At 63.3% G+C, this 57,671-nt stretch carries 49 protein-coding genes and 1 pseudogene (2 of these 50 cut by a window edge); 29 read left to right on the top strand and 21 right to left on the bottom strand.

Annotated features, from left to right (window positions below; all coding sequences use genetic code 11):
* The 3 genes from bioA to IV091_RS05140 form a co-directional block, all read right to left on the bottom strand.
* Positions 1-1,233, bottom strand: the 5' portion of a protein-coding gene (bioA, locus tag IV091_RS05150) for an adenosylmethionine--8-amino-7-oxononanoate transaminase (RefSeq protein ID WP_293466040.1). It extends 180 nt beyond the left edge of the window; 1,233 of the gene's 1,413 nt are visible here — the first part of the coding sequence; it begins with the start codon at positions 1,231-1,233; the stop codon falls past the left edge of the window.
* Positions 1,233-1,613, bottom strand: coding sequence for an aspartate 1-decarboxylase (panD, locus tag IV091_RS05145; RefSeq protein WP_293466038.1), 381 nt, complete (start codon positions 1,611-1,613; stop codon positions 1,233-1,235). Before panD ends, bioA begins: the two co-directional genes overlap by 1 nt.
* 316 nt (positions 1,614-1,929) lie before the next feature.
* Positions 1,930-2,487 (bottom strand): glutathione peroxidase, encoded by a 558-nt coding sequence (locus IV091_RS05140; RefSeq protein ID WP_293466035.1) that lies wholly within the window; start codon positions 2,485-2,487, stop codon positions 1,930-1,932.
* Between the two features lie 284 nt (positions 2,488-2,771).
* Here IV091_RS05140 and IV091_RS05135 point away from each other — a divergent pair, with 284 nt between their 5' ends.
* The 12 genes from IV091_RS05135 to IV091_RS05080 all read left to right on the top strand — a co-directional run bounded on the left by IV091_RS05135 (position 2,772) and on the right by IV091_RS05080 (position 16,812).
* Complete coding sequence (locus tag IV091_RS05135) at positions 2,772-3,992, top strand: acyl-CoA dehydrogenase family protein (protein WP_293466033.1); 1,221 nt, start codon at positions 2,772-2,774, stop codon at positions 3,990-3,992.
* A gap of 5 nt (positions 3,993-3,997) precedes the next feature.
* On the top strand, positions 3,998-4,825 hold the full coding sequence (locus IV091_RS05130; protein ID WP_293466031.1) for a TetR/AcrR family transcriptional regulator: 828 nt from the start codon (positions 3,998-4,000) through the stop codon (positions 4,823-4,825).
* Positions 4,822-5,352, top strand: coding sequence for a flavin reductase family protein (locus IV091_RS05125; RefSeq protein WP_293466029.1), 531 nt, complete (start codon positions 4,822-4,824; stop codon positions 5,350-5,352). Before IV091_RS05130 ends, IV091_RS05125 begins: the two co-directional genes overlap by 4 nt.
* A 264-nt stretch (positions 5,353-5,616) precedes the next feature.
* Positions 5,617-6,261, top strand: coding sequence for a TetR/AcrR family transcriptional regulator (locus tag IV091_RS05120; RefSeq protein ID WP_293466026.1), 645 nt, complete (start codon positions 5,617-5,619; stop codon positions 6,259-6,261).
* A 331-nt stretch (positions 6,262-6,592) separates the two neighbouring features.
* Entirely contained in the window at positions 6,593-8,284 is a 1,692-nt protein-coding gene (locus tag IV091_RS05115; RefSeq protein ID WP_293466023.1) for a DUF1302 family protein, read from the top strand.
* A 29-nt stretch (positions 8,285-8,313) separates the two neighbouring features.
* On the top strand, positions 8,314-9,681 hold the full coding sequence (locus tag IV091_RS05110; RefSeq protein WP_293466020.1) for a DUF1329 domain-containing protein: 1,368 nt from the start codon (positions 8,314-8,316) through the stop codon (positions 9,679-9,681).
* Positions 9,681-11,324 carry a GMC family oxidoreductase N-terminal domain-containing protein gene (locus IV091_RS05105; RefSeq protein WP_293466017.1) on the top strand — a complete coding sequence of 548 codons (1,644 nt, stop codon included), beginning with the start codon at positions 9,681-9,683 and terminating at the stop codon, positions 11,322-11,324. The genes IV091_RS05110 and IV091_RS05105 overlap by 1 nt, the downstream gene beginning before the upstream one ends.
* Before the next feature lie 6 nt (positions 11,325-11,330).
* A complete protein-coding gene (locus IV091_RS05100) occupies positions 11,331-12,824 on the top strand; it encodes an aldehyde dehydrogenase family protein (protein ID WP_293466015.1) in 1,494 nt (497 codons plus the stop codon).
* Positions 12,825-12,870: 46 nt separating this feature from the next.
* Positions 12,871-13,812 (top strand): PHB depolymerase family esterase, encoded by a 942-nt coding sequence (locus IV091_RS05095; protein WP_293466012.1) that lies wholly within the window; start codon positions 12,871-12,873, stop codon positions 13,810-13,812.
* A gap of 167 nt (positions 13,813-13,979) precedes the next feature.
* A complete protein-coding gene (locus tag IV091_RS05090) occupies positions 13,980-15,344 on the top strand; it encodes a phosphotransferase (protein WP_293466009.1) in 1,365 nt (454 codons plus the stop codon).
* A 28-nt stretch (positions 15,345-15,372) separates the two neighbouring features.
* Positions 15,373-16,299 carry a zinc-binding dehydrogenase gene (locus IV091_RS05085; RefSeq protein WP_293466006.1) on the top strand — a complete coding sequence of 309 codons (927 nt, stop codon included), beginning with the start codon at positions 15,373-15,375 and terminating at the stop codon, positions 16,297-16,299.
* A 306-nt stretch (positions 16,300-16,605) separates the two neighbouring features.
* Complete coding sequence (locus tag IV091_RS05080; protein ID WP_293466003.1) at positions 16,606-16,812, top strand: hypothetical protein; 207 nt, start codon at positions 16,606-16,608, stop codon at positions 16,810-16,812.
* A 237-nt stretch (positions 16,813-17,049) separates the two neighbouring features.
* On the opposite strand, the gene IV091_RS05075 is transcribed toward IV091_RS05080, so the two are convergent.
* The 4 genes and pseudogenes from IV091_RS05075 to IV091_RS05060 all read right to left on the bottom strand — a co-directional run bounded on the left by IV091_RS05075 (position 17,050) and on the right by IV091_RS05060 (position 22,246).
* Complete coding sequence (locus IV091_RS05075) at positions 17,050-18,081, bottom strand: hypothetical protein (protein ID WP_293466001.1); 1,032 nt, start codon at positions 18,079-18,081, stop codon at positions 17,050-17,052.
* Positions 18,082-18,111: 30 nt separating this feature from the next.
* Positions 18,112-19,389, bottom strand: a complete 1,278-nt coding sequence (locus IV091_RS05070) for a cytochrome P450 (protein ID WP_293465998.1) — start codon at positions 19,387-19,389, stop codon at positions 18,112-18,114.
* Positions 19,386-20,708 (bottom strand): annotated as a pseudogene (locus tag IV091_RS05065) (MFS transporter); the annotation flags it as partial. The gene IV091_RS05070 and the pseudogene IV091_RS05065, both read right to left, overlap by 4 nt.
* Positions 20,669-22,246, bottom strand: a complete 1,578-nt coding sequence (locus tag IV091_RS05060; protein WP_293465992.1) for an NAD(P)/FAD-dependent oxidoreductase — start codon at positions 22,244-22,246, stop codon at positions 20,669-20,671. The gene IV091_RS05060 and the pseudogene IV091_RS05065, both read right to left, overlap by 40 nt.
* Before the next feature lie 611 nt (positions 22,247-22,857).
* Between IV091_RS05060 and IV091_RS05055 the strand changes: the two genes are divergently transcribed.
* The 3 genes from IV091_RS05055 (at position 22,858) to IV091_RS05045 (ending at position 26,423) form a co-directional block, all read left to right on the top strand.
* Positions 22,858-23,685 carry an SDR family NAD(P)-dependent oxidoreductase gene (locus IV091_RS05055; protein WP_293465989.1) on the top strand — a complete coding sequence of 276 codons (828 nt, stop codon included), beginning with the start codon at positions 22,858-22,860 and terminating at the stop codon, positions 23,683-23,685.
* Positions 23,672-25,375: an FAD-dependent oxidoreductase gene (locus tag IV091_RS05050; RefSeq protein WP_293465986.1), complete on the top strand. Its 1,704-nt coding sequence runs from the start codon at positions 23,672-23,674 to the stop codon at positions 25,373-25,375. Before IV091_RS05055 ends, IV091_RS05050 begins: the two co-directional genes overlap by 14 nt.
* Before the next feature lie 130 nt (positions 25,376-25,505).
* Entirely contained in the window at positions 25,506-26,423 is a 918-nt protein-coding gene (locus IV091_RS05045; protein ID WP_293465983.1) for a helix-turn-helix transcriptional regulator, read from the top strand.
* 145 nt (positions 26,424-26,568) lie between these two features.
* Here the strand turns inward: IV091_RS05045 and IV091_RS05040 are convergent, their stop codons facing one another.
* Genes IV091_RS05040 through IV091_RS05030 form a run of 3 tightly spaced genes read right to left on the bottom strand, consistent with a single transcriptional unit; the run spans position 26,569 to position 29,723 of the window.
* Positions 26,569-27,831 carry an MFS transporter gene (locus tag IV091_RS05040; RefSeq protein WP_293465980.1) on the bottom strand — a complete coding sequence of 421 codons (1,263 nt, stop codon included), beginning with the start codon at positions 27,829-27,831 and terminating at the stop codon, positions 26,569-26,571.
* Positions 27,824-28,681, bottom strand: a complete 858-nt coding sequence (locus tag IV091_RS05035) for an SDR family NAD(P)-dependent oxidoreductase (protein WP_293465977.1) — start codon at positions 28,679-28,681, stop codon at positions 27,824-27,826. The genes IV091_RS05040 and IV091_RS05035 overlap by 8 nt, the downstream gene beginning before the upstream one ends.
* Before the next feature lies 1 nt (position 28,682).
* Positions 28,683-29,723, bottom strand: coding sequence for a hypothetical protein (locus IV091_RS05030; protein WP_293465974.1), 1,041 nt, complete (start codon positions 29,721-29,723; stop codon positions 28,683-28,685).
* Between IV091_RS05030 and IV091_RS05025 the strand changes: the two genes are divergently transcribed.
* Positions 29,722-29,934 carry a hypothetical protein gene (locus IV091_RS05025; RefSeq protein ID WP_293465971.1) on the top strand — a complete coding sequence of 71 codons (213 nt, stop codon included), beginning with the start codon at positions 29,722-29,724 and terminating at the stop codon, positions 29,932-29,934. The two genes, IV091_RS05030 and IV091_RS05025, sit on opposite strands and share 2 nt — an antisense overlap.
* Positions 29,918-30,859 carry an AraC family transcriptional regulator gene (locus IV091_RS05020; protein ID WP_293465968.1) on the top strand — a complete coding sequence of 314 codons (942 nt, stop codon included), beginning with the start codon at positions 29,918-29,920 and terminating at the stop codon, positions 30,857-30,859. Before IV091_RS05025 ends, IV091_RS05020 begins: the two co-directional genes overlap by 17 nt.
* Here IV091_RS05020 and IV091_RS05015 read toward each other — a convergent pair.
* The 6 genes from IV091_RS05015 to IV091_RS04990 all read right to left on the bottom strand — a co-directional run bounded on the left by IV091_RS05015 (position 30,845) and on the right by IV091_RS04990 (position 36,000).
* Positions 30,845-31,264, bottom strand: coding sequence for a nuclear transport factor 2 family protein (locus tag IV091_RS05015; RefSeq protein WP_293465964.1), 420 nt, complete (start codon positions 31,262-31,264; stop codon positions 30,845-30,847). The genes IV091_RS05020 and IV091_RS05015 overlap by 15 nt on opposite strands.
* Positions 31,254-31,676: a nuclear transport factor 2 family protein gene (locus IV091_RS05010; RefSeq protein ID WP_293465962.1), complete on the bottom strand. Its 423-nt coding sequence runs from the start codon at positions 31,674-31,676 to the stop codon at positions 31,254-31,256. Before IV091_RS05010 ends, IV091_RS05015 begins: the two co-directional genes overlap by 11 nt.
* Before the next feature lie 4 nt (positions 31,677-31,680).
* Positions 31,681-33,045, bottom strand: a complete 1,365-nt coding sequence (locus tag IV091_RS05005) for a DUF1329 domain-containing protein (RefSeq protein WP_293465960.1) — start codon at positions 33,043-33,045, stop codon at positions 31,681-31,683.
* A 33-nt stretch (positions 33,046-33,078) separates the two neighbouring features.
* Positions 33,079-34,737, bottom strand: a complete 1,659-nt coding sequence (locus tag IV091_RS05000; protein WP_293465957.1) for a DUF1302 family protein — start codon at positions 34,735-34,737, stop codon at positions 33,079-33,081.
* Positions 34,738-34,848: 111 nt separating this feature from the next.
* A complete protein-coding gene (locus IV091_RS04995) occupies positions 34,849-35,625 on the bottom strand; it encodes a ferredoxin--NADP reductase (RefSeq protein WP_293465954.1) in 777 nt (258 codons plus the stop codon).
* Between the two features lie 12 nt (positions 35,626-35,637).
* On the bottom strand, positions 35,638-36,000 hold the full coding sequence (locus tag IV091_RS04990; protein WP_293465952.1) for a nuclear transport factor 2 family protein: 363 nt from the start codon (positions 35,998-36,000) through the stop codon (positions 35,638-35,640).
* Positions 36,001-36,238: 238 nt separating this feature from the next.
* Here IV091_RS04990 and IV091_RS04985 point away from each other — a divergent pair, with 238 nt between their 5' ends.
* The 12 genes from IV091_RS04985 (at position 36,239) to IV091_RS04930 (ending at position 52,609) form a co-directional block, all read left to right on the top strand.
* Positions 36,239-38,518 carry a molybdopterin-dependent oxidoreductase gene (locus IV091_RS04985; RefSeq protein WP_293465950.1) on the top strand — a complete coding sequence of 760 codons (2,280 nt, stop codon included), beginning with the start codon at positions 36,239-36,241 and terminating at the stop codon, positions 38,516-38,518.
* Positions 38,515-40,674: a molybdopterin-dependent oxidoreductase gene (locus IV091_RS04980; RefSeq protein WP_293465948.1), complete on the top strand. Its 2,160-nt coding sequence runs from the start codon at positions 38,515-38,517 to the stop codon at positions 40,672-40,674. The genes IV091_RS04985 and IV091_RS04980 overlap by 4 nt, the downstream gene beginning before the upstream one ends.
* Before the next feature lie 15 nt (positions 40,675-40,689).
* Positions 40,690-41,502 carry a glucose 1-dehydrogenase gene (locus tag IV091_RS04975; protein WP_293465946.1) on the top strand — a complete coding sequence of 271 codons (813 nt, stop codon included), beginning with the start codon at positions 40,690-40,692 and terminating at the stop codon, positions 41,500-41,502.
* Positions 41,503-41,504: 2 nt separating this feature from the next.
* Positions 41,505-41,939 carry a limonene-1,2-epoxide hydrolase family protein gene (locus IV091_RS04970; RefSeq protein ID WP_293465944.1) on the top strand — a complete coding sequence of 145 codons (435 nt, stop codon included), beginning with the start codon at positions 41,505-41,507 and terminating at the stop codon, positions 41,937-41,939.
* 763 nt (positions 41,940-42,702) lie between these two features.
* Positions 42,703-44,403, top strand: coding sequence for a DUF1302 family protein (locus IV091_RS04965; protein WP_293465941.1), 1,701 nt, complete (start codon positions 42,703-42,705; stop codon positions 44,401-44,403).
* Positions 44,404-44,426: 23 nt separating this feature from the next.
* Complete coding sequence (locus IV091_RS04960) at positions 44,427-45,794, top strand: DUF1329 domain-containing protein (protein WP_293465938.1); 1,368 nt, start codon at positions 44,427-44,429, stop codon at positions 45,792-45,794.
* A 32-nt stretch (positions 45,795-45,826) separates the two neighbouring features.
* Positions 45,827-46,945 (top strand): YCF48-related protein, encoded by a 1,119-nt coding sequence (locus IV091_RS04955; protein ID WP_293465935.1) that lies wholly within the window; start codon positions 45,827-45,829, stop codon positions 46,943-46,945.
* A gap of 24 nt (positions 46,946-46,969) precedes the next feature.
* Positions 46,970-49,417, top strand: coding sequence for an MMPL family transporter (locus tag IV091_RS04950; RefSeq protein WP_293465932.1), 2,448 nt, complete (start codon positions 46,970-46,972; stop codon positions 49,415-49,417).
* A 29-nt stretch (positions 49,418-49,446) separates the two neighbouring features.
* Complete coding sequence (locus IV091_RS04945) at positions 49,447-50,412, top strand: lactoylglutathione lyase (RefSeq protein ID WP_293465929.1); 966 nt, start codon at positions 49,447-49,449, stop codon at positions 50,410-50,412.
* A 20-nt stretch (positions 50,413-50,432) separates the two neighbouring features.
* The gene (locus IV091_RS04940; RefSeq protein ID WP_293465926.1) at positions 50,433-51,254 is read left to right on the top strand and encodes an enoyl-CoA hydratase/isomerase family protein; all 822 of its coding nucleotides are present in this window, start codon (positions 50,433-50,435) and stop codon (positions 51,252-51,254) included.
* 18 nt (positions 51,255-51,272) lie between these two features.
* Positions 51,273-52,103, top strand: a complete 831-nt coding sequence (locus IV091_RS04935; protein ID WP_293465924.1) for an SDR family oxidoreductase — start codon at positions 51,273-51,275, stop codon at positions 52,101-52,103.
* A complete protein-coding gene (locus IV091_RS04930) occupies positions 52,100-52,609 on the top strand; it encodes a DUF1993 family protein (RefSeq protein ID WP_293465922.1) in 510 nt (169 codons plus the stop codon). The genes IV091_RS04935 and IV091_RS04930 overlap by 4 nt, the downstream gene beginning before the upstream one ends.
* Before the next feature lie 90 nt (positions 52,610-52,699).
* Here the strand turns inward: IV091_RS04930 and IV091_RS04925 are convergent, their stop codons facing one another.
* The 5 genes from IV091_RS04925 to IV091_RS04905 form a co-directional block, all read right to left on the bottom strand.
* Positions 52,700-53,734 (bottom strand): universal stress protein, encoded by a 1,035-nt coding sequence (locus tag IV091_RS04925; protein WP_293465919.1) that lies wholly within the window; start codon positions 53,732-53,734, stop codon positions 52,700-52,702.
* A gap of 17 nt (positions 53,735-53,751) precedes the next feature.
* Entirely contained in the window at positions 53,752-54,990 is a 1,239-nt protein-coding gene (locus IV091_RS04920) for an FAD-dependent oxidoreductase (protein ID WP_293465916.1), read from the bottom strand.
* Positions 54,987-56,270, bottom strand: a complete 1,284-nt coding sequence (locus tag IV091_RS04915; protein WP_293465913.1) for an MFS transporter — start codon at positions 56,268-56,270, stop codon at positions 54,987-54,989. Before IV091_RS04915 ends, IV091_RS04920 begins: the two co-directional genes overlap by 4 nt.
* Positions 56,271-56,418: 148 nt before the next feature.
* On the bottom strand, positions 56,419-57,609 hold the full coding sequence (locus tag IV091_RS04910; protein WP_293465911.1) for a thiolase family protein: 1,191 nt from the start codon (positions 57,607-57,609) through the stop codon (positions 56,419-56,421).
* Positions 57,606-57,671, bottom strand: the end of a protein-coding gene (locus IV091_RS04905) for an OB-fold domain-containing protein (protein ID WP_293465908.1). The gene runs 348 nt beyond the window's last position; 66 of the gene's 414 nt are visible here — the last part of the coding sequence; its start codon lies beyond the right edge, outside the window; it ends in the stop codon at positions 57,606-57,608. Before IV091_RS04905 ends, IV091_RS04910 begins: the two co-directional genes overlap by 4 nt.

Below are 57,671 nucleotides of genomic sequence, written 5' to 3'. Positions count from 1 at the left end.
TTCGCGCCCGGCCAGGTGGAAGCGCTCGGCAAAGCGTGCGCCAAGAAAGGGCTCGCGCACATCAAAGGCCCAGATCATGCCGATCTGGCGGAAGTGCTCGATGCGTGCATCGGTTTGTAGTGGCTCCAACGCTTTAGTCAACAGCTTGGCGCGCTCCCGGTTGCGCGCCAGCACATCGTCCTGCTCGAAGCGGTCCAGCACGGCCAGCGCCGCGCGGCAGGCCAGCGCATTGCCGGTGTAGGAGTGTGAATGCAAAAAGCCGCGCGCCACGTCGTCGTCCAGGAAGGCTTCATAGACGCGGCCCTGCGAGAGCACCAAGTAGAGCGGCAGGTAGCCGCCGCTGATGCCCTTGGACAGGCACACCAGGTCGGGCCAGATAAGGCTCTGGCCCGGCAGTGTCGCCTGCTCGAACGCAAAAAAGGTGCCGGTGCGCCCGCAGCCCACGGCAATTTCGTCGGCAATCAGGAGCACCTCGTACTCGTCGCACAGTGCGCGCGCGGCGCGCAGGTAGGCTGGGTCGTGCATCGCCATGCCGGTGGCGCCCTGCACCAGGGGTTCGAGAATCAGGGCGGCAATGTGCTCATGACGCTCGGCCAGCAGGGCCTCTAGAGCCGCGGCGGCGCGCAGCGCGACATCGGTGGCGGACTCGCCCGGCAGCGCTTGGCGGGCGTCGGGCGACATCACCTGGTGCGAGCGCATCAGGAGCGGGTCGTAGGCGTCGCGGAACACCGCCACGTCGGTGACGGCCAACGCGCCCAGGGTTTCGCCGTGGTAGCCCTGGCGCAAGCAGACGAACTCGCGCTTGGCCGGTCGTCCCCGGTTGAGCCAGTGGTGAAAGCTCATCTTCAGCGCAATCTCGACCGCCGAGGCACCGTCGCTGGCGAAAAAGCAGTGCCCGAGCACGCCGCCCGTCAGCGCCGAAAGCCGCTCGGCCAGCTCGACGGCCGGCGCATGGGTGCAGCCGGCGAGCATCACGTGCGGCAGCGTGTCGAGCTGGTCCTTCAGCGCCGCATTGATGCGCGCATCGGCGTGGCCGAACAGGTTGACCCACCAGGAACTGCTGGTGTCGAAGTAGCGCTGGCCGGCGTCGTCGAACAGCCAGGGGCCTTCGCCGCGCACGATGCCCAGGGGCGGCACGCTGGCGGCGCGCTGCATCTGCGTGCACGGGTGCCAGACCGCTGCCAGGCTGCGCCGGGAGAGGGACGTGGCGGACATGCCGCCGGCGCCTGGCATCACAGCTGCTGCGTCGGCACCTTATGGCGCAACGCGGTCTGGCGGTTTTGGTCGTCCACGAACACCAGTTGCGGCTCGTGCTCCGCCACCTGATCGCCCGGCACCTGGGCAAAGGCGGCAATGATGAGCAGGTCGCCGTTGGAGGCGCGGCGCGCGGCCGAGCCGTTGACCGAAATCATGCCCGACCCGCGCTCGCCCTTGATGGCGTAGGTGATGAAGCGCTCGCCGTTGTTGATGTTCCAGATATGTATCTGCTCGTTCTCGACGATGTTGGCCGCTTCCAGGAGGTTCTCGTCAATGGCGCACGAGCCCTCGTAATGCAGCTCGCAGTGTGTGACCGCAACGCGATGGATCTTGGATTTGAGCAGGGTTCGGAACATGGTTGTGTCTGTTGGGTTTAATGATTCGAACGCTGCACGGCATCCGTTTGAAAATACTTCACATGGACCTTGCGACTTTCAAAGTCGCTGGCATCCTAGCATTGCTTGCGCCGGCGCCTGACCGCTCCCATGTGCTAACCCGAGTGGACCGGCTGGCGCTGATCCGATGGCCATCTCCTCTGTTAACGCTTTGTCAATGACCGGGGATGCGCACTACCTGCAGCCAGAATCGAGCACGATATACCCGTGCGACCTAGCAGCATTTGCAACCACCGTGTCTGCTGCGGTGAGCGTGGTCAAGCCAGATGAACATCGTTTACCGGGCTGCCAGCGCAGCATCAATGTCTGCCACCAGTGCTGCATTTTCAGGCGTCACGTCCGGCGCGTAGCGGGCCAGCACCTGGCCATCACGGCCAATCAGGAACTTCTCGAAGTTCCACATCACGTCGGTTTCATGCTGGGGCAGCAATCCATGCTGCGCCAGCGTACTGTGAAGCTTGTCGCTGCCGGATGCGCCGGCCTTGGGTTGGGCTGCAATCAGGTGCGCATACAGCGGATGGCGTGGCTCGCTGTTAATGCTGAGCTTGCCGTACATGGGGAATTGCACCCCGTAGTTCGACTGGCAGAAATTCTGGATCTCCGCTTCGGTGCCAGGCTCCTGCGCGCCAAAGTCGTTGCACGGAAACCCCAGCACACGCAGCCCTTGCTCTGCGTAGCTCGCATGCAGCTGCTCCAGGCCAGCGTATTGCGGGGTCAAACCGCATTTCGAGGCCACGTTCACGATCAGCAGAACCTGGCCGGCATGCTCGGCCAGCGTGGCGGCATCTCCGTTCAGGCGTTGCAGCGAAATATCGTAAAGGGATGATGGGGTCATGTTGTGGTCTCCTCTGGGGCTGGTTGTGCCAAGTTGGCATTGAGTGGATATTGACGCAGGCATCAGCGGCTGCCCTTGAATCGATAGTTTGCAGGGATGGCAAGAATCGCCGTGATTTCACTTCAATCTGAATTTTCTTGTCAGTCAAATTTTAAAGACATTTTTTCGATAAGTGTCTAATTTAATTTAATTGGCGAAAGTCATTCAGTAATAGTAAACACTAATGTCACTATGACATCAGTGTCTGATACATTGGACTCATTCACTTCAAAGTTCTATCCGTCATGACCCTCCAAGCCCTTGTCCCCGAAATCTCAAACGCCACCGATCCCGTGGCGCTGGCCCGCAAACTTGTGCCCTTGCTCGCCGCCAACGCCGCTTCAGCGGAAAAAAATTGCCGCGCCAGCGATGAATCCATCAGTGCCTTGCGCGAAGCCGGATTGCTCCGCCTGATGTTTCCCAAGCGCGCTGGCGGCGTTGGCAATCCCTTGATCACCCATGTCGAGACCGTGGCCGAACTGGCCAGGGGCTGTGCCGGCACGGCCTGGGTTTTTGGCCTGTTGTCCGGTGTGACCGCCTCGGTGGCATCGATGCCTGCGCAGGTCACGGAACTGGTGTTCAAGACGGGCGACGAACTGTTTTGCAGTGTCGCGGCGCAAACCGGCACAGCGCAGGAGGACGGCGATGGCTATCAGGTCAACGGTTCCTGGGGCTATGCCTCGGGCTGCCTGCATGCCCACTGGGCGCTCAACGGCGTGCGCATCCTGGACCGTGCGGGTCAGGTGGTCGATGCGGGTTTTGCCATCCTGCCGCTCAACACCCCGGCGGTGCAGATCCGCGACACCTGGCATGTGGCCGGGCTGGCCGCCTCGGGCAGCAACACGGTCGTGGCTGAAAGCGCCCGCGTGCCCAAAGCGCTGGTGCTGCGCTTTTCGCAGTTGCGACGCGGCACGGCCAACCTGCAGGCTGCCGGCCTGGAGCCGCGTGACCGCTGGCCGATGGAGCCACTGTTCCCGCTGGGCGTGCTGTCGCCGATGCTGGGCGCGGCCACGGCGATGCTGGACGCAGTGTTGGCCAGTCTGTCCGCGCGGGCCGTGATTGGCTGGAAATACCCGACGCAAGCCGACTCCCAGGCTTTTATCGGGCAGGTTGGCGAGGCCGCCCTTGAAATCGACTCGGCCTGGCTGCATGTGCGCCGTGCCGTCAGCCAGATCGACGAAACCGCGCAAACGCGCGCGCTCACCGGTTTTGAAAAGGCCCGCATCCAGGCCGATTGCGGCTATGCGATGCGCCAGCTGCGCCGCGCCGGCGAGCGCCTGATGGAAGTGGCTGGCCCCGGTGCCTTTGCCGTCAGCAGCCCCCTGCAGCGCTACTGGCGTGACCTGTCCGTCGGCTCGCGCCACACCGCGCTCAACACCATCTTGTCCAATGAACTGTACGGCCGCGCCCTGGCCGGCCTGGACTCCAACCTGAACTTGCTGGCGCGTATTGACGCCAACGCCTGAATGCCATGACCAAAACACCTGCCACCTCTGCTGCATCGGCAAAAACGGTGATTCGGGCGGCCGCCTCCCGGCGTTCCACGTCCGGCGAAAAAAGCGCTGAAGACGACAGCCAGATTCCCGGTTTTCGCACCCGTGCTGGCGCTGAAAAACGCGCGCGCATGCGCGAACGCCTGCTGTCCGCCACTTTCGAAGCCCATGCCGGAAGCGCGCCTGGAACCCGTCCGGTCATCGACGACGTGATTCGCGTGGCCGGCGTGTCGCGCGGCACCTTCTACAAGTATTTCGAGTCGCTCGACGAGATCCTGCCCGAACTGGGCCAGCGCATGGCGCAGGAGATGGTCGCTACCTACGGGCAACTGTTCGGCGATGTGGCCGACCCGGCTGTGCGCACGGCGGGCGGGCCGCTTCTTACGCTGAGTCGAGCGGCCATGGAGCCGGCCCGCGTCGCCTTCACTTCAAGCGTTGATTTCGTCCAGTATTTCAATCATGAAGATCTGCACGGCCTGGAGATCAAGGCCTGCCTGATGCAAGCGCGCGAGGCCGGGGCGCTGAGCTTCGAGTCGCTCGATGCGGCCATCGATTTCAGCGTGGGCGCCGTGCTCGAAGGCACGCGGCGCATTCTGCATGCCCCAGGGCTAGATCCCGCCTACATCCACCAACTGACTGAGATGATCCTGCGTGGCCTGGGCATGGAGCAGGGCGCGGCAGGACAGGCGGTCGCGCAAGCCTGGCAGGTGCTGACCAGCCGCTCGGCCACGCTGGCCTGGTGGCGGCCCGACAAGATGATGGATTCGTCCCTGCCCGCTGCCCCGACTTCACGGAGGTCCGCATGAACGCTGCCGAAACGATTGAAACCATTGAAAAGGACATGGGCGAGGTCGATCCGATGTTGCTGCGCCGTGCCTTTGGCAGCTTTGCCACCGGCATCACCATCGTCACTACCACGGATGCTGACGGGCAACCGGTCGGCCTGACCGCAAATTCATTTACCTCGGTGTCGCTCGACCCTCCGCTGGTGCTGTTTTGCCTGGACCGCAATTCGTCGAACCTGGAGCGCTTCCAGCGTTCATCCGCGTTCGGCATCAATGTGCTGAGCAGCGACCAGCAGGAACTCTCGTCGCGCTTCGTCAAGCGCGGCGAGGACCGATTTCATGGGATTTCGTGGGAATTGCGCGCGACCGGTGTGCCGGTGATCGAAGGCGCAGCGGCAACTTTCGAGTGCGTTACTCACACCACTTTCGACGGCGGCGACCACCTGGTGTTTGTCGGCCGGGTACGTCGCTTTGATTTTGATGCCGAGCGCAATCCGCTGTTGTATTTCCAGGGCCGCTACCGGCAAATCGCAGACCTTCACGCCTGAATTCCTCTCAAGAACGTACTTGCCCCGGGCTTTACTCAGAGCAGGCAGCGAATTTTTGCTACTAAATTTATAGCTGTATACGCTTTCACTGCTTGCGAAAGAGGCATATTTGATGCTGAAAAATCGTCTGCTGGTTAAAACAAATGTGCTTTGAAGCATCGTGGCTGGACGTTTCCACGCGCAGTTTTCGCTGAAGCCCCATGCAATGCCTGTGCAAGGGTTTGTCCTGACCAAAAAGATGCATGCCCACACTAATATGCGTACATGCATCTGAATTCAAAAACATCACCACCGCCGCGTCTGAGCCGTGACGAGCGCCGCCAGCAGACGCTGCTGGCCCTGCGCGAATCGGCCCTGCGCGAATTTGCGCGCTTCGGCGTTGCCGGCACCTCGGCCGAACGCATTGCCGAAGCTGCCGGTTTTTCCCGCGGTGCGTTTTACGCCAACTTTGAAAACAAGCAGGCCCTGCTGCTCGACCTGATTGGCGAACGCATCACCACCGAGCAGGCCAGCTGGCTGGAGCTGACCGAGAGCGGACTGGACCTTGAAACCCTGCTCGACACCTTCAACGACCGTTCCATCCGGTTCGATCCGGACGGGCTTTGGTCGATGATCTCGGCTGAAACCTATCTCTATGCCTTGCGGGACCCCGCCTTTGCAGAGCAGTACCGCGTCTACCATGACTCGGTTCGGACTGCTTTCGCCCGCATCATCGGCAAGCTGTTCCAGCGCGCCGGCAAGCGCTCGACGGTACCGCTCGAAGACCTGTGCGACGCATTCCTGGCAATCAACCGCAGCGTGCGGCTGCCGGCAGCGGGCAGTGCCAGCATGGCGCCCCAGCCGATGTCGCCCGAGTTGCTGGTCACGCTGCTTCGCGGCGTGATTGCCATCGCGCCAAACGCCGACTGACTTTCGCCTGATGCAGCCGCTGGCCCACAGGTTCGCCATGACGACGCCAACGGCTCTCCCGCGATCGATTGCCACCTGAACCGGCGCAAGACCCACATGTATTCACGCACGGCACGCCGGCATACCAGACCAGTGAACTGCAACTGGCGTCGCACCCGGCCGGCCCACGGGCCTCCTTTCCTCCCGCCGCCTTGAGGCCAAGCGCCCGCCAGGGCGCGCAACTCAATATCCATTTGCTTTTTTATCTTCGCAGCAGACGAAGAGGGGCCTTCTTGCGCCCGCAACAAACCACCGATCCCACCCACCACCACGGACATCCGAGGAGACAACCATGAATCAAAGACTTTTTCAGCCCAACGCCCGTTCGCCCCGAGCAGTGCTTGGCGGCACTTTCGCCGCCACGCTCATGCTGGCCACGCCCGCCATGGCCATCGAGATCAAGACCGACAATCCTGACCTGTCGGTGCGCTGGGACAACACCATTCGCGCCAATGTGGGCGTTCGCACTGACAAGCCCGATACGCGGATCCTCAACAATCCAACCTACGACGAGTCGGACGGCAAGTTCGGTCGCGGCGACCTGGTGACCAAGCGCCTGGATCTGCTGACCGAACTCGATGTGAACTACAAGAACAGTTTCGGCGCGCGGATCAGCGGTGCGGGCTGGTATGACGATGCCTACAGCGACACCACCGTGCGCAGCAGGGTTCCCGGTTTTGCCACCAGTTATTTCAACAACCAATACAACAGCACCGTCAAGCGCTACACGCGCGGTCCGTCCGGTGAAGTTCTGGACGCCTTTGTCTGGGCCAACTTCCGCGTGGCCGACAAGCCTGCCAACCTGAAGGTCGGCCGGCACACCAACTACTGGGGCGAAGCCTTTTTGTTGGGTGCCCATGCGATTTCGTATTCGCAGTCGCCCGTCGATGGCGTCAAGGCAGTCACCAGTCCTGGCATCGAACTGAAGGAGGTTTTTCTTCCGCTCGGCCAGATCTACCTGAAGTACCAGCCCACGCCCAGCTTGTCGCTGGCGGCGCAGTATTTCACCGAGTGGAAACCATCACGGCTGCCCTATGGCGGGACCTACTTCGGTCCGGCTGACCCGTTCTTCGAGGGGCCGGACCGGCTGCCGGTCGATCCGGCAGGCAACTCGCTATTGCATGCCACATCCATCAAGCCCAGGAATTCAGGCAACTTCGGCCTGAGCGCCAAGATGAACCTGGAAGACATCGAGTCAACGGTCGGGGCCTACTACCGTCGCTTTGACGATTACAACCCCTGGTTTTCGCCCAACTTCACCAATTTCGTGGCGATTCCGGGCGTAGGCACCGTGCCCACGGCCTGGCAACTGGTGTATCCGAAGAAAGTTGAAATGCTGGCGGCCAGCTTTGCGCGGGTGGTCGGTCCCGTCAGCGTCGGCGCCGAAGTGTCTTTCCGCATGAACGGTGCGCTGAATGCCGCAGGAATGAACCCGGTGGACAACCAGGGGCCGCGCGGCGACACCTGGCACGCGCTGATCAACGGCGTGTACCTGCTGCCCAAGACGCCGCTGGCCGATACCGGATCGCTCGTTGCCGAACTGGCCTACAGCCGGCTGCAAAAAGTCAATTCCAACGAGGCCTTCTACCAGCGCGCGGGCAGCGCGGCCTGCGTCAACCCGTCCGGCGGTCGCGGTGACAAGAGCGACGGCTGCTCGACGAAAGACTATCTGGGCATGGCGGTTCTCTTCACGCCGCAGTACCTGCAGGTGGCCCCCTCCCTGGATGTTGAGTTGCCGATGTCGCTGACCTATGGCCTGCGCGGCAATGCGCCTTCGTCGGGTGGCGGCAAGGAAGGCGAGCTGTCGTGGTCGGTTGGCGTCAAGGCGACGTATGCGCAAATGCACGAATTCTCGTTGCTGTATGCCGATACACGCGCGCGTTCGAAGTACGACCCGTCTGGCAGCGTGCTCGTGGGCGGCAGTGGCAGCACCGGCACCACGGACCGCGGCTGGCTTGCATTGACCTACAAAACCAGCTTTTGAACCCAAGCCCCTTGAAAGAAACCAAGATCATGAAAACGAAAATCACATTTGTCATCGCTGCCAGCCTGGCAGCGCTTTGTTCCCAGGCTTACGCGGCGGTGTCGGCCGACGAAGCGAAGGCCCTGGGCACGACGCTGACCGAGTTCGGCGCCATCAAGGCCGGCAACAAGGAAGGCACCATTCCCGAGTACACCGGCGGGCAGACCAAGGCGCCAGCCGATTTCAAACCCAACAGCGGCTACTGGGCCGATCCGTTCAAGGGCGAAAAGCCGCTTTACCGCATTGACGGCAAGAATGCGGCGCAGCATGCCGACAAGCTCAGCGAATCGCAAAAGCATTTGCTCAAGACCTATCCGGACTACTACATCGATGTCTATCCCACGCACCGGTCTGCCGCTTATCCGGACTCGGTGCTGAAAGCCACGGTGCGCAATGCAAGCACGTGTACCGCAGGCAAGGACTATTTTTCAGTGGACGTGGCGTGCCGCGGCGGCATTCCGTTCGCCATTCCGAAAAACGGCTATGAGGTGATGTGGAACCTGACCTTGCGTTACAGCGTGGCGACTGATATCACCACGCAACACGGGGTGAGCTGGCTGGTCGATGCCAATGGCAACAAGACCGTCGTTTCGGACCAGTTCACGCGCACCGAGCGGCCTTATTACCAGCTCGACCAGAAGGACCGCGACCCGAACATGATCCTGCGCACCTACTCGGTCGCCAAGGCGCCGGCGCGCATTTCGGGCCAGATGACGATGCTCACCGATTATCTTGACATGGATGCCAAGCCTCGCCGGGCTTACAACTATTCGCCCGGCCAGCGCCGCGTCAAACTGGCGCCGGAGTTCGCCTACGACACCCCCGTGGCGCAACTCGGTGGCGTCACCTTGTTCGACGAACTGTTCCTGTTTTCCGGAAAGATGGACCGATTCGACTTCAAGCTGGTCGGCCGCAAGGAAATGCTGATTCCCTACAACAACTACAAGTTCTATGACGAGTGCAAGGGCGCGCAGCAATTCACCGGGCAGCACCTGAACCCGGCCTGCGAGCGCTGGGAACTGCACCGGGTCTGGGTCGTCGAGTCCACGCTCAAGCCAGGCCAGCGCCACGCCTATGCCAAACGCACTTATTTCATCGACGAGGACGGTTCGGGCGCAGGCATGTTCGACGCCTTCGACAAGAACGGCGAACTCTACCGGGGCATGTTCCAGAAGACGATTCAGCTGTACGACCAGCAAACTCCCTACAGCGGCAAGACCGTGACTTATGACTTCAGCAAGCGCATGCTGCTGCTGATCGGCGATGTCGCGGATGGCGGCTATATGGTGTCGCCGAAAAACCTGCCCGAGACGGACATGAGCGCCGAGGCCATTGTTGGCCGCGAAACGGTGCGCTGATGAAAACGTCATTCGTACCGGAAGAATCCGGAAGCAATGCCTTTGACTATGTCATCGTGGGCGCGGGATCGGCAGGCTGCGTGCTGGCCAGCGAACTGTCGAAAGACAGCCGTTGCCGCGTGCTGCTGCTGGAAGCCGGTCCGGCCGACACCAGCCCCCTGATCCACATGCCGCGCGGCATTGGCAAACTATTGACACCGCCCAACCCCAACATCTGGCATTACAGCGTCAGCCAGGGCAAGGGGCGGCCGAACGAAGACTGGGTCAAGGGCCGAACGCTGGGCGGCTCCAGTTCGGTCAATGGCATGGTGTACATGCGCGGCCTTCCTTCTGAATACGACGACTGGCAGGCCATGGGCTGCGAGGGCTGGGGCTGGGCCGACATTGGCCGCTGCTACAAGGAGATGGAAGACCATGAACTGGGCGCGGCCCAATGGCGCGGCGCCGGCGGGCCGCTGAGCATCTCCATGCAGCCCAAGGACCATCCGATGTACGAAGTCATCCTGCAAGCGGCCGAGCAGGCCGGCCTGGCGCGCGTGGCAGACGTCAATTCGGCATTCGACGGCGGCATTGGCTACCAGGCGCGCACCATTCGCAAGGGGCGCCGGTGGAGTGCGGCCAAGGCGTTCCTGGAACCCGCGCGCGGCCGCCCGAACCTGGAAGTGCGCACGGGCGTGCAAGTGCAGCGCCTGGTTTTCGAAGGCACCTGCGTGGTGGGCGTCGAAATGCGCGATGCCAGCGGCACTTCGGTGGTGCGGGCCAGGCGCGAGGTGATTCTTTGCGCCGGCGCCATCCACAGCCCCAAGCTATTGCAGCTGTCCGGCATTGGCCCGGCCGCTTTGCTGCAGCGCCTGGGCATCGCGGTCGTGGTCGATGCGCCGGACGTGGGCCAAAACCTGCTGGAGCACCGCTGCATCCTGATGCAGGTGCGGCTCAACGAGGGCAGCCTGAACCAGGAGTTCGGCGGATGGCGCCTGGGCAAGAACCTGGTGCGCTACGCGCTGAACCAGTCCGGCCCCCTGACCACGGCCGCGCACGAAATTTGTGCGCTGGTCAAAACCCGGCCCGAGCTGGCGCGCCCTGATGGCGAACTGGGCATCGGCCTGTATTCGATCAAGGTGGACGCCAAGGGACAAATCGTCATTGACGACCAGCCCGGCATGACCTGGGTGGGTTACTTCACCACACCCGACAGCCGGGGCTCGGTGCAAATCACTTCCCGCGATCCTGAAGCGTCGCCAGACATCGACGCCAATTACTTCGACACGGAGCGCGACCGGCGTCATTCGGCCGACCTGGTGCGCTACATGCGCCGCATGCTGGCCCAGCCTGCGCTGGCCCCTTTTGTGGTGGCCGAAACCCAGCCCGGACCTGCCTGCCAGAGCGATGAGCAGATCATCGAGGCGTATTTGCGACAGGGGTCCACGACCTACCACGTCGCCGGCACCTGCCGCATGGGCGCCGACGAGCGGTCCGTCGTGGACACGCGTTTGCGCGTGCGCGGCGTGCAGGGCCTGCGTGTCATGGACACCTCGATCATGCCCACGCTCATTTCTGGCAACACCAATGGCCCGGCCATGGCCATGGCCATGCGCGCCGCCGAATTCATTCGCGCCGATGCAACCAGCGCGCAGCAACATTAAGCACCCATGACTACTCCCTACACACAATTCGACGGTCTTTACATCAATGGCGAGTGGGTGCCGCTTTCCAGAAGCGCCCGTGAGGAAGTCATCAACCCGGCCACCGAGGCCATGATCGGGATGGCGCCTGTGGGTGACGTTTGCGATGCGGACGCCGCCATCACGGCGGCGCGCCAGGCTTTTGACAGGGGGCCATGGTCGCGCCTGCCTCAGGCCGACCGCACCGCCTTCATGCGCCGCATGCACACCGCGTTGATGGACAAAGCCGAGCGCCTCAAAACCCTGATGGTGGCCGAAGGCGGTTTCACCCTAGCGCTGGCGCACGCGATGAATTTTGCGCGGCCCATGGAGCTGTTCGCTCTGGCGCTGGATCGATCCCTTCTGCCAACTGCCCAGACCCTGCCGGTCGATACCGCGATGAACCCGTTCAACCCGGCCGGCCCGCCCTTGATCGGCTCGGGGGTGGTGGTGCGTGAACCGGTCGGCGTAGTGACCGCCATCACGTCCTACAACGCGCCCTTCCTCATCAACTTGTCCAAGCTGGTGCCAGCCCTGCTGGCGGGCAACACGGTCATCCTCAAGCCATCGCCTTACACCCCTTTCTCGGCACTGCTATTCGGCGAAGTGGCCAGCGAAATCGGACTGCCGCCAGGCGTGCTCAACATCGTGACCGGCGGCCCTGACGTGGCGCGCCTGCTGACGACCGATGCACGGATCGACATGGTCACCTTCACCGGCTCCGAGGCGGTGGGTGCGGCCATTCTCGGCCAGGCGGCACCCACCATCAAGAAGGTGTTGCTGGAGCTTGGCGGCAAGTCGGCCCTGATCGTGCGCGCCGACGCCGATGTGCAAAAAGCCGCCCTGGAAGGCGTGTTCCAGGTGGCCACCCACTGCGGGCAGGGTTGCGCGCTGGCGACCCGGCACCTTGTTCACAACAGCATTCGCCCGGCTTACGTGGAAATGATGAAAGCCATCGCCGGTCAGATCGTGGTCGGCGACCCGGCTGATCCGGCAACGCAACTGGGTCCGCTGATCCGTGGAGTCGCGCGCGACCGCGTGGAACGTATGGTTCAGGCAGGCGTTGACGAAGGTGCGCGGCTGGTGGTTGGCGGCTCTAAACCAGCCCATCTGGCCAAGGGGTTCTTTTACAACGTCACGGTGTTCGACGACGTGCGCAACGACATGCGCATCGCGCAAGATGAAATCTTCGGCCCGGTCGCCAGCGTCATCGGCTTCGACACCGACGAGGAAGCGGTGCAGATCGCCAACGACAGCCGCTACGGCCTGTACGGCGGCATTCACTCGCGCGACCCGGCCAAGGCCTACGAAATGGCGCTGCAACTGCGCACCGGCGGCGTGGTCATCAACGGCGGCCTCTACCGCCAGAACGACGCCCCCTTCGGCGGCTACAAGCGCTCCGGCCTGGGGCGTGAATACGGCGCCGGCTGGCAGCACGAGTACACGCACGAGAAAGCCATCGTGTTCCCCATCGGCGTGTGAGCCGGGCTGCCACCCTGATTCTCCGTTTTCACCAGGCTGACGCATCATGAAAAATTCTCTGCTGATGGCCGCTGCTGCCGGGATCTGCCTGATCGGCGGCGCCCTGGCGTGGTTTTTTTACGCGCCCATGCCCAAGCCGCCGGAAGAACCCGCCGTCAGCCGCATGCTCACCCTTGGCGGCTTGACGCGAAGTTTCCTGGTCTATGCGCCGCCTGCTCTGAATCCCGGGGCGCCTGTGCTGCTGGTGTTCCACGGCTCCCTGATGGACGGCCCGAAGATGCGGGGCATGCTGGGCGGCGGCTTCGAGCGGCTGGCGCGCGAGCGCGGCGCCGTGGTGGTATATCCCACCGGTTTTGAAGGGCACTTCAATGAGGGACGGCTGGCCGCCTCGTACAGCGCCCGCACGCTGAACCTGGACGACGTGGGGTTCGCCCGCGCCATGGTCGATGCGCTGGCGGCCGAACACAAGATCAACCGCCAGCGCGTTTATGCGTTTGGCTACTCCAATGGCGGGGCCATGGCGATGCGCCTGGCGGTCGAGGCGCCAGACCTGGTCAGCGGCATCATCGTGGCCAACGCCAACGTGCCGACGCCGGACAACATGGGCTGGAAACTGCAGCCGGTGCGCACCAGGGTCGTGTTGATTGAAGGCACGAAAGACCCGATCAATCCCTACGATGGCGGGCGCGTCACGATTTTCGGCTTTGGTGACCGCGGCACCGTTCTGCCGGCGCTGGAGAGCGCACGCTGGTTCGCCCAGCGCAGCGGCCTGGACGCCGCGCCGGTGTTTGACTCGGTCAGCCGCATCGATGGCCTGGATGTGCGGCAGCAGGACTGGGGCGCGCCCGCCCAGGTTCGCCTGCTCACGCTCAAGGGGGCTGGCCATACTGTGCCGCAGTCTGGCTACCGCTTTCCGCGCTTCCTCGGCACCACCGTGCGCGATGACACCTTGCTGGACGCGGCCTGGCGGCTGCTAGACAGGCCTTGAACCCAGGTTGAAGCCCGTTTCATCGACAGACAGAGGTGCTTTAACGATAGTTCGAGCCGGCCTGTGGCGTTCCCCGGCACCTATCATTTGCGAGAGGTCTTGCGTCAGCATGCGACTTCGACAAAGGCCTTCAGGTTTTTGGTAAACATCATTCAAGGATTGACAAGATGACGGATACCGCACCAGATTATGGCGAGGCCGGCGAAGCCAGGCTTCGCGCTTTCGTCCTGGAAGTAATGGGCGGAAAAATCACCAGTATGGTGCGGCAGGTTCGCTGGCGACCGGCCTGGTTCGTCGATGTGCAGCGCGATGGTGAACTGCTGCACCTGCACCTGCGCGGTGACCGGGAAGGCGATGTCGCCATTTTTCCCGAACTCCAGCGTGAAGCGGATGTGATCAGCGTGCTGGGCAAGCACGGCATCAAGGTGCCGCGCATTTATGGCTTTTGCCAGGATCCCCCCTGCATCCTGATGGACGCGGTTCCCGGCAGCCGCAACATGGCCGAGGCGGCCACCGACGAAGAGCGCAGTGCGATTGCCCGCGAGTACATGGCCGAGGTGGCAGCGATGCACCGCCTGCCGGTCGAGCCGTTTGTCGCCAAGAGCGTGCATCTGCCGCAAGGCGCCGAGGAAATCGCCATGGTGGGCCTGGACGCCTACATGCCGCTGTACACCAGGACCAAGAGCCGGCCCGAGCCGATGCTCGAATTCGTGATCGGCTGGCTGCGCCGCAACGCGCCCCAGCACCGCACGCGAGCGGCCTTCATCCAGTTCGATTCGGGCCAGTTCCACTTCAAGGACGGCAAGATCACCGGTCTTTACGATTTCGAGTTCAGCATGATTGGCGACCCGATGATGGACATCGCGACCATGCGGATGCGCGACTCCATCGAGCCCCTGGGGGATAGTTTTCCGGTTTTATGCCGCCACTATGAGGAATTCAGCGGCGAGCCGGTTGACCATGCGGCGGTTGAATTTCACACCCTGCAGTTCGCCACATTGGGTGCGATGCAGTTCACCGGCACCGTTGGCGTGCCGCAGCCGGGCGATGCCCATTCGGTCTATCTGGAATTTGATCTGGCGCTGCGCCAGGTGATGCTGCTGTCCATGGGCGCACTGACGGGCGTGACCATTGCCGCCGAGCCGTCGGCGAAAGAGCGCATCGGCGACAACGCTGCCTTGCTGGCCAAACTCGCCGACACGGTCGGGCGCATTGAAACCGCCAGCGAGTTTGAAGAATCGCGCAAGGATTCCGCCGCCAAGCTCATCGAGTGGATGGTGCGTTCGGATGCCATGGGCGCCGAAATGCGGGCACGCGATCTGGCTGATGTGTCGGCGCTGCTGGGCCGGCGCTTCGAGGAATGGCTTGACGCCGAAGCGGCACTTGAAACCTATGTCCGCAGTGCCGGACCCGACCAGGACCAGCGTCTGCTGCAACTGTTCGGCGCCATCGAAGGCCGTCGCCTGCAGCTCTATGGCCCGACCCGCATCGGCCATTCGGCCATGCATGTGCGGCTGCTTCCCACGCACTAACCGATTTAATTTAATGAAGGAGAAAAGTATGCGAGCTGCCATTATTTCCGAACGCGGCGCCCCGCCGGTGTTCGGCGAGTTCCGTGAACCCGAGCCGCGTGAAGGCGCGGTGCTGATCGATGTGGACACCGCCGGCCTGGGCGGCTGGGATGTGCTGGGCGCCTACCGGCTGGGTGTGGAATATCCGTGCGTCATTCGCGGCGAAGGCGTAGGCCGGGACCCCCAGGGGAGGCGGGTTTACTTTGGCGAGCGTTCGGTGCTGCCCTTTGGCGCTTGGGCCGAGCGCACGCTGGTGCCCGCCGAGGAGGTGTGGGAAGTGCCTGACAACGTGGACGACAAGACCGCGATCAGCATGGGCATTGCCGCGACCGGCGCGATTGTGCCGCTGGAACTGGCCAACATCAAGAAGGGCGAGAACGTCCTGATCCTCGGCGCCACCGGCACGCTCGGGCAGATCGCCTTGCAGCTGGCCCGCCACTTGGGCGCCGGCCGCGTGGTCGGCGCCGCCCGATCGGAAGACGGCCTGGCCAAGCTCACGGCACACGGCATTGCCGACCAGGTGGTTCGCCTGGGCGGCGCTGACGATGTGGCGGCGCTCAAGGACGCGTCGAACGGCGGCTTCGATGTGGTGCTGGATTTGGTCTGCGGCCAGCCGCTGCTCAATGCCCTGAAGGCCACGCGCTGGGGCGCCCGCATCATGACCATCGGCACCGGCGCCGGGCGCAAGATCGAGCTGGACATGGGCGACCTGCTGTTCCGCACGCTCTCGACCATCGGCACCGGCCAGCGTCCCCCCGCCGACCGGCGCGCCATCTGGGAGCGGCTGCTGGTGATTGCCCGCGAGCAGAACATCATCGTGGATTATGTGGACTACCCCTTCGAGCAGGCTGCCCAAGCCTGGGCGGCCCAGGTCAGCGGTCCGCATGCCAAGGTCACGGCGCGCATCCGGTCCTGAACATAACCCGTGCCCGGATCAGGGACGCAGCGCTAAAGCCGGGCGCCTGACGTTCCTGTCGATTCAGCATTGTCAATGATCAAATAGTGCTTTTGCGTAAACTGGGATTGCATATAAAGCTATTAAAAGCATAGTAAATAAAGCGTTTGGAGTTGCAACTGAAAGCAGCAGTTTGCGCCACAGCGATGAATTCCATACCCCTTTTTCAACGAGTTTCAGGCATCGACTTGAGGGTAAACACCGTGTGCATTTAATGGACAGTTTTTTATAATCTGTACAACATCAAACGATGAACCAGGAGTTGTCATGTTATTGGTCGTTAAATTTGCTGCGGTGGTTGGGCTGGTTGCTTCTTCTGTTAATTGGCTTGGCACCAACCATGATGTGATTTCAGGCAACGGGGTGCGCACGCATTCGCAGAGCCAGCAGGCGTCGCACAACACGTCTCAAATGCCTTTCAACATCTGTCAGAATAACTGCAATTTTCTTAGCCTGGTTTCCCTGGCGCATTGATTGGCGGACGGGTTTGCCCGCCCGGACGTGCCAGTTGGGTAATTTTGTGCGAACTGGGCACGGCAAAAATTTTGCTATAAATAAAGTAGCGAACTATGCAATCTGGAATTGCGGAAGTGGCATTTTTTGCTAAAAAAATTCAATTGGCTCAGACTTGCTGAGCCACTTTCCTCCCCCGTCCAGCCAGTGTCAAAAGCGCTGGCCTGAACCCAGGGAAGACCAGGCAGCCCATCGAACTTACAAGTCGGCGCCCAGCACATTGCGCGCCGTGCCGTTGCGGCGGTCCGACTCGCCCCAGGCCATCCAGCGGTCCGGCTCGCGGGTGTCGCCGACGCGGCGCCAGCGGCCTTCCTGCTGCGCCGTAATCGGAAAACCGCCGACAAAATCCCTCATTTCGCCACGCGGGTCGGGCAAATATTCCCACTCCTCCTGGCCGTCGAGAACGATGCGGGCGGTATCGACAAAGTAGCTCCCCGGCTTGTGAACCACGGTGCCTTCGATGTCGGTGGTGGTGCGGACTTCGCCCTTTTCATTCTGAAAGATCGCGTAACCCAGTTTGTCGTGGCCCACCATGAAGGAGCCCGAGTCCCAGGTGCCGTCCTTGTAGATCGTGGCGAAGGTCCACCAGATGACGTGCATCTGGTGGTTGACCACCAGGTCCTTCTTGAAATGGATGGCGCCGCCTTCGGCCATGTAGGCCTGGTCCAGCGCAATCACGCCCTTGACCGCCCGACCTTCGCAGGTGCCCGACAGGTCATACAGTTGCGAGACGTAGAACGTACCCCAGTCCACGCCGGGCAGGTACCACTGCATGCCAGTGCCGATCAGCGGGCCGCTCAGCTCGAACAGACCTTCTTCCTTCCAGGTCATGCGCTCGCCCGAGGCGGTGATTCGCCACGGGTTGCCCGGTTCGTCCTTGAGGCTGGACCAGCAGGCGGTGTCGCCTTCGAGCGCCCGGTCGGGAAAGGTCGTCATTGCCTGGGCCGCCATGCGCGGCTTGTCCATGCGAATGTTCTCGCCGTCGATGCGGCTGGACTGGTAGATGAAGCGGGTCGGGTTGGGTGCGCTGCCCGGTTCGTTCAAGGCGCGGACGAAGGCATACATGTGGCCCTCGTCGTCGCGCACCACGCCAAAGGGCATGCCCTTGGTGATGTGCAGGCCGAAGTAGCCGCGCAGGTTGTGCAGGGCGGCGCCGCTGACGTTTTGCGGTGCGACCAGTGTCTGGTAGCCGAAGTCGCCGCGCTCGGGAATCGTGTCGTAGGTGTTCATGGGCTGGGTTCCTGAAAAGTAAAAGTCTGCTCAGTCCCAGATCACCGGCACGGACTTGGCACCGCGCAGCATGGCGCCGCTGATCTGCGGAGCCGGCCGGTCGGGATCGAGGCGGATGTTGGGAAAAAGATCCAGAAGCGTGTTGATGGCCGAGGTCAGCTCGATCTTGGCCACGAACTGGCCGATGCACATGTGGGTGCCGAAGCCGAAGCCGAACGACGGCTTCATGCGGCGGTCAACGTCGAACTGGTCCGGGTTTTCGAACACCTCCTCGTCCCGGTTGGCCGAGGCCACGATGCACTGCACCATGCCGCCCTTGGGAATCTTCACGCCGCCGATTTCCATGTCCTGCGCCGCCTGGCGCACCTTGAAGGTCGCCACCGGCTCGAAGCGCACGGTTTCGTCGATGACCTTGGCCAGCAGGCTGCGGTCCTGGCGCACGCGCTCCAGCAACTCGGGCCGCTCCAGCAGCAGCGTCATCACCGAGCTGAAGGTGCGGGTGGTGGTTTCGCCAGCGGCCGGGAGCAGTGAACGGACAAAGGTGGCCACCTCATGGTCGTCCAGTTTCTTGCCTTCGTATTCGGCGCGCAGCAGGCGGTGGATCAGGTCATCACCGTCGGTGCCGGCGGCGCGGCGCGCGACCACGACTTCCTTGATCGCGTCGTAGAGCGACTTGACCGCGATGCCGGCCTTGATCTTGGCTTCAGCCATTTTTCCGGGATCGTTCTGTATGCCGCCCAGCATGGTCAGCGCCCAGCCGGCGTACTGTTTGTACTTTTCCGGATCGTCCTGCGGAAAGCCCATCACCGCGTAGATGGCGCGAATGGGAAAGTGCAGGCCAAACTCCATCAGATCGGCGCGTTTATCGGGCACAAGCCGCAGCAGGAAGTCCTCGCGCATGACCCGGTCAATCATGGGCCGCCAGCTGTTGACCGACGCCGGCATGAAGGCTGGTTGCAGCAGCGCGCGCACGCGGCGGTGCTGGTCGCCATCCATCGCCAGAATGATCAGGCCATCGAAAAAGGCGCCCAGCCCTTCGGCAATGAAACCGTTGGTGAAATTGGCGGCGTCTTTCATGACGGCCATTACGTCCTTGTATTTGAACAGCGCCACGGTAGGCCGGGGCTCATGAATGCCGGCGTTGGTGGGGATTCCCAACCTGGCGATGAAGTCGCCTTCATAGACGGGCGAGTTGTGGCGCATGTCGCGGCACAGCGCGTGAAAATCGACGTCAGCGCCTTTGAACAGGTCGGATACGTCGGAAAATGAATTTTCCAGTTGTTTGTTGACGGATACGGTTTCGGTCATGGTGTGGACTCCAGTGGGTTGTCAATGAAAGAGGCTTCGGCCGGATAGCGGCCAAGCGTGAGTAAAAGCAAGGGGCCGATGACGCAGCAGGCGGCGCACACCATCAGCATCGCCGAGTAGCCGCCAGTGCCGCGGAGCAACGCGGCGAATGCAAAAGGCGCCACGGTCGAGCCGAGCGTGACTACGCCCAGGTGCAGCCCGAACAGGCGGCCATAGTCGCGCAGCCCGAAGTAGCGCGACACCAGGTAGGCGGCAATGTCGAACTCGGCACCCGAGCCGATACCAACCAGGGCGGTCGCCAATAACAGCCAGGGAATCGGTGTGCTCGCATCGGCGCCCAGGAACATCAGGCAGCCGATGGCCGGCAATCCCAGCGCGACAGCCGCGACGCCCGGCGCCCACAGCCGGTCGATCAGCGTGCCCACGCCGATTCGGCCGGCAATCAACGACACGCCAAAAACGCCGAATACGCCGCCAGCCTCTGCCGCCGACAGGCCGATGTCGCGCAGCAGCGGCACGGTGTTCGTTGCCATGCCGTAGATGGCGGACACCACCAGTCCCAAGCCAAGGTTGCAGACCCAAAAGCGGCGGTCCCGCAAGGCCTGCGCGAACGGCATGCCGCGCTTGGCGGCGGCGATGAGTTCAGCGCTGCGGGCGCGCGCCGGCTTGGTGCCAGACGCCGGCAAATAACGCCAGCTCAGCGTCAGCCACATCAGCAGGGGCAGGGCGGCCAGCGTGAGGTAGCCCGCCTGCCAGCCCCAGCGGCTCATCGTCCAGGTCAGCAGAGACGGCAGCACAGCGGCGGTAACTCCAGTGCCGCACAGCACCAGCGACAGGGCCAGGCCGCGGTGGCGGTGGAAATGTTGGGCGACGATCTGCGTCCAGGTGACCGGCGTCGTGCCCAGCCCGATCAGGGGCAGCACGAAGTAGCCGAGGTACATCCAGCCGATCGAGGTGTGCATCAAGGCAAACGAAGCGAAGGCCAGCGCCACCGCGAACATCGACACGCCGGTGACGGCGCGCATGCCGTAGCGCAGGTTCAGCCAGCCGACCAGGTTGACCGAGAGCGCGCCGCCGGCGGCCAGGAAGCTGACCGCGATCTGCAGGTCGGCGCGGCTCCAGCCCATGGCTTTTTCGAGCGGCACGATCAGCGTGCCCAGGCTGTAGATCAGCAGCGCGCTGACGCTGGTGGCCACACCGGCCAGCGCCAGCGCCAGGGTCGGCCAGCCAGTGGAAAATTCTCCGGCCGGCGCCTCCGCCGCCGGGGTTGACGCGGCGGTCATTTCGCCAGAAAGCGCTTGACGCGGTTGGCCGCAATGCGGCCGGGCAGGCCGTTGATGCCGCCGCCCGGGTGGATGCCGGCGCCGCCAAGGTAAAACCCCGCCACCGGCAAGATTTCGACGCCGGCGCCCTGGACCGGACGGTTCTTTCCGGAACGCATGGTCGAGGTGTCCACATGCACGACGCAGCCGTTGTGCACGTTCAGCCGCTTGGCCAGATCAGGCGAAGCTTCGACACGGCGCCCGATTTCCAGCGTGGTCAGCCCGTCCATGTACTCGCCAGCCTGGTCGATGACCTGTTGCCCGACGCGGTCGCGGATGGCATCCCAGCCTTCGCGCGGGTTCACCGGCATGGCCACCGGGTAAAGATAGGCCACGTCCTGGCCCTCGGGCGCTTGCGATGGATCGACCGCGCTGGGCGCGGTGATCCACATGTATGGCAGCTTTGGAACCTCGCCGCGCGCCGAGGTGGCGAAATTCTCCAGCACCGCCTCGGCGGTGCCGATGAGCAGCACGCTCTTGCGCAGGCTCAAGCCATCATGGCGCATCGCCTCATGGCGCTTGACCGACACCTGGCCGCGCAGCGCCATATCCACCTTGAGCGGCGAGGCGCCGTGGGCATTGGCCGGAGCCAGCGCCACGCGTGTCATCAGCTTGTGGTCCATGGAGCCGGGCGTCAGCATCTCGAAGGCCATCTTCGGATGGACGGTCGCCACCACGGCCCTGGCTTCGATGAAGCGCCCGTCCTCCAGTTTCACCCCGCGCACCTTGCCGTGTTCGGCGACAATTTCCTCGACGGGCGCCGACGTGATGATCTCGCCGCCGAGTTCCTTGAGCCGAGATGCCATCGCATTGGTCAGCTGCTGCATGCCACCGACCACCCGCCCGACGCCGAAGCGGTGCAGGAAGCCGAGCAGGATGAAATAGATGCCGGTGCCGTCGTTGGTGATCGGGCCGGCGGCGCCGACCAGGCAACACATCGCCGAAATCGTCACCGGATGCTCGAAGCGCTCCAGCGCGGCCTGGTAGGCCGAGCCGGTCATCAGCGCCACCACGTCGGGCTTGTGCTTGAGATTGCCCAGTACCGCGCGCAGCGCGCCCAGCTTGGCGCCGAAATTAAACTGCGTCGGATCGACCCGCATCATCGGAACCGCCATGTCCATGAAGGCGTCGAGTACCTTCATGAAGTCGAGGAAGGCCTGCGCATCCTTGGGCGAAAAACGCCGGATTTCTTCGGCGGTCTTGAGCGGATCGCGCCAGAACACCAGCGAATTGCCGTCGGGGTGCAGGTACACGTAGCCTGGCGTCATCTCGACCTGGCGAAAGCCGTGCTTTTCCAGTTCCAGCTCGACCGGCATCATCGGATGCACGCGCAGCGACATGAGATCTAGTGCACAGGTATGAACGATATGCTGCGGCGCTTCGGGAATCACCGCGCCCGAGGTGGCCATGCCGCCGACCTTGGCGAGCGCCTCGATCACCACCACTTTCTTGCCGGTCATGGCTAGGTAGCAGGCGGCCGTCAGGCCATTGTGGCCGCCGCCGACGATGGCCACGTCGTAGGGAAGTGTTGTCATTTTTTGATCCTTGTTGTCTTGTCTGTTGGGCCAGCAAGCCTTGCCCGTAGCCGGCGAGTTAATCACAAATGAGAGTTGTGTTCAATATTGCTGAATGTACCTTGGGTCAAACGAAGATGCGCCTGTTTTTAGCGGGCCTAGGGAAAACACGGATGGCAAGGTTCTTCACATATCGGGCTGTTCTGTGCAAATTAGTAAAAATCCCTATACTAGGGTTAACCCTTAATTTTTCCGGAAGACTTACATGGCCTGCACACAACTCTCTTTTGCCGCTATTCCCGCGACCGTCAGCCTGAAGACTGGCGGCATACCTGCCAATAAAACCGAACGCTGCGCCACCCCTGCAACGCCATTGGGCAAGCCACGCTCGTGGCCATCGCTGCGAGCGCTGGACAACGCCAGTCTTGCCTTGAGCCGGAACATGACCGCCTGGGCAAGCGCCGGCCGGCTCTGAAACGCTGACGGCCGGCAACGCGCGGCTGCCCGGACGGCGCGTCGGCGCGCTTGCATTTCGCCGATAGCATTGCGGCGTTCGGCAACGTTCGGCACACTTGCATGCGGGTCAGCCGTCGCCGAAGATGAAGGCATCTTCACCCCACGGCCACCGCACCATGTCTTCATCATCCCTTTCCGACCCTGATTTTTTCAAACGCTATGGCCCTTGGGCGATGGTCTGCGGCGCCTCGGAAGGCACCGGCGCTGAATTTGCGCTTCAGGCCGCCGCCAAGGGCCTCAGCCTGATCCTGGTCGCCCGGCGGCCCGACAAACTCGAAGAACTCGCTGGACAGATCCGTACGGACCATGGCGTGGAAGTGGTCACGCTCCCGCTCGACCTCACATCCCCGACGGCTGCTGCCGAACTGTTCCAGGCCGCCGAAGGCCGCGACCTGGGACTGGTCGTGTTCAATGCCGGCGGCGACAGTGTCGGCGGCAAATTTCTTGACAGTCCTTACGCGGCCTGGCGCACGCTGACCCAGCGCAACATCGACCTGTTAACCGAAGCCTGCCATGGCTTTGCCACCGTCTTCGTCAAGCGCGGGCGCGGCGGGCTGTTGCTGGTCGGCTCCGAGGCGGCGCTCGGCGGCTGCGGGCGCCTGGCGATCTACACCGCCACCAAGGCCTATGCGATGAACTTTGGCGAAAGCCTGTGGAAAGAACTCAAGCCGCACGGCGTCGATGTGCTTAACCTGCAGCTTGGCGCCACCGACACGCCCAAGTTGCGCACCGTGTTCGCCAGGTTCAAGCTGTCGCCCGATACGGTGACACTGACATCGTCGCAGGACGTGGCCCGCATCGGCCTGGCCAGCCTGGGCCAGGGTCCGACGCTGGTGCTCTGTGCCGGGGAAGACTCGGACAACCCCCTGATTTCCGCCAGGTTGAGGCGCGAACGGGTGGAAGCCCAGAGCAGTTTTCTCGATAATTTCTATGGGCCCGCCTGACGCGGCCAGCCGGCAACCCGTTGGCGAGACGATCCACACGGACGTGGTGGTCGTCGGCTCGGGCGGCGCCGGGCTGACCGCCGCCACGGTGGCTGCGCGGCACGGGCTCGATGTCCTGCTGCTTGAAAAGACCGGCTACTTCGGCGGCACCACCGCGCTGTCGGGCGGCGGCATCTGGGTGCCAGGCAGTTCGCTGGCGGCGCAGGCCGGTATCCATGAAGCGCCCGGCATGGCTTCACGCTATGTGCACGAGGTGGTCGGGCCGACACTGCGCCCGGACCTGCTCGAAGCGTTTCTGGAGGCGGCGCCGCTCATGGTGGATTACCTGCACAGCCACACCGCGACCCGCTTTGCGGTGCAGCACGGCTTTGCCGACTGGCACCCGCAGGCGACAGGTTTTTCCCGGGATGGCCGGCTGCTGTGCCCGCTCGAATACGACGGACGCGAACTGGGAGACCACTTTGGCCTACTGCGTCCGCCCCTGGCCGAATTCAACGCGCCCGGTGGCTTGATGATCGGCCTGGGCGACATGGGGCATGCAGCCAACATGACCCGGTCTTTTGCCTCGTTCAGGCACATGGCCCGGCTGGCGCTCAGTTATGGGATTGACCGGCTACGCTACCCGCGCGGCACCCGGCTCACCATGGGCAATGCGCTGGCCGCGCGCCTGCTACGCTCGGCGCTCGATGCGCAGGTCACGCTGTGGCGCAATGCGCCGATGCAGCGGCTGCTGTTCGAAGAGGGCCGGGTCACCGGTGTGGTGGCGACGCGCGATGGTGTCTCGGTGACGGTCAGGGCCAGGAAGGGTGTCGTGCTGTCCAGCGGCGGCTTTTCGGCCAATGCGCAGATGCGCCGCCAGTACATTCCCTATCCCGAGCATCACATCTCGCTCGTGCCCGAGGGCAACACCGGCGACGGCCTGAATACAGCGCTGGCGCTGGGCGGCCAGTTCGATGGCGACAACCTGAGCAATGCCGGCTGGGTCGTGGTGTCGGTGCTGCGCAAGGCCGACGGTACGCTGCAAAAGTTTCCGCACCTGTTCCTGGACCGGGGCAAGCCTGGCTGCATTGCGGTCAATGACCAGGGCCGGCGTTTTGGCAACGAGTCGGCGACCAACCTGGTCGAGCCCATGCACCGCACCGGCTCGGTTCCGGCGCACCTGATTTGCGACCATGCCTTCATCCGCCGCTATGGCCTGGGACTGGTGCGTCCGGGCGGCTGGGGCCTGCAGCGCCTGATCGCCGCAGGCTACGTCATCACCGCGCCCACGCTCGAAGGACTGGCCGAGCGCATCGGCGCGCCCGCGCAGGTTCTGAAAGCGACCGTGGACCGCTTCAATGTGCAGGCCGCCTGCGGTGTCGATGATGAATTTCAGCGCGGCAGCACGCCGGCCGACCACTTCATGGGGGATAGCGCGCACCAGCCCAATCCCTGTCTCGGCCCGGTTCGCAGCGGTCCATTCTACGCCGTGCAGATCCATCCGGGCGACTCCACCACGACGGTTGGCCTGAGGGTGGACACGCATGCCCGCGTGCTTGATGCGCAGGGCGAGGCCATCCCCGGCCTGCATGCGGCGGGCCTGGACATGAACTCCCTGTGGCGCGGCCGCGCGCCGGGCAATGGCGCCAACAACACGCTCGGCCTGACCTTCGGGTTCATCGCCGCGCAAACGCTGGCGCAAGCGCAATGACGCTGACACGAAGATAAACGGCAGCTACGGGATAACCATTATTTGAACAAATATAAAATTAGTGTCTCATATAGGGCTTGTCGCATGGACGGGATTTCCCGGTCGGGCGGCATTTCCAGGAGACACGACGATGCACACAGCCGAACTTAAACCGTTGATGAACACGCTGGCGCCGATGAAAGTAATAGGCGCCCATCTGGAGGAGGCCTCTTACGAGGTTTGCGTCCAGGAGATTCACTGGGCCGAACCGGGCGCGGTCAACCTGCTGTCTGGCCGACATTGCCTGATTGAGCTGGCTGAGGCGCCAGCGATGGGACGGGCGCGCTACACGGTGCAGACAAACAGCGGCCAGGAACGCCCCGTCGGCATGCTTAATTTCATGCCGCCCGAGTCGGCCCGTTCGGTGCGCTGGAACCCGGGCCGGCGCCACGCGGTCGTGTGCATGATGGACCCCAAGCGGCTGGGCCTGCTGGGTGCGATTGACTGGCACTGGAATGAAGTGGATCCGGACTGCACGCTCGATGTGCAGAACGAAAAACTGCGCACCGGCATGCAGTGGCTGGCCGAAGAAACCACCACGCCGTCATTTGCCAGCGGCCTGCAGGTCAGCTGCATCCTGACCATGATGGCGATTGAGCTGCACCGCCATTGCACCCTTGGGAAGGAAGAACAGTCCGCGCCGCAAGGCAAGCTCAGCGAGCGTCAGCTCAGCCTGCTGAAGGAGCTGATCGAAGGCGCCACCGACACCGACGGTCTGTCGCTGGCCGAGATGGCGGCCGCCTGCCAGTTGCCGGCGCGCGAACTGTCCACCTTGTTCAAGCGGACCTCCGGGCAGACACTGCGCAGCTATGTGGCTTCGACCCACATTGCCCGTGCCAAGGTATTGCTCGACGATGGCGACCTGCTGATCAAGCAGGTCGCCTACAGCAGTGGATTTCGAAGCGCCGCCGCTTTCGGCGACGCCTTTCGCCGCGCCACCGGCCTGACGCCGCTGCAATACCGTCAGAACCGGGGCGTGGTCTGCCGCGAGAGCAGCTTTACCCACTGAGCGCATCAGTTTTAACCAGTAAGCGGACTTTTAGCATTAAATATGCCTTTTGCGAAAGGCTGGCGTGCGAAAGCAGCTATAAATACGGTAGCAAAAACTCTCAAGCACCTTGGTCGCCCTGCGTGCCAGCCACGGTGAGTGCGCGCTAAGCGGGGTGGCCGACGGCCTGCGTCACTGCGCTTTCCAGCGGCGGCTGGCGTCCCAGCGTCAGGAGCAGCAGTGGCCCGACCACGCAGCAGCCCGCGCACCAGGCGAGCAGCGGGCCGTAGCCGCCGGTCGTCTTGTACATGGCGGCGAACATCAGCGGCGCCAGCATGCTGCCCGCCGTGATCAGGCCGAGGTGGATGCCGAACAGGCGCCCATAGTCCTTCAAGCCGAAATAGCGGGAAATCAGGTAGGCCGACAGGTCGAACTCGGCGCCGGCACCGATGCCCACCAGCGCCACCGCAGCGGTCAGCAGCAGGGTGGACGAACTCGCGTCCGCTGTCCACAGCAGCAGGCAGCCGATGCAAGGCATGAACAGCGCAACCGCAGCCACACCCGGCGCCCATAGACGGTCGATCAGCCAGCCCGCCAGCAGCCGGCCGGAGATCAGCGCAATGCCGAAGCTGCTGAAGACACTGCTGGCCTGGGTGGCCGACAGGCCGATGTCGCGCAGCAGCGGCACGGTGTTGGTCACCATGCCGACCACGGCCGACACCACCAGCGTGAGGGCGATGTTCAATATCCAGAATTTGCCTGACCGCGCACTGACCCTGAAACTGGCCGAGGCCACCGCCGGTTTTCGCACCGCAATGGCAGGGTTTGAAACGGCTGCCGGGCTCGGCACCAGGAAACGCAAGGCCAGCGGCAGCGTCAGCAGCAGCGGCAGCAATCCCATCACGACATAGGCGGCGCGCCAGTCCCAGCGTTCCATGGCCCAGGTGAGCAGGGGCGGCAGCACGGCAGCGGCAATGCCCGAACCGCACAGCACCAGCGCCAGCGCCAGGCCGCGTTTGCGGTCGAACCACGAACTGACCAGTTGCGTCCAGGTGACGAAAGTGACACCGACACCGGCAATCGGAATCAGGAAATAACCCAGGTAGAGCCAGAAGATCGACTGGCCCATGAAGGTGATCGCCAGGAAAGCCAGCGGCAGCGCCAGCAGGGACAGCAGCGTCATCCGCCGCATGCCCCAACGCAGGTTGAGCCAGCCGGCCAGCTGGCTTGCCACCACCACGCCGCCTGACATGCAGGCGATCGCAATTTGCAGGTCACCCCGGCTCCAGCCAAAGGCACGCTCCAGTGGCAGCACCAAAGTGCCGAAGCTGTAGAGCAGCGTCACGCTGACCGTGGTGGCCGCGCCCGCCAGCGCCAGCAGCAAAATGCGCCAGCCGCGCTGGAATTCCCCTGGTATGCGCTCAGCCACCGCGCGCCGCCAGATCGATCAGGTCGGCCATGGCCGGGTTGTGCGCCAGCATGCCGCCGTCGGCAATGTAGGTCTGGCCATTGATGTAGCGCGCCTCGCTCGACGCCAGGAAGCACACAAGCGCCGCCAGGTCTTCCGGCTCGCCGATCTCCGGCGTCAGCAAGTGGCGCTGCATGACTTTGATCACGTTCGGAACCGTGGCCAGGGAGCCGGCCGACAGGACCAGGCCAGGGGCCACGGCATTGCAGCGGATGCCCTGCGGGCCGTGGTGAGTGGCGATCTGCCGGGTAAGCCCAATGATGGCGGCCTTGGAAACGGTATAAGCCATGCGGGTGATGTCGCCCGAAAAAGCGCCAGTGGAGGCAGTGTTGACGATGGCGCCAGAGCCCTGCTTGATCATGGTCGGCAGGGCGTATTTGCAGCCGGCCAGGTAAGCGCGCAGGTTGGCACCCATGACGAGATCCCAGGTCTCAAAGCTGATGTCGATGGCGTTGGTGTCCTTGGCATGCAGGGCGGGCGAGGTGAGGGCGGCATTGTTGTGCAGCACGTCCAGCCGGCCAAAACGCTCGATGGTGCCCAGAACCAGGCGCTCGATCGAGGTCACATCGGCGGCATCGAACTGCTGCGCCCGGCTGTGGTTGCCCAGCTCGGCGGCGACCGCTTCGGCGCGCTCGCCGTTCACGTCGGCCACGACGACGGTGGCGCCCTCGGCGGCCAGGCGCCGGCAGGTGGCTTCCCCGATGCCCGATGCGCCGCCGGTGACGATGGCGACCTGGCCCTGGAAGCGGCCCAGGTGCGGGCCGGGACGGCTCAGGGGTTGTGGAGCGGAGGGTTGTATCACGGTGGCCATGTCAGATGTCCAGTCCCAGCACATTGCGCGCCGTGCCGTTGCGCTGGTCGGTCTCGCCCCAGGCAAACCAGCGATCCGGCACGCGGGTGTCGCCGACCCGGCGCCAGCGGCCTTCCTGCTGCGCGGTGGGCGGGAAGCCGCCCAGGAAGTCCACCATCTCGCCCTTGGCGTCGGGCAGGAATTCCCATTCGTCCTTGCCTTCGATGATGACGCGGGCGGTATCGACGAAGTAGCCGCTTGCCTTGTGCTTGACCAGCGCCTCGATGTCGGTGGTGGTGCGCGCCTCGCCCTTTTCATTCGTGATGAAAGCAAAGCCGAGGTTTTCATGGCCGACCAGGAAGGTGCCGGCCTCGATGCTGCCGTCGGCATAGACATTGGCAAAGGCGCACCAGACCACATGCTTCCTGTTGTTGACGATCAGGCACTTCTTCGAATGCACCTGGCCGCCTTCTGCCATGTAGGACTGCTCGACCGCCATGATGCCCTTGACCTGGCGGCCCTCGCAGGTGCCGCTGACGTCGTAGTGCTGCGACAGATAGAACGTGCCCCAGTCCGCGCCGGGCAGGTACCACTGCATGCCGGGGCCGATGATGCGGCCCCGGATGTCGAACAGGCCGTCCTCGACCCAGTGCATGTGCTCGCCCGAGGCCTCTAACTTCCAGGCATTGCCGGGTTCCGACGGCTCGTCGGGCAGGCTGGTCCAGACGGCGGTGTCGCCTTCCAGGGCGCGGGTGGGCATCAGCGTTTGCGCCTGGGCGGCCATGCGCGGCTTGTCCATGCGCAGCGTCTTGCCATCGACGCGGGTGCTTTGATAGACAAACTTGGTGGCGTTGGGCGTGCCAGTGGGCGAATTGACCGAGCGCACCACCGAGTACATCGCGCCTTCGTCGTCGCGCAGGCAGCCAAACGGCATGGTCTTGCTCAGGTGCAGGCCGTAGAAGCCGCGCAGGTCATGCATGGCAGCGCCGGTGGTGCGGTACGGGGCGACCATCATCTGGAAGGCGAAGTCGCCGCGTTCGGGGAGTCGGGGAAATGTTTTCATGGTGGTCTTTCAAGAGCGGGAGGGGCGGCGCTGGTGGCGCGGCAATGTTTTGCCAATGATCGTGCCTTCTGTGTGTTTTTGGGTTCGCGCCCGTCTCGACGAAGTGAGTGAAGGTGTCGATGAGTTGCAGGCGGTGTTTTCCCCTCTTTTCTTTGCTCCCGGATGGGCTCAGTATCGGGAGGAATGGTTTAAAAATGCAAGAAATCTGTGACACGGAAAATGCCCGGATCGCCTCCGGGGCCGACTTTTCGCACGTTCGTTCGATCGCGGCGCGGCGTATCGACCCTGCCTTCGAGGTCCGCGTGCAAGACGTGCACTGGCCCTGCGGCGGTCAGTCACTGGTGCAGACGGGCGCCCGTTGTACCGTCGAGTTGCTGATCGACGAGCCCACCGGTCAAGCTGCCCACTACACCGTGGCCGGCGAGCGTGGGGCGCGCAGCACGGTGGGACGGCTTAATTTCGTGGCGCCCATGACGTCGCTGGACATGCAATGGTCGCGTGGCCAGGTGCGCTCCATCGTCTGCATGTTCGACCCGGTCAGCCTGGGCCTGCTGGACAGCGCGTTCTGGGACTGGCGGGGCGTGAACCCCCTGGCGGCACTCGATCTTAGAAATGACCGGCTGGAAACAACCATGGGCTGGCTTTACCAGGAACTGCGCCAGCCCTCGTTTGCCAGCCAGCTTCAAATCACGACCATGCTGACCATGCTGGCGCTTGAAACGCAGCGGCATTTCGGTGCGCGTCCACCCGACATCGGCGCGGGCATGGGCATGGGCAAGCTTAGCGCCCGGCAATTGGCGGTGGTGAAGGACCTGATCGAGCAGGCCCTGCCCGACGGTGTGCCGCTGCAAGCGCTGGCCGCCGCCTGCGGGCTGCCAAGCCGCGAGCTGCCCGCGATGTTCAGGAACACCGTCGGCGTGACCCTGCGCAGCTTCGTCGCCAGCGCGCACATTGCCAAGGCCAAGCTGCTGCTGTCCGACTCGCGCCTGCTGATCAAGCAGGTGGCCGGGCGCAGCGGTTTTGAGAGCGCCTCGGCCTTCACGGCGGCCTTTCGCAAGGCGACTGGCATGCGCCCCCAGCAGTACCGCGAATCCAGCGGCATGCTGGCGGCGCAGCCGGAATCAAGCGGCGAGTGAGCCGCGCAACTCGTCCAGCGTCATGCCGTGCTGCTCGGCCACGGCCGAGGGGTCGAGGAATTCGCGCCAAGTGGTGATTTCACCGGCGTCATTGAGCTGGAACACGGCCACTAGCGGAATGGACACCCATTTCCCCTTGCTGAACGAGTAGTCAACCCGTTCGGTGAACACGGTGTTTCCGCTGGCGGCCACGGCCTTCATGTCGTGCCGCTGCTGCTTGACGCGGATTTGCATGTGCTCCAGCTCGGCCTTGATGGCGGCCCGGCCCTTGATGGGTGGTATGGACGGCACGATGATCTGATAGGTCGCATCCTCGGCCAACGGCGCCAGCGCCGCGTCCATGTCAACAGGCCAGGTTTTGCGGAAGGCGTCGATGAAACGGCGGACGATGTCTTCATTGCTCATGGTGATTTCCTTCTTGGGATGGTGAGGGTAGTGGCGATCCGAATGCCGCGCGGGCGACGGCCGTGTCGAAATACTCGCGGCCGCTGGTGATGCGTCCATCCTGAAGGATGAACAGGTAGTGGTAGGTGTTGGCGTAAACCAGCCCAGGGCGCTCGAAGCGGCCCTCGGCCTCCACCGCCACCCGCTCGCCCTCGGCGGTCACGCCAATGGTTGTCAGGCGCCGGCTGGGGAAAGCGGCCATGGTTCGCGACAGTGCGCCAAGCAGTTCGGCGCGGGTGCGATCGCCCCAGCCAGCCACCCACCAATGGAAGGAAGGAGCCAGCAGCGCCTCCAGGGCCGTCGCATCGCCGTCCTCGATGGCCTGCAGGAAAGCGGCGGCCACCTGCTTGTTGGTGTTGGTGATCCGGTTCATGGCTTTAGCGCACGCTTTCCCGCATCATCGTCGCGTCCGCGCCCATGTCGCGCTCGGACAGAGGCGCTGGCGAGTAATGCATGCCGCCGACGCTGGCGTCGGCGACCGTGCCGTACATGCCCTTGTTGAAGTCGTAGGTGATGCTGGCGCCTGCATAGACAAAGCCAAAATCGTAGAAAGGCACGTTCAGGTTGAACATGGCGCGGTACAGGTTGCCGCTCTGGTCGAAAGCGTCGAACATGCCGGCGCCGTAGCCGTCTTCGTCGATGTAGTACACGCGTTTTGAATAGACGTGGCGCTGTCCGGGTTTCAAGGTGGCTTCGACCACCCATACGCGGTGCAACTCGGATCGTTCGCAGGCCGGGTCAACGTGGAACGGCATCAGCTTGGCCTCGGCCTTGCAGCCGAAGTAATACTTGTAGCTGTTGTAGGGCAGGACCATTTCCTTCTTGCCGACCAGCTTGAAGTCAAAGCGGTCCATCTTGCCGGAGAACAACCACAACTCGTCAAACAGCGACAGGCCGCCCAGGCTGGCGATGGGTGTGTCGTAGGCAAATTCCGGGGCCAGCCGCACGCGGCGCTGGCCTGGTGTGTAGCCCCAGGCGCGGCGCGGCTTCTGGTCCATGTCGAGGTAATCGGCAATGCCGCTGCCCACGCCGGCCAGCCGTGCCGGCGCGCGCGTGATGGCGTAAGTCCGCAAGTACATCTGCGGATCGCGGTCGGCCTGCTCGGTCTGGTAGTAGGGAAATTCGGTGCGCGCCAGCTGCTCCGAGGTCATGGTCGGGCGGCCCGTGGAATCGACCAGCCAGCCGCGCTGCGACGGGTTGAACATGACGCCTTCACCCTGGTAGCGCACATGCTGGTTCCACATCACTTCGTAGCCGTTCTTCGGAATCGGGAAGGGCAGCCCGCCCCGGCAGGCGACGTCGATGGCGTCGTAGTTCTTCAATCCCTTGCAGGCGACGGCGTTGCGCTCGTTGGCCTTGAGCACCTTTTCCGGGAACGTCTCGGTGCGGTGGGTTGGGTAAACGTCGATGTAATAGGTGGTCGGGTTCTTTTTGAGCAGGTATTTCTGGCCTTCGGTCAGCTTGTCCGCATGCTGATCAACGTTTTTCGCATCAATGCGGTAGAGCGGCTTCTCGGCGCGGAAGGGGTCGGTGTAGATGCCGCTGCCCGGCTTGTAATCGGCAGGAATCTTGACCGGCGCGCCGGTGTACTCCGGAATCGTGCCTTCCTTATTGCCGGCCTTGATGGCGCCAAAGCGCGTGAGCGTGCCGCCCAGTTGCTTGGCTTCTTCCGGAGAGACCTCGGCATGGGCAGCGGTGAGCAGGCCCGTCAGCATGACGACGGCTAGAGCGATGTGTTTCATTTTTGAATGTCTCCTGTCGGTATTGAATTGGCTTCAAAAGCCGGTTTTGTAGGTGAAGGCCAGCCAGCCCCGGTCGGTGTTGCCGACGCTGCCGTTGCCGCCCAGCAGGGCGGTGCCGCCGGGGTTGTATTTCGGCCGGGCCAGTGCGTCGGCGTAGCGCAGCGTGAACTCATGCCGCTGGCCATAGGTCAGCTTGATGCCGATGGCATAGGTCAGCGCCTTTTCGCTGCCGCCGCCGGCGCTGGCGGCATTGCCCTTGATGCCGTAGTTGATGGACAGCGGCAAGTCCATGTCCCACGACGGCCGGATCTGCAGCCACTGCGGCGTGAAGTTGACCGCCACTGCTGCATAATTTTTGCTGGAGCAACCGTCCGCTTTGCTACCCGAACCGACCACGCCGGGTGTTTCCAGTGCGCGGCAGGCGCCGTAGCCCACGCCTTTGAACAGTTCTTCATGCGAATTCACGCGCAGCAAGCGGCTGTAGGCGAATTCGGCGGCCAGGCTGGCGGTGTCGAACAGCGCGGTTTTGGGAAACAGCATGACGCCGTTGACGATGGCATGCAGCGTGTCGCCGCGCGGTCCTTCGTTGTCGGCGGCGCTGATGCCGGTGGCATTGAGCGCACCGTCCTTGCGCATTGACAGTTCGGAGCCGACACTGACCGGCCCGATCACGCGCGCCAGGCTGGCGCCGACAAGCGAGATATTTTTGGGATACGCCAGGCGGTAGGCGCCCTGTGCGCCTAGCACCTGCGGCGAGAGCCAGGGCTGATAATCGTCAAAGCGCCGGTAGTACAGCCCGAGCGTCGATTCAATCACCTCAGCGTTGTACTTGGCGCTTACGCCCCAGTTGCCCGACTGCCTGGGCTTGACCGAATCCAGCCTCGAAAACGCAGCGCCATTGGCCGCCACCGGCAGTCTGTCTGGCCCCTCGAACAGCATGTCGGCTGGCGCAAAGTAGGTGCCGCCATAAGGCAGGCGCGTGTTTTTCCATTCGTAGAAATACTGGCCGGCCACGCTCAGGCTGTCGGTGACCTGGGCGCGGGCGGCAATCTGGCCGAGCGGCAAGAACACTTCCTTGGTCTCGATGCCCGGGCTGGTCGATGCCTTCACGCCGTCGGCGGGCGCCTGCGAATAGGAAATCGCATGGGCGCCGAACAGCAATCCTTCGCCCCAGTAATTGGTATGGCGCCCGATCTTGACGTTGACCGGGGTCTCGCCCAGGCGAAAGTTGCTCCAGACAAAGGCGTCGAGTACCTCGCCCGAAGGCCCGGCCACGTAGCGCTTGACGGTGTCGTTGTAGCGGTTGCCGAGGTAGCTGGAGGAAAAGCCCGGCGCGACGGTGCGCACGCTGGTGTCGTGGTAGGCCTGGTCGTTCCAGAAGGCGCCGCTGACGCGCGCGCCGAACTGGTTCTTGTAGTTGAGGTCCAGTTCGCCCAGAAGATCGAGCCGGTTGGTCACGATGTCGCCCTTGTCGAACTTGCTGTCAGACTCGTCGTAGGTCGGGTTGTTCAGGATACGGCTGTCCTGTTTTTCGGTGCGTACGCCAAGGTTGTAGCGCACGGTGGTGTCGGCGCGCAGCGTGAGATCCGGGTTGCCAGTGTCGATCTCGATAGCATTGGCACTGCCTGATGCGGCCAGAACGGCAAGCGAGATCGCGGTCAAGGCCGGGGAATGGCGAAAGCGGATGCGCATGGGGTTGTCTCCTCGTTGTTGTGTGGTTTCGGCGGTCTCATCATCCGGCGGTGCAGGCCCGCTGTCGCGCGCCGTTGCTACTGATGAAATGCAAAAAGTGTCTTTGGCGCTTCACTTCTGAACGAACGCGCGTTCCAGCACGTAGTCACCCGGCACCCCGACTTGCGGCGAGGCGCAAAAACCGTGTGCATCGAGCATGGCGCCCAAGTCTTGCAGCATGGCCGGACTGCCGCACAGCATCGCGCGGTCGAGCGTCGGGTCCAGCGGCGGCAAGCCGATGGCCTCGAACAGCGAGCCGTTCTCGATGATGTCCGTCAGGCGGCCCTGGTTGTGGAAAGCTTCACGCGTGACGGTGGGGTGGTAGATCAGCTTGCCGTGCAGCAGCTCGCCCAAGGCTTCGTGGCGAGGCAGGTCCTCGGTGATGAACTGCCGGTAAGCCAGTTCGTCCACCCGCCGCACACCATGCACCAGAATGATTTTTTCAAAGCGTTCGTACGTTTCCGGATCACGGATGACCGACAGGAACGGCGCCAGCCCGGTGCCGGTTGCGAACAGGTACAGGTGCCGGCCTGGCCGCAGGTCGTGGATCACCAGCGTGCCGGTGGGTTTTTTGCTGACGAACACCTCGTCGCCGACGGACAGGTGCTGCAACCGCGAGGTCAGCGGCCCATCCTGCACCTTGATGCTGAAGAACTCCAGGTGTTCCTCATGGTTGCAGCTGGCGATGCTGTAGGCGCGCAGCAGCGGCTTGCCGTTGACCGGCAGCCCGACCATCACGAAATGACCGTTTTCAAAGCGCAGCGAAGGTTCGCGCGTGGTGCGGAAACTGAAGAGCGTGTCGTTCCAGTGGTGGACGCTCACCACACGCTCGGTGTGCAGATTGCTCATGGCCGTCCGCGTTCAAAGCGATGCGGCGTGGAAGTAGCGGATCTGCACATCGTCGCCGTCGAACTTGTACAGCTCGATGCTGGGCCGGGCCGGGGTGTCGGTGCCAATGGTCTTGTTGTGGTGATAGCAGGCGGCTTCGCTGCCGGTCACCATGACCTCCTTCACGTCGATGTGGACCTTGCCGGCAAAGCGCTGCCACATGTCTTCCAGCGCGGCCCAGCCTTCCAGCACCGGAATGCCGACATATTCAATGGTCATCTTGCCGGGCACCATGGCGTGGTACAGGGCAAACATTTCGTCTTTCTTGCCAGCGTTCCAGAACTCGACCTGCTGGTGCAGAAACGAACGGATTTCCTGGGGGGTGCGTGTTGTCATTTTCAGTCCTCGTGTGAATAAGCACCTGCCGTTGCGGGTGCCAAATCATTGTCGGGACGCCCTTGCGCTAATGGCGGACAAGCGCTATCGATGAAACCTGGAAAAGCATTTCCCAATCGACACAAGCTAAAGCGCTGCGACCCAAAGCTACCGGTGTGCATTTGGGCGATGTTCTCAAGCCCGCGCTGCGCTGCCAGTCTGCCTAGACTGAAGGCCGACTCTTTTTACCGAGAATGGCATGAACCCCTCAAACCCAGAATCCTACGTCCACCGCCGTACCTGCCCGCTGTGCGAAGGGATGTGCGGCCTGAAGGTCACCGTGGCCGATCAGCAGGTGATCAGCATCCGGCCCGATTTCGACAACGCCTTCAGCCGGGGCCACATCTGCCCCAAGGGCACGACGCTGGGCGCGCTGCACCACGACCCGGACCGCCTGCGCCGGCCGATGGTGCGCGACGGCAGTGAGTGGCGTGAAGTCTCATGGGAAGCCGCCTTCGAGCGCATCGAGGAACTGGCCGCCGGCGTGCGCGAGCGGCATGGCCAGCAGGCCTTTGCCTTCTATAGCGGCAACATGAGCAAGGGCGGCTTTGACACCAGCCGCTACACCGCCATGCTGGTGCGCCAGGGCCGTTTTGCGCACCGCTATTCGTCCAGCAGCGTGGACCAGCTGCCCAAGAACGTCACCAACTTCCTGATGTATGGCGACATGTGGAAGATGCCGATTCCGGATGTGGACCGCACCGACCTGTTCGTCATCTTCGGCGGCAACCCGGCGGCGTCCAAGGGCAGCATCTTTTCGCACCCGGATGCCATGGGCGCGATCAAGGCCCTGCGCGCGCGCGGCGGCCGCGTCATCGTGGTTGATCCGGTGCGCACCGGCACCGCGCAGGTGGCGGACCAGTGGATATCGATTCGTCCTGGCGGCGACGCCGCCCTGATGCTGGCCGTTGTGAATGTGCTGTTTGCGGAAGGCCGTGTGCGGCTCAAGCAGCTGGAAGGACGGGTCAACGGCCTGGAAGCATTGCGCGCGGCGGCGCAGGCTTACTCGCCCGAGCGCGCATCGGCCTTTTGCGGCGTACCGGCGGACGTCATCGTCCAGCTGGCGCGAGAGATTTCCGATGCGCCCAGTGCCGCCGTCTATGGCCGCATCGGCACTTGCACCCAGGAGTTCGGCACGCTGGCGTCGTGGCTGGTGGATGTGGTGGGCGCGCTGACCGGCAACCTGGATGCGGTGGGCGGCACGCTGTGGAGCACGCAGGTGGCGCCGCACCTGTCGTTGAACCCGCCGTACCCGCCCGGCGCGCCGCTGCACGGCAAGCTGGTACGCACGCGCGGCGTGCCTTCTGTGCTGGGCCAGGTGCCGGCATCGTCCCTGGCCGAGGAAATCGACACGCCGGGTCCGGGGCAGGTGAGGGCGTTGGTCACCATGGGCAGCAACCCGGTGCTGTCCGCGCCAGGCTCGGCCCGGCTGGACGCGGCCCTGCCGCTGCTCGAATGCATGGTCAGCATCGACCTGTACCGCAATGAGACCACGCGCCATGCGCACGTGATCTTGCCGGCCCTGTCACCGCTGGAGCAGCCGCACTGGGACGTGTATGCCTGGCCGTTTTCGCTGAGCATCGGCGGGCATTACTCGCCCACCCTGTTCGAGCCCGAAGACCGTCCGCCCGAGTGGGAAGTGCTCACGCGCCTGGGGGCCATCATGGGCGGCAATCCGACAGCCGACCTAGATGCGCTGGATGACGAGTATTTCGGCGGCATGTGTGACCAGACCGGTATCCCGCGCGAAGCCGCCTTGGCGGCGCTGCCGGAGCACGGCGGCGCCCGCGTGCTTGACTTGTGCATTCGCGGCGGGCCGTTTGGCGAGCGCTTCGGCCAGAATCCGGGCGGGCTGACGCTGCAGACGTTCATCGATCAGCCGGACGGCATCATTCTCGGCATGGCCGGGCCGCAGGGCGACGCGGCATTGACCACGCCTTCCGGCCGCATCGAGCTGGCGCCGGCGCATGTGCTGGCCGACCTGCCCCGGCTGGAGCAGGCGATGGCCGCCGAGCCGCCCGCGCTGGTGCTGGTGAGCCGGCGCCATTTGCGTTCCTTGAATTCGTGGATGCACAACGTGGACGCGCTGGTGCGCGGCAAGGACCGCTGCACCCTGCATATACACACGCAGGATGCCCAGCGGCTCGGCATCACCGCCTCGGACACAGTCGAGGTCAAAAGCGAAAGCGGCGCGGTGCAGGTGGCCGTCGAGGTCACCGACGACATTCGCCCCGGGGTGGTGTCGCTGCCGCACGGCTGGGGCCATGGCGCGCCGGGCGCCCAGACCCGCGTGGCCGCGCAGCATGCAGGCATCAACATCAACCTGCTGAGTCCCGGCCCCTTTGTCGATGCGGCCTCGGGCAATGCGGTGCTCAACGGCATTCCGGTCAGCGTCACGCGGCTCGTCGATGCTTCCAGCGTTTTATCGACATCGCTGGCGGCACACAGCCAGCGCAGCGCCGATAAAGTGGCTGGATGACCGCAACCGCTCCTCCTGACGTACCGCACGAAGCCAGGTCCTTTTGCCGCATGTGCATCGCCGCCTGCGGCGTGGTGCTGACCGTTGACCAAGGCCGCATCATTGGTATCCGGGGTGACCGCGACCACCCGATCAGCAAGGGCTACGCCTGCTTCAAGGGACTGCAGGCGGTAGACGCCCACCATGGCGCGTCGCGCCAGCTGCACACGCTGCAGCGCGCTGCGGATGGCGCGATGCAGCGCGTGGGCACCGATGCGGCGCTGGACGACATCGCGGCGCGGCTGGCTGCCATCATCGCGCGCGATGGTCCCGATGCGGTGGCGCTGTTTCGCGGCACCGCGGCCTTTCACAACTCGACGGCTTTCCGGATGCATGGCGAGTTTTTGCGGGCGCTGGGTTCCTCGTCGCTCTACACCACGCTGACCATCGACCAGTCGGCCAAGTACATCGCGGCCGGCCGGCTCGGTTCGTGGCATGCCGGCCAAGTGCATGTGGACGATACCGAAGTCTTGCTGGTGTTCGGCTGCAACCCGCTGGTGTCGCATTCGGCCGGCGGCATGCTGGTCAGCGACCCGACACGGCGCTTGAAAGCGGCGCGGGCGCGTGGCCTCAAGATCATCGTCGTCGATCCGCGCCAGACCGAAACGGCGCACCATGCCGACATCTTCCTGCAGCCGCTGCCCGGCCAGGACCATGTGATTGCCGCCGGGCTGCTGCGCCTGATCCTGGAATCAAGCAGGCACGATGCGGCGTTCTGCGCCCAGCATGTCGAGGGTGTGGAGGCGCTGCGACGCGCTGTCGATCCATTCACCCCGGAGGAAGTTGCCAAACGCGCCGGCATTGACGCCGGGGCCTTGCGGGCGGCCGCAGACATGTTCGCGCTGGCCTCGCGGCGCGGCGCGGTGATCACCGGCACCGGCACCAGCATGGCGCCGCGCTCGAACCTGGCCGAGCACCTGATCCAGTGCCTGGACGTGGTCTGCGGCCATTTCAAGCGGGCAGGCGAGCCCATGCCGCACCACGACCCGCTGCAGCCGCCCGTCACCTGGCATGCCGACGTGGTGGCGCCGACCCGGCCCTGGGATAAGTTACCCCCAAGCCGTATTTGCGGCGTCGGCCACCTCTACGGCGAAAAGCTCACGGCCACGCTGGCCGACGAAATCCTGACGCCGGGGCCGGGGCAGATCAAGGCGCTGATCGTCGATGGGGCCAACATCGCCAACTCGGTGCCCGACAAGGCGCGCATGCTCGCAGCGCTGCGCTCACTGGAGCTGCTGGTGGTCATCGACCCTCACCTCAGCACCACCGCCGAAGAAGCGCACTATGTGTTCTCGCCCAAGCTGCAGTACGAGCGCGATGACCTGCCGCTGACGCTGGGCAAGTCGCTGTACCCCGACGCCTGGACGCAGTTCGCGCCAGCGGCCATCGCGCCGCCGGCAGGCAGCGACGTGATCGACGACTGGCAGGTGTTCTTCGCGCTGGCCCGGCGGCTCGGCTTGAAGATGCAGTACGGCGGCCAGCCGCTGGCGCTGGACCGGCTGCCTAGTTCCGAGGAATTGCTGGCGCTCGGTCTGGAAAAGGCGACGGTCACTCTGGAGGCTATCAAGCAGAGTCCCGGCGCTGTCTGGGATCGGCGCGACCCGCCCGCCACCGTGCAGCCAGCGCGGCCGCAGGCCGGCCGTTTCGCCGTGGCGCCGCCCGACGTGGTGGCGGAACTGGCCGAAGTCGCCGCCCAGTCGCCGCCGGAGCCTGCAACGGATGACATGGCCAAAGCCGCTTTTCACCTGATCGTGCGCCGCATGCGCGACGTGAACGGCTCCATCGGCATGGAGACTGAAAGCATCCGCCAGCGCAACCCCTACAACCCGCTGCACATGAACCCGGCCGACTTGGTGCGCTTGGGCCTGGCCGCCGGCCAGCGGGTGCATATCCGCGCCCAGTACGGCGAGATTGTCGCCATCGTCAAGCTTGACGCCACGCTGCGCGGCGGCGTCGTGTCGATGAGCCACAACTGGGGCCGCGCCGACAACGAGCCCGCCAGCTACGAACGCCACGGCGCATCGACCAACCTGCTGGTGCGCAATGACCGGGTGTTCGAATCCATCAACGCCATGCCGCGCATGTCCGCCATTCCCGTGACGACTCAAGCTTTTTAACGAAGGAAACCCAGTATGGAAAGATTGAAAGACAAGGTCGCCTGCATCACCGGCGCCGGCAGCGGCATTGGCCGCGCCACCGCGCTGCGCTTTGCCAGCGAAGGCGCGCGCGTGCTGGTCACCGACCTGCGCGGTGACGCAGCCGAGGCCGTGGTGCGCGAGATCGAGGCGGCAGGCGGCAAGGCGCTGGCGATGGCCGTCGATGTCGCCCAGGAAGACCAGCTCGCGGCGATGATCGCCCTAACGGTGTCGCACTTCGGCCGCATCGACGTTCTCTACAACAACGCCGTCAACACCTCAGGCAAAGGCAAGGCCGACAAGGACTTTCTGGCCTTTGACAGCGAGCGTTTCTTCGATGTGGTGCGGGTCAATGTGCTGGGCGGCGTGCTGGCCAGCAAGATGGCGATTCCGCACATGCTGCGCCAGGGCGGCGGTTCGATTTTGTTCACGTCTTCCACCAGTTCGCTCGGCGGGGACGTGGCGCAGTTCAGCTACGGCGGCTCCAAGGCGATGGTGAACTGGTATGTACAGACCATCGCCGCCACCTTCGGCAAGCAGGGCATCCGCTGCAACGCCATCCTGCCCGGCGTGATCCAGACGCCGGCGCAGCAGGCCTGGGCGAATGCGGAAATGGACGCGGCTTTTCTCGACCTGCACAACGTGCCGCGTCTCGGGCAACCGGAGGACATCGCCGCGCTGGCGCTGTTCCTTGCCTCGGATGAATCAGCCTACATCAACGGCACCCTGATGCGTTCGGACGGCGGCATGAGCTGCGCCGTGCCCTATGTGCAGGTGGTGCGCAATTTATTAAAACCAAAGGAAGCTTGACCATGGGACAGAAACAGGAAGCCATCGTTCGCGAATTTTTATCCGCCTGGGGCGACGGCGAACGCGTGCCCGATATTGAAAAAATCGCCTCGATGTTCGCACCCGATGGCCAATGGGAGCTGTACATCCCGGGCGGGCCGGTGATCCGTGGCCGCGACGCCATTCGCGCCGAGATCCATCGCCAGCTTGGCTATGTGTCGTTTCCCCATTGCGGCACTATCCACATGGTTTCCAACGACCACATGGTGGCCACGGAGCGCCTTGACCTGTTCATCCGCAATGGCAAGACGGTGCGCCATGCGCTGATGGCAATTTTCGAACTCGATGATGACGGACTCATCACCGCCTGGCGCGAGTATTTCGACACCTACGACCTGTCGCGCCAGACCGGGGCTGATCCCGCGCGGCTGTCGGGGCTGGAAGCGGCACAGGCCTGATTCATTGGTCGCGGGAGGGGCGCTGATCGTTTTATTTTTTAGTCGAATCGGCCTGTGGCGCTTTCTCCGGTTGCACTGAATGCCATGGAATTTTTAGTCTGATGTTCTCTTCGCGGGCTGGCTGGCCAGGAACCGCCCGACGGCGACCCGGCTGTCTGGGTTCCTGAGCTTCGCTTCTGGCAACCTGCGCGGTTCAAGACAGCCACGCCCGGTATCCATCAATAAATCATGGCGCTACAGGTTCGATAGCTGCTTACGCCCTCTGGTATTGCGCTAGAGGCAATTTTTATTGAAAAATGCCTGCCTCCGAGCCCGAATCCGTCTCCCAAGAGTCCCGTTCTGCCTGGCCTGCGCTGCCCCTGGAAAAGGGGGCGAGTCCGAACTCGCCTGCGGCTCAGTCAATCGCTCGCCCCGATTCCGCTTTCCCGAGGCTGCCATGGCGCCGTGCTCGATGCCGTTCAAACGCCATTTTATTTTTACGTGAGACAGAAAGTCGTTTTTTGAACACATCTAAGTAGAAACGTGAATAAGCAAAATAAATTTTTAATACAGAATTCAATTCGGATTGCAGAATTCACTTACTGTGGAAATTAGCCAGAAGTCATTAAATACGAACGAGGCGGCTTGAGTTCACAGCATTGAAATGAATTGTGCATGGCGCGAGGGGGGAAATAAGGAAGACAACACAGGGCGAACGCACTGGCTTTGAGGGCCTGCGCTGCGGCCTGGCAAAACCACCACAGGATGGAGAAGGATGATGAAGATGACCCGGAAATACAAACCAGCCCAGGCGCTGTTCGCTCGAAAAACACTGGTCGTTGCAGTGGCTGTCGCCTGTAGCTCGGCGGCCATGGCCATTGAAATTGATTCTGGTAACGAGGATGTGAAAATCCGCTGGGACAACACGGTCCGCTACAACTTGGGCATGCGCATGGATGCGCAGGATGCGCGTATTCTAGCCAACCCCTCCTACGATGAGTCCGATTCCAAGTTCAATAAGCATGACATCGTGACCAACAGGATCGACCTACTCAGCGAGGTCGACGTGAACTACAAGAAGCGTTTCGGCGCCCGTGTCAGCGGCTCCGCCTGGTATGACAAGGCCTATGACGATCACAGCGTCAGATCGCCTGCAGGACGTCAAACCAGCTACTTCAACGATCAGTACAACGCCAAGGTTTCTCGCTATGTGAATGGCCCGTCAGCCGAGTTTCTTGATGCATTTGTCTGGAGCAATTTCAACCTTGGCGTAGTGCCGGTCAATGTCAAGCTGGGCCAGCATTCTTTGTATTGGGGCGAAGGCTTGCTGCTGGGCGCCCATTCAGTGGCTTATTCGCAAGCTCCCATTGATGGCCAAAAGGCGGTCTCAAGCCCAGGCATCGAGACCAAGGAAGTGTTTTTGCCCGTTAACCAGCTGTCGTTCAAGGCGCAGCTCACCAGCGACCTGACCATTGCCGGCCAGTACGCACTGGACTGGAAGCCGACCCGCGCGCCCAACAGCGGCACCTACCTGAGCAATGGCGACACCACGCCGGACATTGACAGACTTGGACTCACGCCTACTTTTAGCGCCAGGAACGTAGGCGCTGTTGAGCCTAAAAAACGTGGCAGCAACTGGGGCTTGAGTGCGCGCTTGAATGTGGAGCCGATCAACAGCACTGTGGGCTTGTACCACCGTCAATTCAACGATTACAACCCAGGCGCTGTCGAGTTCACCAGCTTCACCCGGCTGGTGCCGGGTAACGTAGCGACCACCGTACCCGCGACCTTCCGTTTTAACTATCAGCCTGATGTGAAAATTACCGGTGTCAGTCTGGCGCGTGCCATTGGCCCTGTCAGCTTCGGCTCGGAGCTGTCATTGCGCAAAAACGGCGCGCTCGTCGGCACCGGCATCAGTTCGCTGGACAAGCAAGGTCCGCGCGGCAACACGCTGCACGCCGTCGCCAGCGGTATTTATTTGTTGCCCAAGACGGCGCTGTGGGACACAGGCAGTGTGATTGGCGAGTTGGCCTACAGCCGCTTGCAAAGCGTCACCGCCAACGAAAGCCTCTACAGAGGCGTGGGCACGGCCAATTGCAGAAACCTGCAAACGCCTGGCGTGGCCGGATCAGGGGACAAGTCCGACGGTTGCGCGACCAAGGATTTCTTGCAAATGGCGGTCAACTTCACACCGCAGTACCTGGGAATTTTCCCTTCCTGGGACCTGGATCTGCCCATGACGCTCAACTACGGCATTCGGGGCAACGCGCCGTCAGTCGGGGGCGGTGCTGAAGGCGTGCTTTCCTGGTCGGTGGGCGCCAAAATGACTTACCAGGTCAAGCATGAGTTTTCGCTGCGCTACTCAGACGTCAGGGCGCCAGCCAAGTACAACGTAGCGGGCAACACGCTCATTGGCGGCACCGGAAGCGCCGCCAGCGGCACCGACCGCGCCTGGCTGGTTTTCACCTACAAGACCTCGTTCTAACCACATCCACCGGAGACTGAACCATGAAATTCAAGCAAACACTCATCGCCACCGCGCTGGCCCTCCTGGCTGCGCCCGGCTTTGCCGCCGTCAGCGCCGAAGAGGCTAAAAAGCTCGGCACCACGCTGACCGAATTCGGTGGCATCAAGGCCGGCAATGCTGAGGGAACCATCCCGGCGTACACCGGCGGCATCGCATCGCCACCCGCCGACTTCAAGGCCGACAGCGGCGCGTGGACCGATCCGTTCAAGGCCGACAAGCCCGTGCTGCGCATAGACTCCAAGAACATGAAGGAGCATGCGGCCAAGCTCAGCGAAGGCCAGATGCACCTGATGAAGCTCAACCCGAGCTACTACATGGACATCTATCCCACCCGCCGTTCAGCGACTTATCCGGACAAGGTGCTCAAGGCCAACGTGCGCAATGCGACCACCTGCAAGCTGACCAAGGACGGCCTGGCTGTAGAGACCCTTTGCCGGGGCGGCCTGCCGTTCCCCATTCCCAAGACTGGTCAGGAAGTGATGTGGAACCAGTCCCTGCGCTACCAGGGTGAGACGGCGATCACCACCTCGTCATCCCGTTCCTGGGTCGTTGACTCGGCGGGCAAGCCGACCATGACGGCGCAGCAGCAGACCTTGACCGACGGTGTCTGGTATCAGACCGACATGGAAGACCGGGATCCCACCATGGCCTGGCGCGTCTATTCCGTCACCACGGCACCGGCACGCCGGGCCGGCGAGGCGACCGGCCTGGTGGATTACATCGATCCGGTGGACAAGCCGCGCCGCGCCTGGAGCTACACCCCGGGTCAGCGCCGCGTCAAGCAGTCGCCCGAGTTCGCTTATGACACGCCGGTGGCCAGCATGGGCGGTGTGACGCTGTTCGACGAACTGTTCGTGTTCTCGGGCAAGATGGACCGGTTTGACTTCAAGCTCAACGGCATGAAAGAAATGTACCTGCCGTACAACTCCTACAGGAACGTGTTCGAGTGCCCGGCACCCGAAATGGCGCTGCTGCCCAAGTTTGCCAATCCGGCCTGCGAGCGCTGGGAACTGCACCGCGTGTGGGTCGTCGAAGCCACGCTCAAGCCCGGCATGCGCCACGCCTACTCCAAGCGCATCTACTACTTTGACGAAGACATGACCGGCGCGGCCAACTACGACGCCTACGACCAGAGCGGCCAGCTCTACCGGACGATGTTCAACGGCATGATCAACCTGTACGACAAGAAATTGCCATGGGCGGTTCGCCAGGTCATCTATGACTTCAACAAGGGCATGTATGCCTACACCAATGACGTCACCGTTGGCGGCTACCAGATTTCGGCCAAGGCCAAGACGGAACGCGAGCTGAACCCCGAGGCCATCGTGGCCCGCGAGACGGCAAGGTGATCCAGGCCACTGTCAGGACAGGCAAGATGATCATGCGATGCCGCCCCCTGCTGGCCAGCTTGCTCGTTGCAAGCACTGCGCTCACCATCGGCGCAGTGCCCGCAAACATGGGAGCGAGCCTGCCTGATCCGCTCGACTTCCCGACGCAACCTTCGGCATTCGCCAGCAAGGGCCTGACCACCGGCATTGCGCGGCAGGACGACCGGCTGATCGCCGTCGGGCCGCGCGGCCTGATCCTGGTGTCCAGCGACGCGGCGGGCACCTGGCAACAGGTGCCCAGCCCGGTCAGCTCGGACCTGGTGTCGGTCCGGTTCACCGGACCGGGCCAGGCCTGGGCGGTCGGCCATGATGCGGTCGCGCTGCACAGCACCGACGGCGGTGCCAGCTGGCAAAAAGTGCTGGACGGACGCTCGGTGCTGACGCTGCTGCGCAGCACCTACACCGCCCGTGCCAAGGCAGGCAGTGCCGAGGCCGAGGCGTTGCTGCCTGAAATCGAGCGTTCGGTGGGGCAGTCCGCCACGCCGGATGTGCTGCCGTCGCCTTTTCTGGATGTCTGGTTTGCCGACGCCAATGAAGGTTACCTGATCGGCGCGTTCGGCCTCATCCTGCGCACCACCGACGGTGGCAAGCAGTGGGAACCGTGGATCGAGCACCTGGACAATCCGCGCGGCTTTCACCTGTATGCCGTCACGGGCGAAGGTGACCGGCGCTACATCGCCGGCGAGCAAGGGCTGCTGCTGCGCCTGGACGCGGCAAGCAGTCGTTTCGTGAAAGTGGAAACCCCGTACGCCGGAACCTACTTTGGCCTGAACCTGAGTGGCCCGCGCCTCCTGGCTTTTGGCCTGCGCGGCAACGCCTACGTGCAGCCCGGCCCTGAGGCCGCCTGGAACAAGATCGAAACCGGCGTTGACGCCCATATCGTCGCCGCCGTCAACCTGAGCGATGCGCAACTGATGCTGGTGTCGCAAGCCGGCCATGTGATGGCGGTTTCGCCTGACATGCGCACGACCACCCTGCTGAAGACCCCTGTCATGGGCGAGGTGCTGGGCGCTGTCGCCAGCGGCCCCCGGCGTATCGCGCTGGCACGGCTGAACGGTGTTGGCACGGTGGAGATCGGCGATGCTGCTGCCTCCGAACTGCCCATCCGCTGACACGACCATGAAAGAGACACTGCTATGAGCGGCCACGCTGGAAACCCCGCCATGCCCGTGATACGGGACTTGCGCGACTTCGACCCGCGTTCCGGCAACCTGCTGGAACGCTTCATTTTCAACAACCGCGCGCCCGTGCTGCTGGTTTGCCTCGTCGCGACCCTGATCCTGGGGTTCTTTGCGACCCGGCTCGATGTCAACGCCAGCTTCGAGCGGATGATGCCGTCCTCCAGCCCGTACATCAAGAACTACCTGGCCAACAAGTCCGAGTTGCCGGGGCTGGGCAACACCATCCGCATCGTCGTCGAGAACAAGACCGGCGACATTTACAACGCTGAGTACCTTGAGACGCTGCGCCAGATCAACGACAAGCTTTACCTGGTTCCCGGGGTTGACCGCTCCTGGATGAAGTCGCTCTGGATGCCGATCGTGCGCTGGCGCCAGGTGACGGAGGAAGGCATCACCGGCGGCGCCGTGATGCCGGCCGACTACAGCGGCACGCCTGCATCCATCGACAAGCTGCGCACCAATATTTCCAAGGCCGGCATTGTCGGCAGCCTGGTGGCGAACGACCTCAAGTCCACCATGATCGTCACGCCGCTGCTGGACATCCATCCGCAAACCGGCGCGCCGCTGAACTATGGCGAATTTTCCAAGACGCTGGAACGCGACATCCGCTCGTTCGAGAGCGATAAGGTGGGCGTCTATATCGTGGGCTTTGGCAAGATCGTCGGCGACCTGATCGACGGCCTGTACAAGGTGATGCTGTTTTTTGGCGTTTCCGTCGCGGTGGCGGCCGTGTTTGTCTATTTGTACACCCGCTGCTTGCGCAGCACGGTGCTGCTGGTGACGGCGGCGGTAGCTGGGGTGATCTGGCTGCTCGGTCTGATGCACCTGCTGGGCTACGACCTGGACCCGTACTCCATCCTCGTGCCCTTCCTGATTTTTGCCATCGGGCTGTCGCACGGCGCGCAGAAGATGAACGGCATCCTGCAGGACGTGGGGCGCGGCACGCACAAATACATTGCCGCACGCTACACCTTTCGCCGCCTGTTCATGGCGGGGCTAACCGCCCTGTTGACCAACATTGTCGGCTTCGCAGTGCTGATCATCATTGACATTCCGGTGATCCGTGACCTGGCGATCACGACCAGCATCGGCATCACGGTATTGATCTTCACCAAGCTGGTGCTGATCCCGGTCACGCTGTCCTATATCGGCGTCAGTCCTGCCGCCGCACGGCGGGCGCTGGTGGACGACAGCAACGTCGAGCAGGGCCGCGGCATGCTGGCCAAGCTGTGGCAAGGGCTGGACCGGCTCACTGAACGCAAGGGCGCAATCATCACGATTGCGCTGACCGTCGTGCTGACCGCGGTCAGCGGCTGGGTGATGATGGACCTGCGCATTGGCGACCTTGACCCGGGCGCGCCCGAGTTGCGTGCCGATTCGCGTTACAACCAGGACAGCGCCTTCGTCACGAAAAATTACGGCCTGTCCAGCGACCAGTTCGTCGTCATCATGAAAACCGATGAAGACGGCTGCCGCTACTACAAGTCGCTGCAACTGATGGACCGCCTGGCGCTGGAGCTGCGCCAGACGCCTGGCGTGCAGGCCACCCATTCGATGGCCGACATGACCCGTTTCATCACCGCCGGCCTGTCGGAAGGCAGCGGCAAGTGGCTGACGATCAGCCGCGACCAGGCGATTACCAATGCAGCGGTGTCCGCCGCCATGATCAACTCGCCCGACATCACGAACCAGAATTGCTCGGTCTCACCGCTGATCGCCTACCTGAGCGACCACAAGGCGGACACGCTGGCACGCGTGCTCAAGGTCAGCGAAGATTTTGCCGCGCGCTACAACTCGCCTGAAGGGGCCAAGCAGCCGACGCGCTTTTTGCTCGCGGCGGGCAGTGCCGGCATCGAGGCAGCCACCAACATCGAGGTGGAGCGCGGCATCATCAAGATGTACCTGGCGGTCTATGGCGCGACCGCCTTGCTCTGCCTGCTGACCTTCCGAAGCTGGCGCGCCACGGTGGTCGCCATGATTCCGCTGATCATCACAACGATTCTTTGCAAGGCCTTGATGGTGTGGCTAGGTATCGGCCTGAAGGTGGCGACCTTGCCGGTGATTGCCGTCGGCGTGGGCGTGGGGGTTGATTACGCGCTTTACCTGCTGAGCGTGCAGATCGCCATGCAGCGCCAGGGCGCCACCCTGAAGCAGGCCTATCGCCGCTCGCTGGACTTTACCGGCCGCGTCGTGGCGCTGGTCGGCATGACGATGGCCGCCGGCGTGATCACCTGGGCCTGGTCGCCGATCAAGTTCCAGGCCGACATGGGCATCTTGCTCAGCTTCATGTTCCTGTGGAACATGGTCGGCGCGCTGGTGCTGATTCCGGCGCTGTCGCACTTCCTGCTCAATCCCAAGCCCCAGCAGGTCACGGCTGGTTTGAAGCCGTCCCTGGCTGCCTGAACCTATTTCTAAAAACCCCGGAGTGGACAATGTTTGATTTACTGATGAGCGCCGACATGATGGTGTCGGATCCCGATGGCATGGCGGAGCTGCTGATTTCCAAGCTGGGTATTCATGGCCATCCGCGCTGGCGCCAGGCCTTTGAAGATCATCCCTACATTGCGCATTTTCTGCGCGTGCACAAGTCGCTGGCGATTTCACCGACCCGTGTTGAGCCGCAGTGGCATCTGGACAAGCCCAACCTGGGCGACCCGATGTTCCACGATTTCCTCGACAGCCTGATGGCTTACCAAGGTGAGCATCGCCCGATGCTGACGCACTCGATTGTGCTGACCTTGCCCAAGGATCGTTTCTCGGCCCTGGTGGACAAGCTGATGCGCCGCAAGCTGCGTTTCCGTCTGGCCCAGCGCACGCCCGACATGCCGTTTGACCGCCTGTGGCTGGGCGTGACGCCGGAAGACCCGCATTACGAACCGTCAGTGGACGGTGGCCTGTGCATTGAAGTCATGTGCAACGAGCCCTTGCAACTGCCGGCTGAAACCTTTGCGATCCCCGCGCCGCAGCTGCCCAACCCCGAGCCGGGCCAGATGGTCCGCGTCTCGGCGCGTGGCTACCTGGTGCGTGACCTGGACGAAACGCTGCGCCGCATCTCGGCCAATCTGGACTGGGAACCCGCCGGCCCGGTGCAGGCGCTGGAGCAGGAAGGCTACCGCAAGGCCACGATGAAATTCGGTCTGGCCAACAGCGCCACGCTGGACGTGATCGAGGCGACGCGCTGGGACAGCGATGCCGGTGTTTACCTCAATTCATGGGGTCCCGGTCCTTATTACATCCGCATTGCCGTCAATGGCCTGGCAGCCAAGGCCGATGACCTGCGCGCACGCGGCACGCGTTTTACCTGGATCGACGAGTCCGAGGCGGTGGGCGGCAAGTCCCTGATCCGCATTGACCCGGCTGAGCTGCGCGGTCAGCTTTTCGAGTTTCATGAACTTTAACCACCATGGGATGTATGACCATGCATGCTGCAGCATCAATAGCGCCGGTGGCCAAACCGCTTGAACCAGCGGTTTGCATCGAGCGCGATGGCCAGATCGGCTGGATCGTCCTGAACCGGCCGGGGCAGATCAATGCCATCAATGACGACATCCGCCGGGGCGTGCCGCAGGCGCTGGCCGAACTGGAGGCCGACCCGGCCATTTGCGTCATCGTCATCCGAGGCGAAGGCGAGCGCGGCTTTTGTGCCGGCGCCGACATCAAGGAAAGTCGCGGCAAGGAAACTTCCTTGCAGGTGCGCCGCCGGATGGAAAAGGTCCGCTGGATCGAGGCCCTTGACCGCACGGAAAAGCCGGTGATTGCGGCCATCCACGGATTCTGCATGGGGGGCGGCATGGAGCTGGCGCTGGCCTGCGACATTCGTTTTGCCGCGCCGGATGCGGTGTTCGCCTTGCCCGAGACCGGTCTTGGATTGATTCCCGGCGGAGGCGGCACCCAGCGCCTGTCGCGCGTGGTCGGCGCGGGCCGGGCGATGGACATCTTGCTGACCGGCGAGCGCATGAATGCCGAGGAAGCGCGCACCATCGGGCTGGTCAGCCGGGTTGCCGGTTCGTGTGAGACCTTCATCAAGGAAGTGGCTGCGCTGGCGGCCCGCATCGCCGCCAAGCCGCCGATGGCGACCGCTTTCGCCAAGCAGGCCGCCCGCGCGGCGACCCGGGTGGACCTCAAGAGCGGCCTGGACCTGGAACTCGAATTGTTCTCGTTGCTGGCACCGATGCACGATGTCAGGGAAGCCGCATTGGCCTTCCGTGAAAAACGTGCGCCGCAGTTTTCGGGCCATTAAAAAATTAAGGAAAAGTCTATGACAGACGGAAAACTCGTAGGCCGCGTGGCTGTGGTCACCGGCGCGGGCAACGGCCTGGGCGCCGAGTGCGCCAGGGTGCTGGCACTGCATGGCGCACGGGTCGCGGTGACGGACATCAACCTGGCAGCGGCTCAGGAGGTGGTGGTCGCCATCGAGGCGCAAGGCGGGCAGGCCCTGGCGGTCAAGACTGACGTCAGTTCCGAGGATGACATCAAGGCCATGGTCGCCGCCGTGTCGGCGCACTGGGGCCGCATCGATGTGCTGCTGAACAATGCCGCCGCGCTGGACCTGAAAACCCGCCATGCCGACCGCGATGTCTGCAATGTGGAGATCGAGGCCTGGGACTGGACGATGGATGTCAATGCGCGCGGCGCGATGCTGTGCTGCAAGCATGTGATTCCCGAAATGCTCAAGACCGGCGGTGGCTCCATCATTCACAACTCTTCGGGTTTTGGGGTAATGGGCGATGCTTCGTTGACCTCTTATGCCTGCTCGAAAGCCGCCTTGCTGGCCCTGAGCCGGATGGTGGCGGCGCAGTACGGCAAGCAGGGCATCCGATCGAATGCCATCGTCATCGGCTTCGTGCTCAACGAGCATGCGCAAAAATCAGTTCCCGAAGAAATCAAGCAAATCCTACTGGACCAGCACTTGACCCCGTCGCTGGGCAGCCCGCGCCAGATCGCCGATGTGGTGGCTTTTCTGGCCAGCGATGAATCCTCGTTCGTCACCGGTCACACGATGATGGCCGATGGCGGCTTCACCAGCCATTCGCCGGCCTTGGTGCCGATGCGCCAATTTTTTGAACGTCAAGGAAACAACAAGTTATGAGCCTTTCTCTTCATTCCGTTCTGGTGACCAGCCATGCGCGCATGCTGCGCAACATCCTGAGCTGGCTCGACAAGGCGCAGGCCCATGCCGACGCCAAATCGACCGACAGCGTCGATTACCTGCCGCTGCGGCTGGCGCCCGACATGCTGGCGTTTGACAAGCAGGCATTGATCGTCTGCGAAGTCGCCAAACTCGGCGCCTCGCGCCTGTCCGGCGTCGAGATGGCGGCGTCGGCGCATGAAGACACGACGCTCCAGCACCTGCGCCAGCGCATCGAACAGACCATTGCCTACCTGGAGGCCTTGAGCCCGGCGCAGGTCGATGGCAGTGCCATCCAGGAAATCGTGGTGCCGCAGCGCGGCAAGGAAGCCCTGGTGTTTGATCGCAATGGGTTTGTCCAGCGCTGGGTGCAGCCCAACTTTTTCTTCCATGCCACCACCATTTATGCGCTGCTGCGCCATGCCGGTGTGGACCTGGGCAAAGCGGATTACCTGGGCATTCACTGACCCACCCGGCCGGTTGGATGCCGGCATGCAGCAACCATGGCCCTTCGGGGCCATGGTTGTTTCCGGGACGCAAATCAAGGCATGGCTTGCTCAGTTGCCGGTTGGCTTGTTCGGCAGCAAATGCGTGATGCGGGTGAACAGCCGGCGAAACGCTTCGCCCGACAGTTCCCCGAAGCGCGGATCGTTGTTGTCCTGGAATGCCTGCGCGATCTCGCGCCAGTCCTCGGCCAGCAGGTGCTGGCGCGCCAGCGGCAGCAGGGTGCTTTCTTCCAGGCCCATGTGTGCCCAAGCGGCCTCGGCATAGGCGTTTAGTTCGTCGATCAGCCGCTCCAGCGCGCCGGAGCGCTGCGCGGCGCAATCGTCGATCGCATGGCTTACCCGCCCGATGCCCGCGTACTCGGCCTGATGCTGGGCTTCGAGTTCGTCGATGATCTTTCGGCTCTGGGGATGGCGCTGGAGCAGCCGGACATGCAGGTGCTGCTCTTCCTTGGGATGGTGCAGCTTCTCGGGAAAGTCATGCACGTATTGCAGCATGCGCTGAAGGCTGGCAATGTCGGGTGTATTGCCCGATTCGCGGGCCAGCCGGGCCAGGTCGCGCATGCCGTTGATGACCACGGCCATGGACCGGTGTTCATCCCGGATCAGGCCGATGGCCTGCTCGGCATTGGACAAAGGTTCATTGGTTTGCACGCGGGTGATCAGCAAGGGGGTGTGCGTGGCGCGCAGCACCCGCTCGGTCTGCGAACCGTGCAGCCAGCCGCGCATGCCGCGCTCACCGCGCGAGGCCATGACAATCAGGTCGCAGCCTAAAGTCTTTACAGCATCCATAATGGCCTCGGCCGGCCGGTCGGCCACCTCTGCATGCAGGCTGCACGCAACGCCCTGGGCCGCAGCGTCGGCGGCGGCCTTGGCGAGGATGGCGCGTGAGTCGCCCACGCTCTGCTCGGTAAACACCGAAGTATCGAGATGGCGCCACAGGGCGCCTTCGTCCGTTGCGCCGAAATTGGGGATGGCGTGAAAGAAGCTGATCCGGGCGCCGAGGGCTTTGGCCAGCTGCACCGCCTGGGTGGTGTTGGAGGCTGACAGCGAGGTGCCGTCGAGCGGCACGAGCAGGTTTTTATACATGGGGTGTCTTGTGTTGATCAGATCGCGTCACGGGTGGCCAGTTCATAAGCCTTGAGGTCGAAATCCGGTGCCTCCACCTCCTCGGCGGTCAGGCGCGGCGCACGGGAGAGCACCTTGCGCGCCGCCATGTGGTCAGCCGGCCGGTTGCAAGACTCCACCGCCACCAATTGGCCGAGGCGAAAGCACAGCACGCTCAACTTGCGACTTTCGGCAGAGCCCAGCAATACGGTTTGGTCGTGGCCGTCCGAAAGGCCGGCGATCTGCAGCTTCAAGTCGCCCTGATCAGTCCAGAACCAGGGCAGGGCGCCGTAAGGCACAGATTTGCCCATCAGGCGAGCCGCAACGTTGCGTGCCTGGTCAACGGCATTTTGTACGGATTCGAGTCGAATCGGCACCGCGCTCAGCGGGCTGTGAAAACTGACCACGTCGCCAATGGCGGAAATGGCCGGGTCGCTAGTCATAAGGTGCGCATCCACGCAAATGCCGTTTGCCACTTTCAAGCCGGCTTCTACCGCCAGTTCGGCGTTGGGCACAACGCCAATGCCATAGACCACCAGGTCGGCGGGCAGCCCAATGCCGTCTCCCATCTGAACGCCGGTGGCCTTGCCCTCGACGCCGAGAATCCCCGTCACGGTCTGGCTGTAGTTCATGGTCACGCCCCAGCCGATGTGGGCGTCGCTGAACAGCTCGGACATGGGCCTGGACAAGGCGCGCGCCATCGGGCGCGTTCCCAATTCCACCACCTGCACCGACACGCCTTTGGCAGCGGCCACAGCCGCGAATTCCAGGCCGATGAACCCGGCGCCAATCACCACCGCATTGCGCGCAGCAGCCAGGCGAGGAGCCAGCGCTTCGGCATCGGCCAGCGTGCGAATGCCCAGCACGCCGTCAAGATCAATGCCGGGAATCGCCGGCACGCGGTTGCGCGCCCCAGTGGCCAGCACCAGATGGTCATAAGGCACCTGCTCGCCGCTGGCCAGCACCACGCAGTGGGCAGCCGGGTCGATGCGGGTCACGCTGGCCTGAACGAGCTCGACTTGCTGTAGCTCGAACCACTCGGGCGGCCGAAAGCGCAAGGCTGCGGTCCCAATCTTGCCCAGCAGATAGGCTTTGGACAGCGGCGGGCGCTGATACGGCACGCCGGGTTCGTCGCCGAGCAGCGTGATCTGGCCTTCAAACCCCTCCTGGCGCAGCGACGCCGCCACCTGGTAGCCGGCCTGGCCGGCACCTACGATCACCACTTTGTTGACGGTCATGCGAATCCTTTCAATGTATTTTCAGCATGGAAAATCGGGTAGCGGCCCAGCGGCAGCAGGAGCAGCGGGGCAATCAGGAAGATCGCGCCGCAAATCGTCAGCATCGCCGTATAGGAACCGGTCGAGTTGTAGAGCTGGCCGAACAGCCAGGGCGCCAGGGCCGAGGCTATGGTGATCAGGCTCACATGCACGCCAAAGAGCCGGCCGTAGGCACGCATTCCGAAGTAGCGAGACACCAAAAAAGCGGCAATGTCGAATTCGGCCCCGGTGCCAATGCCGACCAGCACTGTGGCCAGGATCAGGTAGCCCGTCTGGTCGATACTGGTGGTGGCCAGCAACAGGCAGCCCAGCGCTGGCATGATCAAGGCCACGACGGCGACGCCGGGCGCCCACAGGCGGTCGATCAGGTAGCCGACCAGCACCCGGCCGGCAATCAGCGATACGCCAAAACCGGCGAAAATCTGACTCGCCTCGGCGGCCGACAATCCCTTGTCGCGCAGCAGGGGCACGGTGTTGCTGACCATCGACACCATGGCGCCCACGAAGACGGCCAGCGAAAGATTGAGCAACCAGAACTTGCCGGAACGAAGGGCCTGACTGAAGGGCATGCCCAGAACTTCCGGCACCGGACCGGTCTGCGCCGCCAGCGCAGCACGCCGGCCGGCCGGTGTTTCCATCCAGCGCAGCGCGAGCGGCAGCACCAGCACCACCGGCAGCAGGGCGAGCAGCAAAAACGCTGCCTGCCAGTTCCAGCGGCCTATCGCCCAGGTGACGGCGGACGGAATGAAGACGGCCGACAGACCGGTGCCCGAGAGCATCACCGCCAGCGCCAGGCCCCGGTTGCGCTCGTACCAGAGGTTGACCAGATGGCTCCAGGTGATATGGATGGTGCCCATGCCGGCAATCGGCAGCAGCGCAAACATGAGGTAGAGCCACCAGATCGAGCTGCCCATCTGCGTCATCAGCGCAAACACCAGTGACAGGGCCGCCAGCGAGACGACGGTCACGCGGCGCATGCCATACCGCAGGTTGAGCCAGCCCACCAGCTGCGCGGCAATGACCGCGCCGGCAAACAGGAAACTGACCGCTGTCTGCAAGTCGCCCCGGCTCCAGCCGAATGCGGTTTGAAGAGGAATCATCAGGGGGCCGAAGGCGTAGAGCATCGACGCATTGGCGGCCACGCCCAGGCCCAGCATGGCCAGAAAAACCACCCGCCAGTGAAGTCGAAATTCGGTCAGGTCGAGCGCGGCGGCGGATCGGGCAGTGCCAGGAACGGACATCGGCAGCTTCCTTCATGGGAAATAGCAGGCTGCCGATGACGCGGGATGCGTTCTCGAAACAGCCAGACAGTCAATATAAAAATCTCAATACAGAAACAAATTCTATATTGAGATTATTTTCAGGCAATCGGTAAATGCCCTAATCCGTTCACTCCTTGACCAGCAGCACGCTGCCGCCCAGCGGACCGCCGCCGGCCGCCGCGACCGCCACCCGGTGCGGAGCGACTTGGCGCTCGCCCGCCCGTTCCCACAGCTGGGTGCAGGCTTCATGAACATAGCCCAGGCCATGCGTACGCCCGCCCGACAGCTGGCCGCCGTTGGTGTTGATCGGCAGCTGCCCATCGAGCGCGATACGCCGGCCGCCCTCGACGAACTGGCCGCTCTCGCCGCGTGGACACAGGCCCAGGCCTTCCAGCCACATCATGGTCAGGATCGAAAAACCGTCGTACAGCTGGGCGTTGCCCACATCCTTGGGCTTGAGGTCGGTGCGCGACCACATCATGCGGCCGACATCGAAGCAGGCCATGTCGGTCAGCGAGAGCTGGTCCCACGACCAGGGCTGGTGCAGCGCCGAGCCGATGGCTTCGAGCCGGATGGGCGCATTCGGGCCGTCCTTCGCCGCATCGGCGCGCGACAGGATGATGGCTGTCGAGGCGTCGCAATGCACATCGCAGTCGAACATGCGCAGCGGCGTCGAGATCATGCGCGACGCCATGTAGTCGTCCATCGTCATCGGCGTGTGAAACACCGCTTTCGGATTGCGCGCCGCGTTGGCGCGGCAGGTCATGGCGATCTGCGCCAGCTGCTCCGGGGTGGTGCCATAGTCGTGGAAGTGGCGCTGCGCATACTGGGCCATCAGGTTGATGCCCGACATCACATTGAAGGGCGTGTACCACTGCCAGAAATAACTGCCGTCGCGTCCGACGGTCTTGTTGGTCAGCGCGCTGGCGCCCTTGTTCTTCAGGCGCCCGCTGGCTTCGGTGATGGTGCGGAACACCAGCACATGCTTGCACAGCCCGGACGCAATCGCCATGGCGCCGTTGATCAGGCCGGTCAGCGGTCCCGGGCCTTCGTAGCCCGCGCCATACCAGTTGACCTTCAGGCCGAGCACGCTCATCAGCGCACTTGGGCCGACCGGCGAAAAGGGATTGCCGTTGTCGTTGTCGCCCGGCCAGCAGGCAATGCCGTCGATGTCGCTGCGCTGCAGGCCGGCGTCGGCGATGGCCTCGAGCGCGGCGTCAAGGCTCAGCCGCATGGCCGATTTGCTGGACGGCCGGCCGACTTCGGACTGGCCGATGCCGGTGATGGCGACATTCTTTTCAAAAAACTGCTCTTTCATGCCTGCTCCCTGGTGGTGTCTGGCTCGAACAAAGGCAGCCAGACGTCTTCATGTTGTTCAAA

Source organism: Polaromonas sp., assembly GCF_018780625.1.
GTDB lineage: Bacteria > Pseudomonadota > Gammaproteobacteria > Burkholderiales > Burkholderiaceae_C > Polaromonas.
This window is presented reverse-complemented; position numbering and strand designations above follow the sequence as displayed.

Coding starts and splice junctions, on each gene's coding strand:
- panD (WP_293466038.1), bottom strand. CDS start 1,613: ATGTTCCGAACCCTGCTCAAATCCAAGATCCATCGCGTTGCGGTCACA.
- IV091_RS05140 (WP_293466035.1), bottom strand. CDS start 2,487: ATGACCCCATCATCCCTTTACGATATTTCGCTGCAACGCCTGAACGGA.
- IV091_RS05135 (WP_293466033.1), top strand. CDS start 2,772: ATGACCCTCCAAGCCCTTGTCCCCGAAATCTCAAACGCCACCGATCCC.
- IV091_RS05130 (WP_293466031.1), top strand. CDS start 3,998: ATGACCAAAACACCTGCCACCTCTGCTGCATCGGCAAAAACGGTGATT.
- IV091_RS05125 (WP_293466029.1), top strand. CDS start 4,822: ATGAACGCTGCCGAAACGATTGAAACCATTGAAAAGGACATGGGCGAG.
- IV091_RS05120 (WP_293466026.1), top strand. CDS start 5,617: ATGCATCTGAATTCAAAAACATCACCACCGCCGCGTCTGAGCCGTGAC.
- IV091_RS05115 (WP_293466023.1), top strand. CDS start 6,593: ATGAATCAAAGACTTTTTCAGCCCAACGCCCGTTCGCCCCGAGCAGTG.
- IV091_RS05110 (WP_293466020.1), top strand. CDS start 8,314: ATGAAAACGAAAATCACATTTGTCATCGCTGCCAGCCTGGCAGCGCTT.
- IV091_RS05105 (WP_293466017.1), top strand. CDS start 9,681: ATGAAAACGTCATTCGTACCGGAAGAATCCGGAAGCAATGCCTTTGAC.
- IV091_RS05100 (WP_293466015.1), top strand. CDS start 11,331: ATGACTACTCCCTACACACAATTCGACGGTCTTTACATCAATGGCGAG.
- IV091_RS05095 (WP_293466012.1), top strand. CDS start 12,871: ATGAAAAATTCTCTGCTGATGGCCGCTGCTGCCGGGATCTGCCTGATC.
- IV091_RS05090 (WP_293466009.1), top strand. CDS start 13,980: ATGACGGATACCGCACCAGATTATGGCGAGGCCGGCGAAGCCAGGCTT.
- IV091_RS05085 (WP_293466006.1), top strand. CDS start 15,373: ATGCGAGCTGCCATTATTTCCGAACGCGGCGCCCCGCCGGTGTTCGGC.
- IV091_RS05080 (WP_293466003.1), top strand. CDS start 16,606: ATGTTATTGGTCGTTAAATTTGCTGCGGTGGTTGGGCTGGTTGCTTCT.
- IV091_RS05075 (WP_293466001.1), bottom strand. CDS start 18,081: ATGAACACCTACGACACGATTCCCGAGCGCGGCGACTTCGGCTACCAG.
- IV091_RS05070 (WP_293465998.1), bottom strand. CDS start 19,389: ATGACCGAAACCGTATCCGTCAACAAACAACTGGAAAATTCATTTTCC.
- IV091_RS05060 (WP_293465992.1), bottom strand. CDS start 22,246: ATGACAACACTTCCCTACGACGTGGCCATCGTCGGCGGCGGCCACAAT.
- IV091_RS05055 (WP_293465989.1), top strand. CDS start 22,858: ATGTCTTCATCATCCCTTTCCGACCCTGATTTTTTCAAACGCTATGGC.
- IV091_RS05050 (WP_293465986.1), top strand. CDS start 23,672: ATGGGCCCGCCTGACGCGGCCAGCCGGCAACCCGTTGGCGAGACGATC.
- IV091_RS05045 (WP_293465983.1), top strand. CDS start 25,506: ATGCACACAGCCGAACTTAAACCGTTGATGAACACGCTGGCGCCGATG.
- IV091_RS05035 (WP_293465977.1), bottom strand. CDS start 28,681: ATGGCCACCGTGATACAACCCTCCGCTCCACAACCCCTGAGCCGTCCC.
- IV091_RS05025 (WP_293465971.1), top strand. CDS start 29,722: ATGGTGGTCTTTCAAGAGCGGGAGGGGCGGCGCTGGTGGCGCGGCAAT.
- IV091_RS05030 (WP_293465974.1), bottom strand. CDS start 29,723: ATGAAAACATTTCCCCGACTCCCCGAACGCGGCGACTTCGCCTTCCAG.
- IV091_RS05020 (WP_293465968.1), top strand. CDS start 29,918: ATGCAAGAAATCTGTGACACGGAAAATGCCCGGATCGCCTCCGGGGCC.
- IV091_RS05015 (WP_293465964.1), bottom strand. CDS start 31,264: ATGAGCAATGAAGACATCGTCCGCCGTTTCATCGACGCCTTCCGCAAA.
- IV091_RS05010 (WP_293465962.1), bottom strand. CDS start 31,676: ATGAACCGGATCACCAACACCAACAAGCAGGTGGCCGCCGCTTTCCTG.
- IV091_RS05005 (WP_293465960.1), bottom strand. CDS start 33,045: ATGAAACACATCGCTCTAGCCGTCGTCATGCTGACGGGCCTGCTCACC.
- IV091_RS05000 (WP_293465957.1), bottom strand. CDS start 34,737: ATGCGCATCCGCTTTCGCCATTCCCCGGCCTTGACCGCGATCTCGCTT.
- IV091_RS04995 (WP_293465954.1), bottom strand. CDS start 35,625: ATGAGCAATCTGCACACCGAGCGTGTGGTGAGCGTCCACCACTGGAAC.
- IV091_RS04990 (WP_293465952.1), bottom strand. CDS start 36,000: ATGACAACACGCACCCCCCAGGAAATCCGTTCGTTTCTGCACCAGCAG.
- IV091_RS04985 (WP_293465950.1), top strand. CDS start 36,239: ATGAACCCCTCAAACCCAGAATCCTACGTCCACCGCCGTACCTGCCCG.
- IV091_RS04980 (WP_293465948.1), top strand. CDS start 38,515: ATGACCGCAACCGCTCCTCCTGACGTACCGCACGAAGCCAGGTCCTTT.
- IV091_RS04975 (WP_293465946.1), top strand. CDS start 40,690: ATGGAAAGATTGAAAGACAAGGTCGCCTGCATCACCGGCGCCGGCAGC.
- IV091_RS04970 (WP_293465944.1), top strand. CDS start 41,505: ATGGGACAGAAACAGGAAGCCATCGTTCGCGAATTTTTATCCGCCTGG.
- IV091_RS04965 (WP_293465941.1), top strand. CDS start 42,703: ATGACCCGGAAATACAAACCAGCCCAGGCGCTGTTCGCTCGAAAAACA.
- IV091_RS04960 (WP_293465938.1), top strand. CDS start 44,427: ATGAAATTCAAGCAAACACTCATCGCCACCGCGCTGGCCCTCCTGGCT.
- IV091_RS04955 (WP_293465935.1), top strand. CDS start 45,827: ATGCGATGCCGCCCCCTGCTGGCCAGCTTGCTCGTTGCAAGCACTGCG.
- IV091_RS04950 (WP_293465932.1), top strand. CDS start 46,970: ATGAGCGGCCACGCTGGAAACCCCGCCATGCCCGTGATACGGGACTTG.
- IV091_RS04945 (WP_293465929.1), top strand. CDS start 49,447: ATGTTTGATTTACTGATGAGCGCCGACATGATGGTGTCGGATCCCGAT.
- IV091_RS04940 (WP_293465926.1), top strand. CDS start 50,433: ATGCATGCTGCAGCATCAATAGCGCCGGTGGCCAAACCGCTTGAACCA.
- IV091_RS04935 (WP_293465924.1), top strand. CDS start 51,273: ATGACAGACGGAAAACTCGTAGGCCGCGTGGCTGTGGTCACCGGCGCG.
- IV091_RS04930 (WP_293465922.1), top strand. CDS start 52,100: ATGAGCCTTTCTCTTCATTCCGTTCTGGTGACCAGCCATGCGCGCATG.
- IV091_RS04925 (WP_293465919.1), bottom strand. CDS start 53,734: ATGTATAAAAACCTGCTCGTGCCGCTCGACGGCACCTCGCTGTCAGCC.
- IV091_RS04920 (WP_293465916.1), bottom strand. CDS start 54,990: ATGACCGTCAACAAAGTGGTGATCGTAGGTGCCGGCCAGGCCGGCTAC.
- IV091_RS04915 (WP_293465913.1), bottom strand. CDS start 56,270: ATGTCCGTTCCTGGCACTGCCCGATCCGCCGCCGCGCTCGACCTGACC.
- IV091_RS04910 (WP_293465911.1), bottom strand. CDS start 57,609: ATGAAAGAGCAGTTTTTTGAAAAGAATGTCGCCATCACCGGCATCGGC.